This is a genomic window from Amycolatopsis sp. NPDC089917 (genome assembly GCF_040684635.1).
Taxonomy (GTDB): Bacteria; Actinomycetota; Actinomycetes; order Mycobacteriales; family Pseudonocardiaceae; genus Amycolatopsis.
In genome coordinates this window covers 101,031-158,192 of record NZ_JBFBGL010000010.1, presented here as the reverse complement: position 1 = coordinate 158,192, position 57,162 = coordinate 101,031, and the positions used below count along the sequence as shown (strand labels likewise).

The following is a 57,162-nucleotide window of genomic DNA, read 5'->3' as shown; positions in this document are numbered from 1 at the left end:
CTCCACACGCAGACCGCGCACCGGCCGGGGACGATCGCGACGATGCCGCCGCCGACCCCGCTCTTGCCGGGAAGCCCGACGCGATAGGCGAATTCGCCGGCCGCGTCGTAGGTGCCGCAGGTCAGCATCACGGCGTTGATCCGCTTGGCCGCGCTCAGCCCGAGCAGCCTGGTGCCGTCGTTGCGCACGCCGTGACGGGCGAGGAACACCGCCGAGCGCGCGACGTCCGCACAGGTCATCGCGATCGAGCACTGGCGCACGTACTGGTCGAGGACCGCGGGTACCGGATGGAGCATGTTCCGGTAGGACGCCATGAAGTACGCGAGCGCGCGATTGCGGTCGGCGTTCTCGGCCTCCGACGCGGCGACCTCGGCGTCGATCCCGATGCCCGCACGGCCGCTTTCCTCTTGGAAGAAGCGCAGCAGTTTCTCCGCCGCGTCGCCGTGGTGCGCCAATTCGTCGGTCACCACGAGCGCGCCCGCGTTGATGAAGGGATTGCGGGGGATCCCGTCCTCGTTCTCCAGCTGTACGAGCGAATTGAACGGGTTGCCGGACGGCTCGCGGCCCACCCGCGCCCACAGTCCGTCGCCGTGGGAGAGCGCGAGTGCCAGGGTGAAGACCTTCGACATGCTCTGGATGGAGAACGGCACTTCCCAGTCGCCGACCCCGTGCACCCCACCGTCCACTTCGGCCACCGCCATGCCGAACCGCCGGGGCTCGACCCTGGCCAGCGCGGGAATGTAGTCCGCGACGGCGCCGCGGCCGATCTCCGGGGCGACGTCGTCGGCGATCCGGTCCAGCAACGCTGCGAAGTCCACGCGCCGAGCGTAGGAGGCCGCTCGCGCGCGCGAAGATCGGGGTCGGCGCGTGAATTTGTCAAATCGAAAAGGGAAATTCCAGTAAAACCACCAGAGTGACGTCCCGCACACCTTAAGTCTTCCTTAGCAGTGTTGGTGACCTGACGCACACGCTCTAGCGTCTGGCAACCATGGATTCCTCGCTGATCACCGAAAAAGGTGAAAGCTACTCAAAAGCGCTGGGCAACCGCCAAGTGCAGATGATCGCCATCGGCGGCGCGATCGGCGTCGGGCTGTTCCTCGGTGCCGGTGGCAAGCTCCACCAGGTCGGGCCCTCGCTCGTCCTGTCGTACGCGCTCTGCGGCATCGCCGCGTACTTCGTGATGCGCGCCCTCGGCGAACTCGTGCTGCATCAGCCGACTTCCGGCAGTTTCGTCACCTACGCCCGCAAGTTCATCGGTCCGTGGGCGGGGTTCGCCTCCGGCTGGATGTACTGGGTGAACTGGGCGATGACCGGCATCGCGGAGATCACCGCGGTGGCGATCTACGTGCACAAGTGGCTGCCCGACGTTCCACAGTGGATCACCGCGCTGGTCGCCCTCGGCGTGCTGCTGGCGGTGAACCTGCTTTCGGTGAAGCTGTTCGGCGAGCTGGAATTCTGGTTCTCGGTGGTCAAGGTGCTGGCCATCGTGGTCTTCCTGATCACCGCCCTCGGGCTGGTGTTCACCAGTGCCGACATCGGCGGCACCACGGCCGGGGTGCACAACCTGACCGCCCACGACGGATTCTTCCCGGCGGGCATCGGCATCGCCCTGATGACGCTGCAGGCGGTCATCTTCGCGTACTCGGCGATCGAGGTCGTCGGCATCGCCGCCGGTGAGACCAAGGACGCCCGCAAGGTGCTGCCGAAGGCGATCAACGGCGTGGTCTGGCGGATCGGCGTGTTCTACGTCGGATCCGTGCTGCTGCTCGCGATGCTGCTGCCGTGGCCGTTCTACAACGGCGGCGAGAGCCCGTTCGTCACCGTCTTCACCCGCCTCGGAATCCCGGGTATCGGCGACGTGATGAACGCGGTCGTGCTCACCGCCGCGCTGTCGAGCTGCAACTCCGGCCTGTACTCGACCGGCCGCATCCTGCGGGCGCTGGCGGAGAAGGGCGAGGCGCCGAAGTTCGTCGGCAAGATGAGCAGCCGTCACGTGCCCTACGGCGGCATCCTGTTCACCTCCGGCGCCTACGTGCTGGGCGTGGTGCTGAACTACCTGGTGCCCAAGGACGCCTTCGACATCGCGATCGCGATCGCCTCGCTCGGCGTGATCACCACCTGGGCGACGCTGATCTTCTGCCAGATGCGGCTGCGTCAGGCGGCGCTGCGCGGGGAGCTGGAACGGCCGTCCTACCGGATGCCGTGGGCGCCCTACAGCGGCTGGGCCACGCTGGGCTTCCTCGCGCTGGTCGTGGTCCTGATGGGCTTCTCCGACGGCGCCGAGAAGATCGCGTTCTACTCGATCCCGGTGCTGGTCGTGGTGCTGGCGGTCGGCTGGCGGGTCATCGGGAAGCGGCAACGGCAAGAGGTGGGCTGACCCGCCGCCACCGGATGTCATGAAAGGGTCGTTCCTGACGAAAAACGTCAGGAACGACCCTTTCATGACACTCGAGCGAGGACCGGCCGTCAGCTCGAAGTGGGGAAGTTGAAACCGGCGGCGGACTGCGGCCATCGCGTCGTGACGACCTTCGCCCTGGTGTAGAACCGGACGCCCGCCGGGCCGTGGATCGGGCTGTCCCCGATGAGGGAGTCCTTCCACCCGCCGAAGGAGTAGTACGACATCGGCACCGGGATGGGCACGTTCACGCCGATCATCCCCACCTTCACCTCCCGCTGGAACCGCCGCGCGGCTTCACCACCGCCGGTGAAGACGGCGGTCCCGTTGCCGTAGGGGTTCGCGTTGATCAGCGCGATCGCCTCGTCCAGGGTGTCCACCCGCACGATCCCGAGCACCGGACCGAAGATCTCTTCGCGGTAGGCGGACATCTCGGTGGTGACGTTGTCCAAAAGGGACGGTCCGACGAAGAAGCCGCCCTCGTGTCCGGCGACGCGCAGCTCCCGGCCGTCGACCACCACGGTCGCGCCCTGCTCCGCGCCGAGGGCGACGGAGTCGATCACCCGCTGCCGGGCGGCTTCGGTGACGACGGGACCCATGTCGTTGCCGGCCTCGTCGCCGGGCCCGACCTTGATCTCCGCCGCCTTGCGCTTGAGGATCTCGACCAGTCCGTCGCCCGCCGAACCGACGGCGACCCCGATGGAGATCGCCATGCACCGCTGCCCGGCGGAACCGAACGCGGCCGCCGTGAGGTGGTTCGCGGCGTATTCGAGATCGGCGTCGGGCAGGACGACGGCGTGGTTCTTGGCCCCGCCCAGCGCCTGCACGCGTTTCCCGGTGGCCGTCGCGCGTTCGTGGACGTACTTGGCGATCGGGGTGGACCCGACGAACGACACCGCGGCGATGCCGGGATGCTCCAGGATCGCGTCGACGGCGACCTTGTCCCCGTTGACCACAGTGAACACACCGTCGGGAAGCCCCGCTTCGGCGTACAGCTCGGCGACCAGCCGGGACGCGGACGGGACCCGTTCGCTGGGCTTGAGCACGAACGTGTTGCCCGCCGCGATGGCGATCGGGTGCATCCACAGCGGGACCATGATCGGGAAGTTGAACGGCGTGATCCCGGCGACGACCCCGAGCGGCTGCCGGAAGTCGTGCACGTCGACGTCCCGCGAGACCTGGTCGGAGAAGCCGCCCTTCAGCGCGTCGGCGATGCCGCAGGCGTACTCGACGATCTCGCGGCCGCGGACGATTTCCCCCCGCGCGTCGTCGAGCACCTTGCCGTGTTCGGAGGAGATGATCCTGGCGAGTTCGTCCTCGTGTTCCACCAGCAGCTCGCGGAAGGCGAACATCACCCTGGTCCGCTGCGACAGCGACGAATCGCCCCACGACTCGAAAGCCTTGCCTGCGGCGGCCACCGCGGTGTCCACATCAGACGGCTCCGCGAGGAGCACCTGAGCCCGCGTCCGCCCCGTGGCCGGGTCGAACACCGGAGCGGTGCGGGTGGAACCAGCCGTCGTCGCGGCGCCGTTGATCCAGTGGTCGATGGTCTTCACGCGTTGTCCTCCACGGTGTTCACAGCAGTCCGACGGCCGTGTCGACGGCCTTGGCGACGTCGCCGTCGTGCGGGTAGAGCAGGGAGCGGCCGACCACGAGTCCCTGCACGGTCGGCAGCGCGAGCGCGTGCTGCCAGGCGGCGAACGCGGCGTCGGGATCCTTCACCTCGCCGCCCAGCAGGACGGCGGGCAGCGTCGAAGCCGCCAGCACGCGCTCCATGTCCTTCACCACGGGGAGTTTCAGCCAGGTGTAGGCCGACGAGCGGCCCAGGGCGGAGGCGATGGTGATGGAGCGGATCACGGCTTCGGGGGAGAGGTCGTTGCGCAGGCGCCCGTCGACCCAGTCCGCGACGAACGGCTCGACCATCGCGATCAGTTTCCGGTCGGCGAGGTCGTTGACCGCCCGCGCGGTGTTTTCCAGGGCGCTCGGCGTCGCCGGGTCGGTCAGGCAGATCCGGGTGAGCGTCTTGCCACCGTCGAAGCGCATCCGCTCGATGGTTTCGGCGTCGTAGCAGGCGAAACGGTCGTCGATCTCGAAGCTCGACCCCGCGAGGCCGGTGCGGTTCATCGAGCCGATCACGGTCTTGCCTTCGAGGGCGCCGAGGAGCAGCAGGTCGTCGATGATGTCCGGCGTCGCCAGCACTCCGGTGACGCCAGGCCGCTCCAGCGCTAGACAGAGGCGGTCCAGCAGTTCACCGCGGTCGGCCATCGCGAGCGGGTCCGAGCCGACGCCGTTCGCGCCCCGCGCCGGATGGTCCGCGGCGATGATCATCGTGCGGCCCTTGTCGTTGAACGGCGATTTCGCCCGGACCCGGGTGGTCGCGGCCGCCGCGACGGCCTCCGGATCGCGCACCCTCGCGGCGACTATCCGCCGCACTGTGTCCGACACCTTTCGCACCTCCCGGCTCGCGTGGTCCCTCGACCATCGCAAGAGGCCGGAGACTTTGTCAAGACATACGGACATAAGGTCATAGTGGTGGTCGCGGTAGGCTCCGCGCATGAAACCGTGGGCGCCCGGCGAGATCGTGGTGGATCCGAACGGCCCGGAGCCGCTGTATTCCCAGGTCGCCCGCCAGATCGGCGCCGCGATCGAAGACGGCAGGCTGCCGAACGGTGCCAGGCTGGACAACGAGCTGGACCTGGCCGCGCGGCTGCACCTGTCGCGCCCGACCATCCGCCAGGCGATCCAGTCGCTGGTCAACCAGGGGCTACTCGTCCGCAAACGCGGGGTCGGTACACAGGTCGTGCGCACCAAGGTCGCCCGCCCGCTGCGGTTGAGCAGCCTCTTCGACGACCTCAGCGAACTCGGGGACAGGCCGGAGTCGGTCGTCCTGATCAACCGGGTCGAGCCCGCGGACGACGAGGCGATCGAGCACCTCGAGACGGCGGGCCTGACCCATGTCCGGCGGCTGAAGCGGGTGCGGTCGACCGGCGGCGAACCGCTGGCGATCATGAACAACTACCTGCCCGACGGCCTCATCGACCCGACCGACGACGAGCTGCGGGACAGAGGGCTTTACCAGTTACTGCGCTCGGCGGGCGTCCGGTTGCACGCCGCGCAGCAGAACGTCGGTGCCCGGCAGGCGACCGAGGAGGACGCCGAGCTGCTGGACGAGAAGCCCGGCGCGGCGCTGCTCACCATGCGCCGCACCACCTACGACGACTCCGGCAAGGTCGTCGAACACGGCTGGCACGTCTACCGGGCCTCGCGCTACTCCTTCAATCTCTCACTGACCAACAACGTCTGACGGTTCGCGTTCCAAGTCGTCCTCCAGCGCCGCGTACACCGAGGGACGGAACCGGCGCAGCCAGGCGGCGAGCGCGAGCCCGGCCAGCGCGACGATCAGGAGCAGCCACGGCAGATGCGGGACGACGCCGTTGCTCGACCCGGCGAGCGTCGGGAAGTTGAGGATCGCCAGCGTCACGATGATCCCGAGTCCCACCGCGCCCAGCCCGGGCGCGATCAGCGTCTTGACGACGCGGCGGTCCCGGGTCCGGCGGAAGTAGACCAGGATCGCCACCGCCGCGAACAGCTGCAGGGTGAGGATGCCGAGCGTGCCGAAGCCGGTCATGCTCGCGGTGAGGTCGGCGACCGGGTCGAGTCCGGAGAGCCGGAAGGCCAGCGCCACCACCGAACCGAAGACCAGCTGGACGATCGAGGCGTAGCGCGGCGCACCGTTGCGCGGGCTCGTCCTGCCCAGCAGGCGCGGCAGCACGCCGACCCGGCCCAGCGCGTACAGGTACCGGGTGGCCGAGTTGTGGAGCGCCAGCAGCGCCGCGAACAGGCTGACCACCAGCAGCAGCAACATCACCTTGGTCAGCGGGCCGCCGAGGTACTCCTGGGCGACCGACAGCACGAGATCCCCGCTCGACAGGTGCGCCGCTGCCACGTCTTGCGCCTGCTCCGCGCCGATCGCGCTGACCACGGCCCACGTCGTGAACGCGGCGAACACGCCGATGAACCCGATGGCGATGTAGGTCGCCCGCGGGATCGTCCGCTTGGGATCCTTCGCCTCCTCGCCGAACAACGCCGTCGCCTCGAACCCGATGAAAGCGTTGGCGGCGAACAACAACGCCAGACCGCCAGCGCCCTGGAACAGGACGGACGGACTGAACGCGGCGAAGGAGAACCCGTGCCGGAACAGCACGCTGAAGTCCATGATCAGCAGGATCGACACTTCGAGGATCAGCGAGGCGCCCAGCACCTTCGCGCTGACCGCGATGCCACGGCGGCTGAGAAGAAGGACCAGCACGACCGAAAGCGCGCTCCAGAACAGCCAATCGAGTTTCAGGCCGAAGACGTCGTCGATCGCCGTGGAAGTGAAGAACCCGCTCGTGCCGATCGCGCCCGCCACGAAACAGTTGTAGCCGAGCATCGCGACGAAACCGGCTACGAGCCCCGGAGTCCGGCCCAACCCCTTGACCACGAAGGCGTAGAAGCCGCCCGCGCTGGTGAGCACCCGCGACATCTGCGCGTAGCCGACCGCGAACAACAGCAACACGACCGTGGCCAGCAGGAAGGCCGCGACCATGCCGCCGCCGTTGCCCACCGCGATGCCGATGGCCGCGATCACGATCATCCCGGTCAGGGGAGCGACCGCGGCGAGCACGAGGAACACGATGCCTGGCACGCCCAGGACATTCTTCGCGAGCGACGTGTCGTCTCGGCTCATGTGGTGCTCCTCATCTCGGCTGGAGGGCCAGTATGGGAGCGGCCGGGGGTGCGGCCTTTGGCTCTGCGCGCTCGGTGCTTGTTCGCCCGCGCCCGGCCGCGGGTTCTCGGTCGGGGCGGTCGTGAGTGGTCAGTGCCGTTAGGGCGGTGGCAGATGAGGTGACGGGGGAGGATTCCGGACGTTCGACGGCCGGAATCTTCCCCGCTCGACCGCGCCGGCATCCAACACAAGCGTCACCCCGAGCCGTGTGGAGGATCTGGGACACTGAACGTCCCAAATCCTCCGCACACGATCGCCAGTCACCCAGTGGGTAGGCAAACACGAGTTCGTTAGAACGACACTGACCACTCACGACCACCCCGACCCGGCGAGGTCCGGCGCTTCTAGCTTTTGGGGGCGGGGAAGGAAGGCCATCCGTGCGGCTTGTCCAGGATCTCGATGGTCGCTTGATCGACCAGGAAGTACTGCCCGCCGTCCTCGCGAGGATTCGTATAGGCGGCCGTCGCGACGAGGCGCTCGAAGTCCGCCATCACGGCGATGGGATAGCCGCCGTCGAAGACCTCGCCGTGCGCGGCCGTCGCGACGGTCCCGGTCTCGTACCAGGTCACGAAGTACTGGGCGGGACCGACCGCGAACACGCGCAGCGTCTTCTCCTTCTGCCGGACGCCGGTGAAATCGCCGGACACGCCGGTCCAGATCATCGTCGTCCTGTCCGCGTAATGCTGCTCCAGCACGTTCCCCGAACCGTAGTGGAAGTTCGCGCGCAGCCCGACGAGATCGGTGCTGAGCTGATGGGTGCCGGTCACGGGGAAGAAGCGGACGTCGAGTTCCACGGGCTGAACCTCCGGAGGATCGCTGTTTCCGAAGGTTTAGCACCGGGAATGTCCAGAATCGTTGTCCGGCAAGGCAACTCTCTTGTCGGTGAACGCGGGGCTCAGCCGAACATGCCGGGCTGGTAGTCGCCGGCCGGGGTCCCCGCGATGACGTTGAGCCGGTTGTACGCGTTGATCGTGGCCACCAGGGAGATCAGCGCGCCGATCTCGTCGTCGTCGTAGTTCTTGCGCACCTGTGCCCAGGTCTCCTCACTGACACCGCCGTGCGCGTCGGAGATGCGGGTGCCCTCCTCGGTGAGCGCCAGGGCGGCGCGCTCCGCCTCGGTGAACACCTTCGCTTCCCGCCAGGCGGCGACGAGGTTGAGCCGCACGGAGGTTTCGCCGGCGTGCGCGGCGTCCTTGCTGTGCATGTCGGTGCAGAAGCCGCAGCCGTTGATCTGGCTGGCGCGCAGCTTCACCAGTTCCTGGGTCGCGTGCGGCAGCGAAGACTCCTCGATCGGGCGGCTCGCTGCGCCGAGGCGCTTGACGAACTTGACGGCGACCTCGTTCTCGAACAGGTTGAATCGCGCTTCCATGATCTTTCCTCTCCGTCGGTTTCTGCACACATGACGCCCCGGGCGGAGAGGTTGTGACAGCTTGCGAAGTGACGCCGGTCACGCCGGGTTCATGGGCAACCGTCCGGCCAGCGCCGTCTCGCTGTTCACCGCCGTCGGAACGGGACTCTGCCTGATCGTGGGACTCGTCGCCCTGATCCGGCACTGGTCCCCGGGCTACCTGGTGATCTGGTGTGTCGCGCTGGCCGTGGCCGTCGTCTTCAATCTGTGGGCCGCCAAGGGCTCGGGCGGTCGTGAATGACGTCCGCGAGGATCTCGGCGCCGTCGACGACGCGGGGACCCGGCCGGTTGAAGTAGGCCGGGCCGTCCAGGACGTGTACGGCCGGGATGTCGTCCCAGCCGGGCAGGCCGGTCAGCGACGGGAGTTCCGCCTCGGTCCGTTCGGGCGGGAAGCCGCAGGGAATGAGCACCAGCACGTCGGGTCGTGCCTCGACGACGGCGTCCCACGTGATCGGGCGGGTGTGCTCGCCCGCGGCGGCCAGCAGCGGAACGCCACCGGCGGCCTCGATCTGCTCCGGGACCCAGTGGCCGGCGGGCCAGAGCGGGTCGAGCCATTCGATGGCCGCCACGCGCGGGCGGGGCCGCCCCGCGACCCGGGCACGGACCGCGTCCAAGCGTTCCCGGAGACGGCGGGTCTCGGCGGCCGCTCGTTCGGGGACGCCCAGTACCTCGCCGAGCGTGGTCAGGCAGGTGAAGACGCCCTCCAGGGTTCGCGGTTCGAGGCTGACGATCCGGGTGTCGCCGTCCATGGCGCGCACGGTGTCCGAGACCTGCCGATAGGACACCGCGCAGACGTCGCAGAGGTCCTGTGTGAGGACGACGTCGGGCCTGGCGGCCGCGAGCAGGCCGGTGTCGAGTGAGTACAGGCCCGAACCGCGATGCTCGCCGCCGACAGCCGTGGAGATCTCCCGGCTGGACAGCACATCGTGGTCGATCGCGCTGCTCGTGACCACCGGGACGTCGCCGAGGGCGCCGGGTGGCCAGTCGCATTCGTGGGTCCGGCCGGTCAGTGACCCGAGGAGCCCGAGGGTCGCGACGAAGTCCGTGGCGGCAGGGAGCAGCGAGACGATCCGCATCAGTCCACGGTAGGTGACCTGCACATCCTGCACATCTGAGCGGGTCAATTGCGTGAAAGTGCGCTAACAGAGCATTGACGTTGCATAAAACTGCACCTAACGTGACAGCTATTGCGCACAACTGGCACGGATGGGGAGTTCATGAGCGGGACCTTCATGGCGGCGGAGATCGCGAGCCAGCCCGGATGCTGGCGGGACGCGGCGGCGCTGGCCTCGGCGAACAGTGATCTGCTGCCGCCGCCGGGCGCGCGGGTCGCGATCGTCGGCTGCGGCACGTCGTGGTTCATCGGCCAGGCGTACGCCGTCCTTCGCGAGTCCGCGGGGCTCGGCGAGACCGACGCCTTCGCCGCGTCGGAATTCCCGGAGGGACGCGGTTACGACCACGTCGTGGCGCTGACCCGGTCGGGGACGACGACCGAGGTCCACGCCCTCCTGGCGAAACTGCGGGGCAAGACGCCGACCATCGCGATCACCGGCGTGCCGCGCGAGATCGAGAACGCCGCGGACACGATCGTCGACCTTTCCGTCGTGGACGAGCGCTCGGTCGTGCAGACCCGGTTCGCCACGACGGCGCTGGCGATGCTGCGCGCGCACCTCGGCGAGGACCTGACCACGGTCGCCGACCAGGCCGAACGCGTGCTCGCCGAACCGCTGCCCGACGAGCTGCTCAGCGCCGAGCAGTTCAGCTTCCTCGGCACCGGCTGGTCCGTGGGCATCGCGAACGAAGCGGCGCTCAAGTTCCGCGAGGCGTGTCTACTGTGGACGGAGTCCTACCCGGCGTGGGACTACCGGCACGGCCCGATCAGCATCAGCGAACCCGGCCGCGTGACCTGGATGTTCGGGCAGGCGCCGGAAGGCCTGGCCGACGACGTCGCCCGCGCGGGCGGCCTGTTCGTCGAAAGCGGCCTGGACCCGCTCGCCGACCTGGTCCGCGCGCAGCGCGTCGCCGGCGCGATCGCCGCCCGCAAGGGGCTCGACCCGGACAACCCCCGCAGTCTCACCCGTTCCGTCGTCCTGACCTGAGCCTGTCGTGATAGTCACCGTCACGCCGAACACCGCGCTGGACGTCACGTACACGGTGGACGGTCTCCGGCCCGGTGGGGTGCACCGGATGAGGGACGTACGGCACCGGGCGGGCGGCAAGGGCGTCAACGTCGCCCGTGTACTGCGCACGCTCGGTGCCGACGTCCACGCGATCCTCACGGCGGGCGGAGCGACGGGAGCCCTCGTCGAGAGCGACCTCGCGGCGGCCGGTATCCCGGCCGACGTCGTCCCGATCGGCGGGGAAACCCGGCGTACCACCACGGTCCTGGCGGACGACGGATCGGTCACGCTGCTGAACGAACCCGGTCCCCGGCTCACCGAAGACGAGTGGCAAACGCTTGCGGCGGCCGTTCGAACCCGGAAACCGGACGTGCTCGTCTGTTCGGGCAGCCTCCCGCCGGGAGCCGGGGGATACGCGGGCCTCATCGGAAACCCGAAGTCCATTTTGGACACATCCGGCCAAGCCCTGCTCGACGGCTTGGCCGCGAAGCCGTCCGTCATCAAGCCGAACGCCGAAGAACTGCGCGAGGTCACCGGCCTGCGGGATCCGGTGGCCGCCGCGCACGAACTCCGCAGGGCCGGGGCGGACGCGGTCGTCGTCTCGCTGGGCCCCGAGGGGCTGCTCGCGGTGACCGGCTCCGGTACCTGGCAGGCGGCACCGTCCACTGTGCTCACCGGCAACACCACCGGCGCGGGCGACGCCGTCGTCGCGGCGCTCGCGCTGGGACTGAGCCGCGCCGAAGCCTGGCCGGACATCCTGCGCCGGGCCGTCGCGCTCTCCGGGGCGGCCGTGCTCGGCCCGCTCGCCGGCGACGTCGACCTCGCGCACTACCAAGCGGAACAGGGGCTGGTCGCCGTGCGCGCCCACCCGGATTAGGAGAAACAGTCATGCCTCTGGTGGGAACCGGGGAGATCGTCGGAGCCGCCGCGGCGGCCCGGCACGGCTGTGGCGCGTTCAACGCGATCCAGCTCGAACACATCACCGCGATCGTCGACGGCGCCGCCGCGGCGGAAGCGCCGGTGATCGTGCAGCTCAGCCAGAACGCCGTGAAGTACCACGGGTCACTGGCGCCGATCGGCACGGCGGCGCTCGCCGCGGCCAGGGAGGCCGCGATACCGGTCGCGGTGCATCTCGACCACGCCGAATCGGCCGACCTCGTCCGCGAGGCGGTCACACTCGGCTTCGGATCCGTCATGTTCGACGCGTCCAAACTGGACTACACCGACAACGTGCGCGCGACCCGTGAAGTCGCCGCGTACTGCCACGACCACGGAGTGTGGGTCGAGGCCGAACTCGGCGAGGTCGGGGGCAAGGACGGCGTCCACGCGCCCGGCGCGCGCACCGATCCGGACGAGGCGGCGGAATTCGTCGCGTCCACCGGCGTCGACGCGCTGGCCGTCGCGGTGGGCAGTTCGCACGCCATGCTCACCCGGGACGCCGCACTGGACTTCGAGCTCATAGCGCGGCTCCGGGAACGCGTGCCGGTGCCACTGGTGCTGCACGGCTCTTCGGGCGTGCCCGACGACGGGCTGGCCGAAGCGGTGCGAGCGGGGATGACGAAGATCAATATCGCCACCCAGCTCAATAAGGTGTTCACCGCGGCCGTCGCGGACGATTGGCGTGCGCATCCCGGGCGCGTGGACCCGCGGAAGTACCTCGGCGCCGGACGTGCCGCGGTCGCCGTCGAGGTGCGGCGGCTCTTGGGAGTGCTCAAGCTTGATCATGTTGAACCGGTCAAGGTGACGATTGAGCAGACTTTGCGCGATTGAGTGTTGACATGTGCGTGAAACCTCACAAAACTGCGCAAGAACAAGCAGAACTTGTGTGATCTTCGATCCAGGTGGTGGCGGATGCGGGTAGGCAGGCTCACGACAGTGATGTCAGCGACAGCAGGGGTGGCGCTCCTGCTCGCGGGATGCGGCGGCGGTGACGCGGCCGGAGGCACCGGCGAGAACGCGCTTCCGGGCGTCGACCAGTTCCTCAACGCGCCCTGTCCGGAAGCGGGCGTGAAACCCGCTGCCGACAAGGAATTCAAGTACTGGTCCATGTGGACGGCCGACGAGCCGCAGGGCAAGGTCCTGCAGAAGGCCTTCAAATGCTTCCAGGAGAAGACCGGCGTCAAGGTCGACGTGCAGTGGCTGGGCCGCAAGGCCTACACGCAGAACCTGGTGCCCGCGCTGAACACCGACGCGGTGCCGGACCTGTTCGACCAGGACGTCAGCAAGGTCGGCGCCGCGATCATGACGCCCGGTGGCACGCAGAGCGTCGACGACGTGTTCGCGATGAAGGTCGGTGAAGGCGACAAGACCGTCAAGGACGTGCTTTCGCCCAGCTCGTACGACTTCCCGCAGAACAAGGACCGCGAGGGCCACAACTTCATGGTCCCGTACACGATCCAGTCGAGCGCCTGGTGGTTCAACAAGGACACCGCCGGCGACATCCAGCAGCCGAAGACGATGGACGAGATGGTCGGCCTGTTCGACAAGGCCAAGTCCGACGGCAAGGCCGCGATCAGCCTCGACGGCGACATCCCGTTCTACAACATGTACTTCTACACCCAGCTCGCCGAGCGTTACGTCGGCGCGGGCGGCATCTACAAGGCGGCGACCGACAAGACCGGTCAGGCGTGGAAGACCGAGCCCGGTTTCCTCAAGGCCGCCACCGAAACCGCGAAGCTGCCCAAGTACTTCATCGACGGCTGGGACGCGGCGAAGTTCCCGCAGGTGCAGCAGCGCTGGGCCGACGGCGACTCCCGGTTCCTCTACGTCGGCAGCTGGGCGCCGAGCGAGACCCGCGAATACCTGGACAAGCAGGGCGCCGGGACGAAGATCAACTACGGCTCCTTCCAGTTCCCGATGCCCGAGGGCGCCACGCACGACACCGTCGAGCAGATGTCGATCGGGTTCTCGGTGACCAAGAAGGCCAAGCACGCCGAGGCGGCCAAGGCGTTCATCGCCTACTTCCTCAACAAGGACCTGCTTTCCGGGATCCCCGCGGTGGCCGACAACCTCGTCCCGCGCGCCGACCTCGCCGTGCCGGACGACCTCAAGCAGGTCAAGGCCGCGCTGGACGACCCGAAGAAGGAACACGTCCTGCAGTACGACGGGATCGACGGCATCGCCGGCGGCAAATGGCAGACCGACGTCTTCGACCCCGCCGACATCGCGCTGCTGAAGGGGCAGATCACCCCGCAGCAGTTCGTCGAGCAGCTCGCCACCAAGGGCGCCGAGTTCTGGAAGAACCAGGGCTGATGGCGACAGTCACGACTCCGGCGAAACCGCCGGTGCGGGCCGTGAAGGCCGGGGCGCACCTGAGTCGCAAGAAACGGCTGTTCTGGCCGTTCGCCGCGCCGGCGCTGGTGCTGTACCTGGCCTTCCTGGTCCTGCCGACGATCGCGACCGTCGTGCTGAGCTTCACCAGCTGGGCCGGGGCGGGGGACACGCCGGAACCCAACGGCGTCACCAACTACACGCAGATGGTGTCGAGCGACTCGTTCCAGTACGCCTTCCGCAACACGCTGATCTACGTGTTCCTCGGCGGGATCGGCACGTTCGCGCTCGCGTTCCTGTTCACCATGGTGCTGCGGGACATGAAGGGCGGCAAGATCGTCCGCGCCATCCTGTTCTTCCCGAACATCGTGGCCCCGGTGGCGCTCGGCATGTTCCTCGGCTTCGTCTTCAAGTACCAGCCGGGGAAACAGGGCCTGGCGAACTACGTGCTGGAAGGCCTCGGCGCGGACGCGGCGAAGTTCCTCGCACCGTCCAATGTGACCGGTGTGGTGACGGCTTCGCTGATCTGGGCCAGCTCGGGCTTCTACATCACCATCCTGATGGCCGCGGTCGACCGCATCCCGCCGTACCTCTACGAGGACGCGGAACTGGGCGGCGCTTCGCCGTGGCAGAAGTTCAAGAACATCACGCTGCCGATGACCTGGGACGTCGTCGGTGTCGCGGGGGTTCTGTGGACGATCAACGCGCTCAAGATCTTCGAGCTGGTGTTCGTGCTGGCCGGGCCGGGCACCTACGCCCCGCCCAACGAGGCGTGGACGCTGGGGATCTACGTGTTCGACCGGACCTTCGGCTCGAACGGCACCCCGGACTTCGGCGCCGCCTGCGCCTGCGCGGTGGCGATGATCGCGCTGGTGTCCGTGCTCGTCGTCCTGCTCCGTCGTTTGATGCGCCGTGACGCGATCCAGTTCTGAGGGAGACCCCATGTCCGTCACCGACGTCGAGGCGCCCGCGCGGCGAGCGGCGAAACCGGTGCGCAAGCCGCCGCGCAAACCGCGGCCGGCGCCCGGCTCGAAACGGTTCAGTCCGTTGCGCGTCGTGGGTTCCACGATCGTGTGGTTGTTCACCGCCGGCAACATCCTGGTGCTGTACTGGCTGCTCACGGCGTCGTTCAAGACGCCGGTGGAGATCTTCACCAAGCCGTTCGACCTGCCGTACCAGTGGTTCAAGGTCGGCAAGCCGTTCCGGAACTTCATCTACGCCTGGAACAACGCCGGCTTCGGCGACGCCGTGCTCACCACGGTGGTCCTGGTCGGGCTGGCGACGGTCGTGACGGTCGCCGTCTCGGCGCCGTGCGCGTACGCCCTGACCAGGCTCGGGGTCCGCGGCGCCGGGCCGATGACGAACGTCGTCGCGATCGGCATGGGCGTGCCGTTCCAGACCGTGATCATCCCGCTGTTCGTGGTGCTCAGCAAGATCCACCTGGACAACGAGTACGGCCTGTTCGTGCTGTACGTGGCGCTGTCGATCCCGTTCACGGTGTTCCTGATGACCGGCTTCTTCCGGTCGCTGCCGGACGAACTGGAGGAGGCCGCCGCGCTCGACGGCGCGTCGCCGATGCGCACGTTCTTCTCGGTCATGCTGCCGCTGACGCGCGGCGGGATGATCACCGCGCTGACGCTGAACGCCATCGGCCTGTGGAACGAGACGCTGCTCGCGATCGTGTTCCTCAAGGACCAGGCGCATTTCACGCTCTCCCGCGCGCTCTTCACCTTCTACGGGGCGGCGAGCTACCAGTCGGAGTACGGCGGACTGATCGCCGGTGTGGCGATCGTCGTGCTCCCAATGCTCGTGCTCTACCTCGTGCTCGCCCGCCGGATCATCACCGGCCTGACCCTCGGCGCCGGAAAGTAGGACCTGATGGCCACCGTGACCTTCTCCGACACCACCCGGTTCTACGCCGGGGTGGAACGCCCGGCCGTGGACGGCCTCGACCTCGAAGTCGCCGACGGCGAGTTCCTGGTGCTGGTCGGCCCGTCCGGCTGCGGGAAGTCGACCACGCTGCGGATGCTGGCCGGGCTGGAAGGCGTCGACGACGGCTCCATCCACATCGGCGACCGCGACGTCACCGAGCTGCCGCCGAAGGACCGGGACATCGCGATGGTGTTCCAGAACTACGCGCTCTACCCGCATATGACGGTGGGGGAGAACATCGGCTTCCACCTGAAGCTGGCGAAGATGCCCAAGGCCGAACGCGAACGCAAGGTGGCGGAGGCCGCGGCCGTGCTCGACCTGACCGAGTACCTGGACCGCAAGCCCGCGAAGCTGTCCGGCGGTCAGCGGCAGCGCGTCGCGATGGGGCGGGCGATCGTGCGCGAGCCCAGCGTGTTCCTGATGGACGAGCCACTGTCCAATCTGGACGCCAAACTCCGCGTGCAGACCCGGACGCAGATCGCTTCCCTGCAACGGCGGCTGGGCATCACCACGCTCTACGTCACGCACGACCAGGTCGAGGCGATGACGATGGGGGACCGGGTCGCCGTGCTGAAGGACGGGATCCTGCAGCAGTGCGACACCCCCGTCGGCCTGTTCGCCAAGCCGGTCAACGTGTTCGTCGCCGGGTTCATCGGCTCGCCCGCGATGAACCTGCTGGAGACCACTGTGGACAGTGACGGCGCTGTCGCCGGTGGCACGCGGCTGCCGCTGACCCCGGCGCAGCGTTCGGCGCTGACCGGTCCCGGCATCGTCGTCGGCGTCCGGCCCGAAGGCTGGACGATCGGGGACGGCGGATTCGAAGCCGTCGTCGAGGTCGTCGAGGAACTCGGCAGCGACCAGTACCTCTACTGCCGGGACGGCGACCGCGTGCTGACGGTCCGCACGCCGGGGATGGCCCCGTGGCAGCGCGGCGAGCCGATCTCCCTGACGCCGCAACCGGGCGCGGTGCACCTGTTCGACGCGGCGACCGGCGATCGGCTCCCGGACGCATGACCCGCCTGTACCGCACCGGGCTGGTGCTCCCGGCCGCCGAGCTGGGCCCGGAGAACCCGCTGCCGCCGCTCCGGAAACCCGAAGCGGTGGCGAAAGTGTCCAATGTGGACGAACTGCCGCCGGATCTGGCGGAGAACGTCGGGTACGGCCGCCTGGACACCACGCTGCCCTGCCTGCTGCAGGACGGCTACACCCGGGAGCGCACGGAACGCGAGCTCCCGGCGATGGTTCTGGAGAACGACAACCTCCGCGCCACGGTGCTGCCGTCGTTGGGCGGGCGGTTGTATTCACTGGTCCACAAGCCGACCGGCCGCGAGCTGCTCTACCGCAACCCGGTGTTCCAGCCCGCGAACCTCGCCCTGCGGGACGCCTGGTTCGCCGGCGGCGTCGAGTGGAACCTCGGGAGCACCGGTCACACGACGCTGACCTGCGAACCGATGTTCGCCGCGGAGATCGAGGGCCCGGACGGGACCCCGGTGCTGCGGCTGTGGGAATGGGAACGCACCCGCGATCTGCCGTACCAGGTCGATTTCTGGCTGCCCGAAGGGTCGGAGCACCTGCTCGTGGCGGTGCGGGTGCGGAACCCGCATCCCTACGACGTCCCGGTGTACTGGTGGTCGAACATCGCGGTGCCGCAGAACGAAGGCACCCGGGTGCTGGCGCCCGCCACCCAGGCCTGGCACTACGGCTATTCGGGACGCCTCGACCTGGTCGACGTCCCCGGCGAGCTGACGTATCCGGCTCGCGCCGAGGCCGCGGCGGACTACTTCTTCGAGGTGGCCGGAAAGCCGTGGGTCGCGGCCGTCGAAAGCGACGGGACGGGACTCGCGCAGCTGTCCACCGCCCGGTTGCGCGGGCGGAAACTGTTCCTGTGGGGCGAGTCCGCGGGTGGGCGTCGCTGGCAGGAGTGGCTGGCGCCCGGAGCGGACGGCTACCTGGAGATCCAGGCCGGTCTGGCCCGCACGCAGCTGGAACATCTGCGGCTGCCGCCAGGGGAGAGCTGGGACTGGCTGGAGGCTTACGGCCCGGTCACCGCGGATCCCGTGGCGGTGCACGGGGACGACTGGACGGCGGCGTGCGAGGCCGTCGCCGCCGGTCTGCCTTCGGCCGAGACCCTGGACGAGTACCACGACGCTTGGCGCAAGATCGCCGACGTCACCCCGGAATCCTTCCTGGCCACCGGCTCCGGCTGGGGAGCGCTGGAGAACCGGCGGGCACCGATGTGCCTGCCCGGCACACCGTTCCCGGACGATTCGCTCGGCCCGGACCAGGAGCCGTGGCTCGCGTTGCTCGACGGGACGCCGCCGGACGGCGATCCGCTCGCCGTGCCGCCGCCGACACTGGTGAACCGGTACTGGGCGGATCTCCTGGAGTACGCCCCGAAGAACTGGCTGACCTGGTACCACCGCGGCGTCGCGCACTGGGCGTCCGGACGGCAGTCGGACGCGGTCCGTGCCTGGCGCGAGTCCGTTTCGGCGGACGAGAATCCTTGGGCACTGCGGAATCTCGCGGTCGCCACGTCCGGGCACGAGGCCGCATGGCTGTACCGTCGAGCGGTCGCGCTCGCGCCGTCGTTGCGGCCTTTGGTGGTCGAGGCGATCGCGGCACAACTCGCCGCGGGGCTTCCGGACGAGGCGAGCGCACTGCTGGACGGGCTGCCCGTGGAAGGGCGGCTCGCCTTGCTGACCGCCCGCACCCGGCTCGCCCGAGGCGATCTCGCCGGGGCCAAGGCCGTGTACGACACCGGTTTCGAGGTCGCGAACATCAGGGAAGGGGAAACGTCTTTGTCGGACACCTGGGCCGCGGTTTCGGACGAACCACTGCCCGGGCACCACGACTTCCGAATGAAGTGACCGGCTGGGCCACTCGACCGGCGTGCCGCTCGCGGCGGACAACCGCGATGCAGCATACTGCTCGAAACAGTGGCCAACAGCGCAACGCCATGCGCGATAGGCCGCAGCGAGCTAGGAGTGGCGCGGATGGCCCGGCACGAACGGCTGAGCACCCTGCTGGACCTGCTGGGGCAGCGGGAGAAAATCGACGTCGAGGACGTGGCCGAGGAGTTGAACGTCTCCGCGGCCACGATCCGGCGCGACCTCGATCATCTGGCGGAGCAGCAGTTGCTGACCCGCACCCGGGGCGGCGCGGTGGCCAACGACCTCGCCTACGACCTGCCGTTGCGGTACAAGACCGCCCGGCACGTCCCCGAGAAGCAACGGATCAGTGTCGCCGCGGCGTCGCTCGTGGCCCAGGGCATGGTGGTCGGCCTCAACGGCGGGACCACCACGGCCGGGGTCGCGCGATCCCTGGCCACCCGGTCGGATCTGGCCGGACGCGGTGATTCGCCGGGGCTGACGGTGGTCACCAACGCGCTGAACATCGCGCACGAACTCGCGGTGCGGCCGCATGTGAAGATCGTGGTCACCGGCGGCGTCGCGCGCCCGCAGTCGTTCGAGCTCAGCGGCCCGCTGGCCACGCGCGTGCTCAGCGAACTGACGATCGACCTGCTGTTCCTCGGTGTGGACGCGTTCGACGCCGAGGCCGGGGCCTTCGCCCACCACGAGGGCGAAGCGAGTATCAACCGGCTGATGGTCGAGCGCGCGGAACGCGTCGTCGCCGTCGCCGACGGTTCGAAACTGGGACGGCGCGCGTTCGCGCGGATCTGCGCGACGCCGCAGGTGCACGCCCTGGTCACGGACTCCAATGCCGATCCGAAGGCGTTGCGGGCCTTCGAAGCCGCGGGGGTCGAGGTCCAGGCGGTCTGACCGCTCCGCTCCCTAGTGTCATGAAAGGGTCGTTCAGGACAAAAAACGTCCTGAACGACCCTTTCATGACATCCGGGGCACGGACACTCCTTGCCCTATAAGGATCTTCGTCCGACCCGACGAAAGTCGGCAGCACCGCTTCGGCGGATGACTTTGCGCGAACCGTGCGCTATACAGAGACCCTATTGCGTATTCATGCGCGAAAGGTGTCTCGAATGAGCAGAGTTGCGCAATCCCTGAGTAGTTTGGCCGCAGTGGCCCTGCTCGGGCTTTCCCCGGTCGCCGCCCACGCCGATCCGGCTGCGGCCGCGGCGGGCAAACTGGGCGATCTGACCGGGATCTCCGCCGACGGCCCCACGGTCACCCTGAATTCGGGGAGCGACGCGGTCCGTGTCAGCTTCCCGGCCGAAGGCGCCGTCCGGGTCTGGCTCGGGCCGGACGGCAAGTTCACCGATCCGGCCGGGAGCAAGATCGTGCTGCCGCGCACCGGCGAGGTCACGCCGAAGAAGACCGACAAGGGGGATTACTGGGCGGTTTCCACGGCCAAGGCGACGCTGCGGGCGTACAAGCACCCGATGCGGCTCGCGCTGTACGACGGCGCGGATCGCAAGCGGCTCTGGGAGGAATCGGCGCCGCTGTCCTGGACCGACAAGCAGACCACGCAGACCCTGGCGCGGACGGCGACCGAGCAGTTCGTCGGCGGTGGTGAGCAGAACGGCCGGTTCAGCCACCGCGACCAGACCATCCGGATCTTCGCGGACTACAACTGGAACGACGGCGGGGCCCCGAATTCGCAGCCGTTCTACGCCTCCACGGCGGGATACGGCGTGCTGCGCAACACCTTCGCGCAGGGCACCTACGCCTTCACCGAGCCGGTGCGCACCACTCACGACGAGCGCCGCTTCGACGCGACGTACGTCGTCGGCGACGGGCTCAAGGACGTCATCACCGGCTACACCGACCTGGTCGGAAAGCCTTTCCTGCCGCCGCTCTACGGTCTCGAACACGGTGACGCCGACTGCTATCTGCACAACGCCAACCGCGGGGAGCGGCACACGCTGGACGCGGTGAAGGTCGCGGAGGGCTACACCGAACACGGGATGCCCAACGGCTGGATGCTCGTCAACGACGGCTACGGCTGTGGCTACGAAAACCTCCAGCAGACCGGCGAAGGCCTCCGCAAGAACAACATGCAACTCGGGCTCTGGACCGAGAACGGCGTGCCGAACCAGGTCGAAGAGGTCAAGGCCGGGGTCCGGGTCCGCAAACTCGACGTCGCCTGGGTCGGCCCGGGTTACCAGTTCGCGCTGGACGCGTGCGACACCGCGCACAAGGGCATCGAGGACAACAGCGACGCCCGCGGGTTCGTCTGGACGCCGGTCAGCTGGGCGGGCGCGCAGCGCTGCGGCGTGCTGTGGAGCGGCGACCAGGCCGGTTCCTACGACTACATCAAGTGGCAGATCCCGACCTACGCCGGCGCGACGACGTCCGGGATCGCGTACAACACCGGCGACATCGACGGCATCTTCGGTGGCAGCCCGCAGACCTACGTCCGCGACCTGCAGTGGAAGGCGTTCCTGCCGGTCTCGATGACGATGGACGGCTGGGCCGCGTCGGACAAGCAGCCGTGGAAGTACGGCGAGCCGTTCACCTCGATCAACCGCAAGTATCTGCTGCTCAAGGAGCGGCTGCTGCCCTACACGTACAGCCATTCGGTGGAAGCGCACAAAACCGGCGTCGGCCAGGTCCGTCCGCTGGCGCTCGAATACCCCGGCGACCCGAACGTCTGGGGCGAGAAGGCGAAGTACGAGTTCCTGTCCGGCAAGGACTTCCTGGTCGCACCGGTGTACGAGAACTCGACCGTCCGCAACGGCATCTACCTGCCGAAGGGCACCTGGGTCGACTACTGGAGCGGCAAGACCTACACCGGACCGACCACTGTGGACGGTTACGACGCGCCGCTCGACACGCTGCCGCTGTTCGTCCGCGCCGGAGCCGTGGTGCCGATGTGGGCCGAGGGCACGAAGTCGTGGCAGACGCGAGACAAGGGCGTGCTCGACCTCGACGTCTACCCGCAGGGCAAGGGCTCGTTCACGCTCACCGAAGACGACGGCGTGACCAGGTCGTACAAGAACGGTGACCAGTCGAAGCAGACCTTCACCGTCGACGCGCCGACGTCCGGGCTGGGCACGGTGACGGTCGGGATCGGGGCGAGTTCCGGTTCCTACGCCGGAAAGCCCGCGTCGCGGAACTACCAGCTGACCGTCCACACGGGAAGCAAGCCCGCGACCGTGCTGGCCGGGAACTCGGTCCTGCGGCAGTACGGCAGCAAGGCCGAACTGGACGCGGCTCAGTCGGGCTGGTGGTTCGATCCGGCCACGGGCGGGGTCGCGCGGGTCAAGACCGGCAAGGTCGGTGCCGCCGACCGCCAGGACGTCCGGCTGTTCGGCACGAGCGCGGTCGGCGGGATCTTCCCCGAGGACCGCAACGGGTCGGTCACGCTGTCCGTGCCGGCGGTCGCCGGTCCCGGGCAGACCGCGACGGGCACGCTGAGCTTCACCAACGGCACGCCGCTGCCGGTCCGTGACGTCAGGTTCTCTTTGCCCGCCAACGGCTTCCGCGTCGAGGTGCCCGCCGGGCCGCGACTGGTGATGCCCGGCAAGACCGTCCAGGTCCCGGTGAAGGTGACTCCTGACGCGGGGATCAAGCCGGACGACTACCAGCTCACCGCGTCGGCGTCGTACCAGGCGCGGCTCGGGGAGAACCGGGTCACCGACTCGGTGACGGTCACCGTCCCGCACGGTTCGCTGGCCGCGGCGTACGGCAACGTCGGTGTCACCGACGCGGCCCACGTCGTGGTGGGGGACATCGACGGCGGCGGCAGCAGTCTCCGGGCCGAAGGACTCGCCGAAGCCGGTCTCAAACCCGGTGCGGGCTTCACCGCCCTCGGCGCTCAGCTGACCTGGCCGGAGACCGGCGCCGGGCAGAAGGACAACGTCCTCGCGTCCGGGCAGACCATCGCGGTGCGGGGGATGGGCGCGAAGCTGGTGCTGACGGGAACCGGCACGGGTACGGCGAAGGGCACTGTCGTCGTCCGCTACGCCGACGGCACCACGAGCCAGGCCGAACTCGGCTTCCCCAACTGGTGCTGCGCCGATCCCGCCCAGTACGGCGCGACGACGGTGGCGACCGTGATGGGCAAGAACACCCGCGCCGGGGCGGCCTACCCGACCACGCCGTACCGGGTGTTCGCGAACTCCGTCCCGCTGACCGCGGGGAAGGAGGTCGTCGCTGTGACGCTTCCGTCCAACACCGCGATGCACGTTTTCGCGGCGGGAATCGGCTGAGTCAGTAGTCCGTGAAGGCCTCCTTGAGGGACCCAGGGTCCCTCAAGGAGGCCTTCACGGACTTCAAGCCGCGACGGGCGTCCACAGAGCGTCGATGGCGCGCTCGGCCTCGGCCTGGCTCGCCTCGGCAAGGGGGATCAGGTCCGCCATCGCCGGGTTGACCTTCGCCATGGTCAGCTCGGCGGTGACGAACCGCGGTTCGAGCCCGGTCAGCGAGACGCCGTGGGGGATCCAGGACTGCGCGTGGTCCCAGCCTTCGCGGGGCGTGCCTTCGCCGTAACCGCCGCCGCGCGAGGCCAGGACGATGAAGTCGCGTCCGCCCAGCAGACCCTGGTTGGTCTCGGGGTCGATCGACAGCCCGGGCGCGATCAGGTGGTCGACCCAGGACTTGACCGTGCTCGGCGGGCCGAAGTTGTACAGCGGCAGGCCCAGCAGAACCGTGTCGGCCGCCTTGACCTCGTCGATCAGCTCCTTGATGAGCCGCCAGCCCCTGGCCTGCTCCGGGGTGTGCTGCTCCGGCGGAACGGCCCGGGAGAAGTGGGTCGCCGCGTCCAGATGCGGCAGCGGGTCGGCGCCAAGGTCGCGGTAGGTGACGGTGCCTTCCGGATGCGCGGCGCGCCAGGCCGCGGCCGCCCGCGCGGTGAGATGGCGGCTGATCGAGTGCTCGCCCGTGATGCTCGAGTCGATGTGCAGCAGATGCGTCATACCCATCATCTTGCACAGATAGTTTGTGTAACACAAACCATTGATGCTGTGGTGGTCATCATCTGGGAACGTACACTTGACGTGTGTCCGAACTCCCGGTCGTGAACCAGCCCCCGCACCGCTGCGGCGCGCTGCTCGACCACGTCACCCGCCGGATCCGGCTGCGCAGCGAGACCGTCCTGACCCCGCTCGGCCTGCGCCCCCGGCATCTCGTCGCGCTCACCGTGCTGCGCGACCTCGGCGGCTGCTCGCAGCAGGACCTCGCGAAGACGCTGGAGATGGACAGCACGAACGTCGTGGGGCTCCTCAACGACCTCGAATCCGCGAACCTGATCGAACGCAAACGGTCGCCGCAGGACCGGCGGCGGCACATCGTCGAACTCACCGACGTCGGCGCCAAGCAGCTCGCCAAAGCCGAGTTCGCCCTCGCCGAGGTCGAGGACCAGGTCCTCGGCGGACTCGACGACGAGCAGCGCGAAACGCTGTACAACCTGCTGTACCAGGCGGCCGGTCACGCCGAGGCCGGTGCTTGCGTCGAAGCCGTCCACGACGACAACTGCTGAACTTTCCCCGCACGAAGGCCCGTCGCCAGGCAGAATCGACGGGTGAGTGACGCAGGCGCCCGATGGCGCAACACCACGCACGACTGGGCCGGCTCGGTGGACCGCGACCACCTGGCGGAGATCCGTCGGAACGCGGCCGGGTTCGCCCCCGGCGGGGCGGCGCATCTCGTCCTCGAAGTGCTCGCTTACGCGGCGGAGGAAGCGGAAAGCACCGGCGGCGGGAACGCCGTCGTCACGGTTCACCTCGATGGTTCGGTCTCCGTGGCGGACGACGGGCGGGGCACCGACACCCGCGCCGACGGGCACGGCGGCTTCGTGAAGAAACCGGTCATGTCGACCAAGGATCTGCGTTTCTTCGATTTCCCCGGCGCGCAAACGCTGCCGGACGGCCATCCGCGCCGGGGCGTGTCGGTCGTGGCGGCGTTGAGCGATTGGCTCGTGCACACCAACCGGCGGCGCAACGGTTCCTGGACTCAGCGCTACGAGCGCGGCGTCCCGGTCACCGATCTGACGCCGATCGCGGACGACGGCACGACCGGCACGACGGTGCGTTTCCTGCCCGGTGAGGAAGTCGGCCCGGTACGGCTGCCGGAGGTCGGCGTGTGGCAGTACCTGAGCGTGGAGGTCGTTCGATGAGAAGACGCCTCGCGGTGACAGCCATCGCGGTCCTCTCGCTCGCCGGGTGCTCCGCCGAGCAGGCGCAGCCGCCCGCCAAACCCGTGTACGACCTGCCTGCACGGGAGGTCCGGCCGGACGAGACCGCGCTGCATCTGCCGACGGCGCTCAACGGCGAGACCGAGTTCTCCGTCATCGGACTGGCCGCCGGACTGCCCAGCCTCACCGGCAGTCACACCGAGTTCGAGGCGAAGGGGCAGTTCGTTCGCCTGCGGCTGGTGGTGACCGGAAAGGGGCTGTCCGGAATCATCTTCGACACCCGTCGCCAGGAATTGATCACCGACTCCGGCGCCGTGATCGCCGTCGACAACCAGGCGATGACGATCAAGCGGCAGCCGGACAAGTTCGAGCTCGGCCGGGGAGTGCGGGTCGAGTTCGATCTCTACTTCGATCTGCCCAAGGGGGCGAAACCCTTGGTGCTGCGGGCTTTCGGCGGCCCGACGCTGACCGACATGAAGAACCTCACCGGCACCGACATCAGCCTGGGCTGAGTTGCGCCTTGAGGGGGCCCAAGTGGTGTGTTGCGAAAGTGGCTTTCGCAACGTCGCCGAGCCACCAGGCCGCGCCGGGCCGAGGGGGATGTTCGGGTACGAGGGGCGATCACGCGTGATCGCCGTTCAATCACGTGAGTTCGCCGTCTGATCACGTGAGTCACGGGAAAGGGCCCCGCCGCGAAACGCGACGGGGCCCTTTCACCGAAGGCGTCAGACGCCCAGGTCGCCACCGAGGTAGGCGGCCCGCACCTGCGGGTCGTCCAGCAGCTCGGCACCGCGGGCGCTCTTGACCACTTCACCGGTCTCCAGCACATACGCGCGGTCGGAGAGCTTCAGCGCCTGCTGCGCGTTCTGCTCCACCAGCAGGACCGTGGTCCCGCGCTTGTTGATCTCGCGGATGATGTCGAAGATCTGCGCGATCAGCATCGGCGCCAGGCCCATGGACGGCTCGTCGAGCAGCAGCACCTTGGGCTTGGTCATCAGCGCGCGGCCGATGGCGATCATCTGCTGCTCGCCACCGGACATCGTGCCGCCGAACTGGGTCTTGCGTTCGTTCAGCCGCGGGAACAGCTCGTAGACCTCGTCGAGGTCGGCCTTCAGGTCGTCCTTGCGGGTGTACGCACCCATCAGGAGGTTTTCCTGCACCGTCATACCGGGGAACACGCCCCGGCCTTCCGGCGACTGGCCGATCCCGAGCTCGACCCGCTTGTGCCCGGGCGTCTTCGAGATGTCCTTGCCGTCGAAGAGGATCCGGCCGCTGGTCAGCGGACGCAGGCCCGAGATCGTCTTCAACGTCGTGGTCTTGCCGGCGCCGTTGGCCCCGATGAGCGAAACGATCTCGCCCTCGTCGACCTCGATGGTCATTCCCTTGAGTGCGGCGATCTTCCCGTAGTGGACGTTGATGTCCTGAACCTCAAGAAGCATCTTCCGCCACCCCCAGGTAAGCCTCGATCACCTTCTGGTTGTTCTGCACCTCTTGGGGGAGCCCTTCTGCGATCTTCTGGCCGAAGTCGAGCACGGCCAGCCGGTCGGCGATCTGCATGACCAAGCCCATGTCGTGCTCGATGAGCAGCACGGTCCGGCCGTCGTCCCGGATCTTGCGGATCAGCTGCTGCAGCGAGTTCTTCTCCGCCGGGTTCATCCCGGCGGCGGGCTCGTCGAGCAGCAGCAGCTTCGGGTCGGTCGCGAGCGCACGCGCGATCTCCAGCCGGCGCTGGTCGCCGTAGGAGAGGTTCTTCGCGGTGTTGTGCTCGACCCGTCCGATGCCGACGAAGTCCAGCAGCTCCCTCGCCAGCTCGCGGCCCCGCTTCTCCTCCTTGCGGTGCACGGGCAGACCCAGCGTCGCCGAGATCGCGCCGGTCTTGTGGTGCGAGTCGGCACCGACCATCACGTTCTCGAGCGCCGACATGTTGTGGAACAGCCGGATGTTCTGGAACGTGCGGGCGATCCCGGTCTGGTTGATCTTGAACCGCTTCATCCCGCTGACCTTGGTGCCGCCGAACCGCACCTGGCCTTCGGTCGGCTGGTAGACACCGGTGATCACGTTGAACACCGTGGTCTTGCCCGCGCCGTTCGGGCCGATCAGGGCGAAGATCTCACCCTGGTCGATGGTGAGATTGACGTCCTTCAAAGCCGTGACACCGCCGAAGCGCATGGTCACGTTGTCGAATTCGAGCAGTGCGGTCACTTCGTCACCTCCGCCGAAGCCTCGGAATCCGGACCCGCGACCTCGGCGCCCATCGCACCCATTCCGCCTGTTCCTTCACGTAGTTCGGCCTTGCGCTGCCTCGACGGCAGCAGGCCCTCCGGCCGCAGCGCCATCATCAGCACGAGCACGCCACCGAAGATCAGGATGCGGTACTCGGACAGGAAGCGGAACCGCTCCGGGAGCCAGGCGACCAGGAAGGCGCCGAGGATGACGCCGGGCAGGTTCCCCGCGCCACCGAGCACGACGGCCGCGAGAATGGTCGCCGAGAGGATGAACGGGAAGTTGTTCGGTTCGATGAAGACGGCCTTGCTGGCGTAGACCACACCGGCCATGCCGCCGATCATCGCGCCGATGGCGAACGCCAGCAGCTTGAACTTGAACGTCGGGACGCCCATCAGTTCGGCGGCGTCCTCGTCCTCGCGGATCGCCGCCCACGCCCGGCCGACCCGGCTTCGGTGCAGCCGCACCGAGAACACGATCGCGATCGTGATCGCCGCGAGGATCAGGTAGTAGTACGGCGCCGGGTCGAGCAGGAACTCGGTCCCGAACATCGGCTCCGGGTGCGGGACGTTGGTGATGCCGCGGGCGCCACCGATGGCGTCGGTGTTCGTCGCGGTGATCCGGACGATCTCACCGAAGCCGAGTGTCACGATGGCCAGATAGTCACCGCGCAGCCGGAGTGTCGGAGCACCGAGGATCACCCCGGACATCGCCGCCAGGAAGATGCCGAGCACGAGGCATCCCCAGAAACTCCAGCCGTAGTTGGTGCCCATCACGGCGAGCGTGTACGCGCCGATCGCGAAGAACGCGACGAAACCGAGGTCGAGCATGCCCGCGTGACCGACGACGATGTTGAGACCGATCGCCAGCAGGATGTAGGTCCCGACCGGGAAGATCAGGACGGTCGTCCAGTCCGATTCCGGGGACATGAACGACCCGATCGCGGGTGCGGGCAGGATCAGCGCGCCCACGATCAGGGCGAGGTAAACGCCATAACGCTGCCAATGCGGAGCGTCGGCCCACCAATCCCGCATACCGTCGATGGGGTGGAACCCGGCGCGCGCGGGCTTTCCGTTCTCCGAGGACTCTTCAGCCACTTCTTCGTTGCCCTTCATGCGCGTGCCCTCTGCAGCGATTCACCGAGGATGCCGGTGGGACGGAACATCAGGACCAGCACCAGTACCACGAAGGCGGTGACGTCCTTCCATTGCGAACCGAAGAAGATGGAACTCCAGTTCTCCACCAGGCCGAGCACGATGCCACCGAGCAAGGCGCCCCGCAGGTTTCCGATACCTCCCAGCACGGCCGCGGTGAACGCCTTGATGCCGAGGAGGAAGCCGATGCGGTAATCGGTGTTCTCGTATTCCATGACGTACAGCGCCGCGGCGACGCCTGCCATCGCGCCACCGAGCAGGAAGGTGAGGCGCACGATCTTGTCGATGCTGACGCCCATCAGCACGGCGGCTTCGGGATCCTGTGCCGTGGCACGGATACCGCGGCCGATGCGGGTGCGGCTGACCAGCTGGTCGAGGGCGATCATCATGATCACGGCGCCGACGACGACGAACACGTGGTCCGTGCGGACCACGCCGTTGCCGATGCGGAACAGCTCCTCGTGCGGGATGAACCGCGGCGCGTTCTGTTGCACACGGCCGGATTTCCCGGTGATCCATTCGATGATCTCGAGGCCGAACAGCTCCTGCAGGAACAGCGAGGCGCCGATGGCGGAGATCAGGGCGGCGAGCCGGGTCGCGCCCTTCTTGCGGAGCGGCCGGTACGCGACTTGCTCCAGCAGGACCGCCGCGCCACCGGAAACGGCGGCCGAAGCGATGATGATCAGCAGCAGCACGGCGATCATCCCGAACACGCCGAGCGTGATCGGGGCGGTGCCGCCCGCGATGGTGATGAGGACGAAGAGGGACGTGACCGTCCCGATCATGAAGATCTCGGAATGTGCGAAGTTGATGAGCCGGAGCACGCCGTAGACCATTGTGTAGCCGAGGGCGATGAGGGCGTAGATGCTTCCGGCGACCAGTCCGCCGATGGTGCTACCGAGGAACTGGGCTTGCAGATCTTGAAGCATGACGTGGATGCCTTACGGGACGGGGCGAGGAGATTTCGCCACATTTACGGGAAGCGGGGGAGCTGTGCCCGCACAGCGCCCCCGCTTCCGTTAGGTGTTCCTACCTGCTCCGTCAGCCGTTGAGCTTGGCTTCGGTCGAGACGCCGAGGTTCTTGAGGACGCCACCGGTGACCTGGTAGACGTTGATCGCGTCCGTCGACGGTTCGCCGTTCTCCTTGAACTTGATCTGCTTCGAGACACCCTTGAAGTCGATCGTCTTGAGGGCCTCGTTGATCTTCTCGGCGGTGGTGTTGCCCGCCTTGACCGCGTTGATGATGGCGGTCGCGGCGTCGTAGCCCTCGCTCGAGTAGATCGCCGGGTCGACGTTGTACGCGGCCTTGTACTTGGTGCTGAACTCGTCGGTGGAGCCGGCGTCCGGGATGTTGCAGGGGCAGCCGACGACGGCCTTCTCGGCGGCCGCGGCACCCGCGCCGCTGACGAGCTGGGCGTCGAGCGATCCGTCGCCGGTGGCGAAGACGGCGGTCACTTGGCTGTCACGCAGCTGCTTGAGCAGACGGCCACCCTGGGCGTAGTAGCCACCGAAGAGGATGATGTCCGGGTTCGCGGCCTTGACCTTCTGCACGGTCGAGGAGTAGTCCGACGCGTCCTTGGCGAACTTGTCGCGCTCGGTCGGGACGTTCTTCTCCTTCAAGGTCTTCTCGAAGTTGTCGGCCAGGCCGACGCTGTATTCCTGGTCGTCCGAGATGACGTAGGCCTTCTTGGGCGACTTCGCCGTGATGAGGAAGTTGGCGATGGCCGGGCCCTGGCTGGCGTCACTCGCGACGACGCGGTGCCAGTACTTCCAGCCGTTCGCGGCGAGGCCCGCGTTGGTGGCCGACGGCGAGACGCTCGGGATCTTGTTCTGCTCCAGCTGACCGCCGATGGCCTTCGACTCACCGGAGAACGCCGGGCCGATCAGCGCGGTGATCTTGTCCTGGCCGACGGCGGTCGCGATCAGCGACGTCGCCTGCTCGGGCTTGCCCTGGCTGTCGTATTCCTTGAGCTCCAGCTTCGTCGCCGGGTTCGTCTTGTTGTACTCGTCGATAGCGAGCTTGGCACCGTTACGGGGCGGGATCACGATCCCGGAGTTCTCACCGGTGAGGTCACCCATGAACCCGATCTTCAGCGTGCTGCTGTCACCGCTGCCGGACGAGCTGCTGCCGCCCGCGCAGCCCGCCAGCGCCAGCGACGCAGCCGCCGCGACGGCGAAAACCCGTCCAAAACGCACTCCTGACACCGACTACCTCCCATGACCAACCAGCCGCCGGTAGGCGTTGCCCCCGACACAGGGGCTAGGTTAGGGCAGGAAGATATCCCCCTCTGCCATGATCTGGACAGACGCCCATCACTCTGTGTCCACATCGTGACGGTCGAAACCGGAACGAATTGCACGAAAAGGCGAATGTTGCCTGTTGACAAGTCTTCGCTGGTCACGCTGGGGATTCACCGCTACCACGTCGATCATGCTCGTGGGTAATGATCATGTTTCGGCCGCGTATCTTGCGCCTTTCCCCTCCGCCGTCGGCGTCCGTTCGCCGTAGCAATGCTGCCCCAAAGGGCGTCAAGCGTGCCCTCCCTTCTCTTGTGTCATGACAACCGATGGTTGTCATGACGGTCCGAACGGCTGTTGGATCCCGGCCCCGGCCTCGCGGTTAGCTGTTCCCAGAGCCGAAAAACCGAGAAGGACCTGGGAGAACATGACGATGAGCGTCGAACTGAGCGGTGCGATCGAAGGTGTGGCGGCGGGAGTCCCGTTCGTGGCGCTGCCGCCGTCGGACCGGGAGCGTCCGGCGCCGCTGGTGCTCACCTGGCACCTGCTGGGCGCGCCGTTCAGCGAGGCGGCCATGGCGGCGGCGCTGCCGATGCGGGAACTGCACGCGTGGCGGGTGCACCTCGGGTTGCCGATGACCGGGAAACGCTTCCCCGAGGGCGGTTTCGAGGGCTTCTTCCGCCTCGCGAGCGAGGACAACGTGCTCAACGTCGTCGAACCGCTCACCAGGCAGGTCGAGGCGGAATTCCCGGCGGCGGTGGCGGAGCTGCGCTCCCGCCTGTCCATTGAGGACGGTCCGATCGGGCTGGTCGGCGGTTCGCAGGGCGGCGGCGTCGCGCTGCAGATGCTGACCCACGCCGAGATCCCGGTGGCGGCGGCCGCGCTGGTGAACCCGGTGACCCGGCTGGCGCCGGTGATCGCGGCGAACGAGCGGTTCTTCGACGTCACCTACCACTGGTCGGACCGGTCCCGCGCGGTCGCGGACGAGTACGACTACGTGCGGCGGGCGGAGGAACTGACCGCGCCGGTACTGCTCGTCATCGGCGAGGAGGACGACGTTTCGATCACCGAGCCGGCCGCTGCGTTGCACAAAGCGCTGGGGGAGAGGCGATCCGAGCTCGTCACGATCCCGGGGATGGCGCACGAGTTCGCCGAGACCCCCGGCCTCGAACCCGCTCCGCAGACGGAACACGCGAAGCTGGTCGACGCCGAGCTCACCCGCTGGTTCGCCCGGCACCTAGCTGTCTGAGGTCGTCGTCCGGCAGCCAGGATCGTTCGGGATCGTAGGCGCACCAACCTTCTTCGTGGCTGGTCCGGCCCAGTAGCGCCAGCAGGCGCCGAAGGGCCGGGCCTTCGTCGCGCCGCCACACGACCGACCACGGGAACAGTGGCGACGGCTCGAAGGGGAGCACTCGCAGGTCGATGTCGGACGCGAGATCCATGTCGGCGCCGGCGAGGGTGACCCGCTGCTTCCCGTAACGGGTCTGTTCCAGTGTGTGCCTGAGGTCGTAACTGACCCCGGAGTCGTCGATCGGGACGCCGAATTCTTTGCATAGGCGTTGCAAATAAGAAAGCCATTCGACGGGGCCGCCCAATTGCGGAATCCAGATGCCTTCGTCCCGCAGATCGGACATTTTCAGGACATCGTTGCCCGCCAGAGGATGCTCCGGCGCGAGAAGGGCGACGAGCGGTTCGAGCCGGACGAGACGGTGTTCGAGTTCCGCGGGCACTTCGCGGCCCAGATCCGCGACGCGGCCGAACGCGACGTCGATCTCGCCCCGGACCAGCGGGTCGAGGGCGTTGACGAGCCCGCGTCCGGCGACGCGTTCGACGGCCAGAGCCGGGTCTCGTTGCGCGACGCGCCGCAGCATGTACAGAGGGGAGAGCCGCGGATCGATGATGTCGAGGCGGGGTGGCCGGTCCTGCAGGCCCATCGCGGCGACGGCGGCGTCCGCCGCGCGGATCAGTTCGCGCGCGTGCGGGAGGAAGCGGTCGCCGTCGGGGGTCAGCTCTACAGACCGGTTGGTGCGCCGGAACAGCTGGACCGAGAGGGCGTCCTCGAGTTTCCGGATCCGCTTCGACAGTGCTTGTTGCGTCAGGAACAAGGATTCTGCCGCGCGACCGAAATGGCCGTGGTCGGCGGTCGCGACGAACGCCCGCACCTGAGCCGTGTCGAGGTCCACGCCCGTCTCCTCCCTCCAGATGTCAGGAAAGGGTCGTTCAAGACATCTTTCGTCCTGAACGACCCTTTCATGACATCCGCGCTCACACGCCCGGCGGCCGCTCCCGCACGACGCACGTCAGCCGCGCCGTGCACGAGCGGCGCCCCTGGTCGTCGGTCAGCACGATCTCGGCGGTGACGGTCCCGCGTCCGACGTGCACCGGGGTCGCGACCCCGGTGACCCGCCCGGAGCGGACCGCCCGGTGATGGGTGCACGAGAGTTCGAGGCCCATCGTCGCCTTGTCGGTGCCGGCGTTGAGCGCGCAGACCATCGAACCGAGCGCCTCGGCGACGACGGCGTTGGCCCCGCCGTGGAGGAGGCCGTAGGGCTGGAGGTTGCCCTCGACCGGGATGCTGCCCACGACGCGTTCGGGGCCGAATTCGCTGATCTCGAGCCCGAGCTTGTCGTTGAGCTGCTGTCCGGCGTAGGCCGGGTCGATCCCGGCGAAGGATTCGAGGGCTTGTTCGGTCACGCAGAGCTCCTTAAACGACACGACAGGTAGGACTGTCAGACCCTCACCCTAGACTCGCTCCCGTGAGCCCGAGTGAGAACACGACCGTTGCCAACGCCACACCCGCCACCGCACAGGCCGAGCGGCCCAAACTGCTGCTGATCGACGGCCATTCGATGGCGTATCGCGCGTTCTTCGCGCTGCCCGCGGAGAACTTCAAGACGAAGACCGGGCAGACGACGAACGCGGTCTTCGGGTTCACCTCGATGCTCATCAACCTGCTGCGCGACGAGGCGCCCACCCACCTCGCGGTGGCGTTCGACCTCTCCCGCAAGACGTTCCGGTCGGAGACGTTCGCGGAGTACAAGGCCAACCGCAGCAGTACCCCGGACGAGTTCAAGGGGCAGGTCGGCCTGGTCGAGGACGTGCTCAAGGTCCTCGGCATCCCGGCGCTGACCAAGGAGAACTACGAAGCCGACGACATCATCGCCACGCTCACGACACAGGCGACCGCGGAAGGCTTCGACGTCCTCATCTGTACGGGTGACCGTGACGCGCTCCAGCTGGTGACCGACCAGGTCACCGTGCTGTACCCGAAGCGCGGCGTGTCGGAGATGACCCGCTTCACGCCCGAAGCGGTCGAGGAGAAGTACGGTCTCACCCCGGCGCAGTACCCGGACTTCGCCGCGCTGCGGGGCGACCCCTCGGACAACCTGCCCAGCATCCCCGGCGTCGGCGAGAAGACCGCCGCGAAGTGGATCAGGCAGTTCGGGTCCTTCAACGAGCTGATCGACCGGGTCGACGAGGTCAAGGGCAAGGTCGGCGACGCCCTGCGCGAGCACCTCGGCGCCGTGATGCTGAACCGCCAGCTCACCGAGCTGATCCGCGACGTCGAGCTGGAGCTCGGCCCGACGGGTCTCGAACTGCGTCCCTGGGACCGCGAGGCCGTCCACGCGCTGTTCGACGAGCTGGAGTTCCGCGTCCTGCGTGACCGGCTCTTCGCCACCCTGCAGAGCGCCGAGCCCGAGGCCGAGGAGGGCTTCGAGGTCAGCGGCGCGAAGCTCGCTCCGGGCGCGCTCACGGAATGGCTGTCCGCGCACACCGGCCAGGACGCCCCGGTCGGCCTGGCGTTCCGCACCACCGGCGCCTCGGTCCGCTCCGATCTGAAGGCCATCACCTTCGCGGCCGCGGACGGCGAAGGCGCGTACGTCGACGTCACCACGATGGACGCCGAGGATGACAAGGCGCTCACCACGTGGCTCGCCGACGAGAAGATCCAGAAGATCGGCCACGAGCTCAAGGTCGCGCTGCACGCGGTCCAGGCCCGGGGCTGGACGTTCGCCGGGCTCGTCATGGACACCGCGCTCGCGGCGTACCTGGTCCGCCCGGGGCAGCGCACGTTCGAGCTCGACGACCTCGCCCTGCGGTACCTGCACCGTGAGCTGCGGTCCGAGGCCGACACCGGGGACGGGCAGCTTTCGCTGCTCGACGGCGGTGGCGCCGAGGACATGGAGCAGAAGGAGATCCAGGCCGAGCTGGTCAAGGCCCGCGCCGTCGCCGAACTGGCGGGCGCGCTGACCAAGGAACTCGAAGAACTCGGCGGCGCGCAGCTGCTCGTCGAGCTGGAACTGCCGCTGCTGCAGGTGATCACCGGACTCGAAGCGGCCGGCATCGCGGTCGACATCGAGCATCTGACGGATCTGGAATCGCACTACCTCGGCCGGGTCACCCAGGCCGCGGACGAGGCGTACGCGGTCATCGGCAAGCAGGTCAACCTCGGTTCGCCGAAGCAGCTCCAGGTGATCCTGTTCGACGAGCTCGGCATGCCGAAGACCAAGCGCACCAAGACCGGCTACACCACCGACGCCGAGGCGCTGCAGAGCCTGTTCGAGAAGACCGAGCACCCGTTCCTGCAGCACCTGCTGGAGCACCGGGACGCGACCCGGCTGCGCACCACGGTCGAAGGCCTGATCAAGGCGATCGCCGACGACGGCCGCATCCACACCACGCTGCTGCAGACGATCGCCGCCACCGGACGGCTCTCATCGGTCGACCCGAACCTCCAGAACATCCCGATCCGCACCGAGGAAGGCCGCCGCATCCGCGACGCGTTCGTCGTCGGCGACGGGTACACCGAGCTGATGACGGCGGACTACAGCCAGATCGAGATGCGGATCATGGCGCACCTCTCGCAGGACGAAGGGCTGATCCAGGCCTTCAACAGCGGCGAGGACCTGCACACGTTCGTGGCGTCGCGCGCGTTCTCGCTGCCGCCGGAGGAGATCACGCCGGAACTGCGGTTCCGGGTCAAGGCGATGTCGTACGGCCTGGCGTACGGGCTTTCGGCGTACGGGCTTTCGCAGCAGCTGCGGATCTCGACCGAGGAAGCCAAGGAGCAGATGGAGGCGTACTTCTCCCGCTTCGGCGGCGTGCGCGATTACCTCCACTCGGTCGTCGGCGACGCGGCGAAGGTCGGGTACACCGAAACGATCTTCGGCCGTCGCCGGTACCTGCCGGACCTCAACAGCGACAACCGCCAGCGCCGCGAGATGGCCGAGCGGATGGCGCTCAACGCCCCGATCCAGGGCAGCGCGGCGGACATCATCAAGGTCGCCATGCTCAACGTGCACAAGGCGCTGACCGAAGCGAAGCTGAAGAGCCGCGTGCTGCTGCAGGTCCACGACGAACTCGTCCTCGAGGTCGCCGACGGTGAGCGCGAGCAGCTGGAAGCTTTGGTGCGCAAGGGAATGGGCTCGGCGTACGAGCTCGCCGTCCCGCTGGAGGTCTCGGTCGGGTACGGCCGTTCCTGGAACGACGCCGCGCACTAGGTCTCGTGAGTGGCCAGGAAGGTTCCAGCGGGCCGGTATCAGCCGGCGGCGTAGAGGGTGCCCTCACGACGGTGAAGGAATCGGGACGTCGAGTGTCCCGATTCCTGATCTTCCCCCGTCGGCCACTTATGGACACTCTCGGGTGACATCTCAGCGCCCGAGTCCCCGGACCAGCACCATCACCGATTCCCGGACATCGGCCCGGGTCCGTTTCGGCTGGAACACCTGCCAGTCGAGCGCGACCACCAGCATCGTGCCGAACAACCCGGCCGCGGCCGTCTGGATCTGGACGCCGTCGGGCAGCCGCCCGGCGGCGTCCAGCCGGTGGAGCTGTTCGCGCACGATCGAGATGATCTCCTCGCGCAACAACGTCAGCGTCTCGTGCCAGGTGCCCGGCGTACGCCACATTTCGCTCACCAGGATCTGCGAGAAACCGGGGTATTCGGCGATGAACTCCAGCGCGCCGTCCACCTGAGCGGAGATGACGTCCATCGGATCGCCGTCGCCGCCGGCCGCGCGCAACCGGTCCGCGAGCACGCCTACGCCGTAGCGCAGCAGCGCGTCGACAAGACCGTCCTTGCTGCCGAAGTTGTAGTAGACGGTGCCTTTGGCGACCTTCGCCTCGGCCGCGATGTCGTCGACCGTCAGCCCGACGAGGCCGCGGCTGGCGGACAGCCGCAGCGTCGCCTCGAACAACCGCTGTTTCGTCGCCTCACCCCGGGGACTCACAACGCGAGCTCGGGTTTCAGCGCGGAAACCGTCCAGGTGCGCCGTTTCCGTGCCGCCAGCGTGGAAACCAGGATCCCGCCGACCAGATACGCCACCAGGACTCCGATGTCACCGAGGATTTCCATCGAGGCGCCACTGTAGAGCAGGTGCCGGAACCCGTCGATGGCGTAACCCATCGGCAGCACGATGTGCAGCGGGTACAACGCGTCCGGGATGGTCTGCCAGGGGAATGTGCCGCCCGCGCTCACCAGCTGAAGCACCAGCAGCACCAGGCCGAGGAACTTCCCGACGGCGCCGAAGAACGAGTTGAGCGCGTGCACCACGGCGGTGAAGGTGAGCGACACCAGGACCGCGAACCCGATCGCGCCGAGCGGATGCGCGACGTCGATGCCGACCAGCCAGGTCACCGCGCCGAACAGCACGATCACCTGCGCGATCCCCAGCAGCGCCGAGGAAAGCCAGCCGCCGAGCGCGACCTTGAACGGCGACGCGCCGGCGGTCAGTGCGCGGGTCGAGAGCGGGCGCAGCAACAGGAACAGCACGAACGCGCCGATCCAGGTGGCCAGGGAGATGAAGAACGGGGCGAGGCCCGCGCCGTAGGTCCCGGCCGAGGCGACGCCGGACGAGTTGACCGCGACCGGGTCGGCGATGGTGTTGGCGGTCGCCGCGCGGGTGGGATCGTCCGGGTTCGGGATCTCCTTGAGCCCGGCGGCGAGCCCGTCACGCAGTTGCACCGCGCCGTCGGCGAGCTGGTTCGTCCCGGTGACGGCGGACTTCTCCCCGTCGTTCAGCTTCGAGGCGCCGTCACGGATCTGGGTCGACGCGTCAGCGGCCTGCGCGATGCCGCTGGTGAGCTGCGGGGTGGCCGAGGCCAGCTGGTGGGCGCCGTCGGACACCTGCCGCGCGCCGGACGCGAGCTGGACGAGCTGGGTGTTCGCGCCCTGGATCTTCGTGTTCGCCTGGTCGACCGGCGAGCGGAGGGTGTCCAGGCGGCTCAGGATCTCCTGGACCTTCGCCTCGGGGACCTCGGCGGCGCGCAGATCCTGCGCGAGCTGGGTGCGGTAGCCGTCGAGTTTGCCCTGGATGTCGCCGGACGCCGTCGCCGCGAGCGACGCCGCGTCGGAGACCTTCTGGTTCCCGTCGGCGACCTGACCGGCGCCGTCGGCGAGTTTCTGGGTCTGGGCGGGGAGCTGGGCGGTACTGGATTTCAGGGTGCCGAGCCCGGTCGCGAGCTGGGAACTCCCGGAGGCGAGCTGATTGGCGCCGTCGGCCAGTTGCTGCTGGCCCGTCTTGAGCTTGCCCGCGCCGTCCGCGAGCTGCGAAGCGCCGGTCGAGGCCTCCTGGATCTTTGCGTAGATCGTGGAGAAACCGACCAGGAACTTGTCCGCCGCCTCGCTGCCGACCTTCTCCGCGATCGTCTTGCGGACCTGTTCGGCCACCTGTTTCGCGATGGTCCCCGACAGATAGTTGTTGGCGTCGTTGGTGGTCAGCGTGATCGTCGCCTGTTGAGGCTGGAGATTGCCCGAAGACAGCAGCGCGGTGGAGAAATCGCGCGGGATGCCGATGGCGAACGAGTAGTTGTCGTTGCGGACGCCCTTGAGGGCCTCGTCCTGCGACACCTCGTGCCATTGGAAGGTGCCGGACTTGACCAGTTCGTCGGTGACCTCGCGGCCGACGTTGCGTTCCGCGCCCGCCGAGTCCTTCGCACCGGCGTCGGAGGTGAAGACGGCGGCGGGCAGCTTGTCCAGACGCGAGTACGGGTCGTAGTTCGCGTAGAGGTAGAAGGACGCGTAGAGCAGCGGCACCAGGACGAGCGCGACCATGGCGAGCTTGGGCAGGACGCCACTGCTCAGCCGGCGCAGCTCGTTGGCGGCGATCCGGACGGGGTTCATTCCTGGTCTCCTGAAGTCTTCTCGGTGTCGTCCGCCACGGTCGCTTCCAGCGTCGTCTCCGCCGGGATTTCGACGGGTGCGCAGCGCACGGGATCGGGCTGGTCGAGAGCGCCGCACAGGGCGGGCTTCTCCGGCAGGGCCGAAACCGGGGTGGTGGCGGTCAGCACGATGACGGCGAGGCCGCGCTCGGCGTACTCGCGGGCGAGTCGCGCCCAGCTGTCGACGTCGCTGGTGTGCCTGTCGGGGGTGTCGAGCACGAGGACGCCGACGCCCTTGCGGTCCGCGGCGAGCGCGGTCAGCAGCCGGGTGCGCGTCACCGCTTCGAGGTTCTCGAAGCGGGTGGTCGCGAAGGCGGCGGCGTCGTGCTCGGCCAGCCAGCTCGCGACGGCGGCCTTGTTCGCCGGGCGTTTCGCCAGTTCGAGTTCCTCCCCGACGACGACCTGCAGCGACAGCGCGCCGTCCGGTTCGCTCACGCCGGGGGAGTCGACGACGGCCACGACCTTCCGCGGGTCACCGCCCTCGACGGTCACCGTCCCGGTGGCGGGCTTCAATCTGCCCGCCAGCGCCAGCCCGAAGGCGGTGACGCCGACCCCTGGCTCGCCGTGCACTATCGCCAGCTCACCACCCGAAACGGTGAGCGAAGTAGGCGACAGCAACGTGCCGTGGGGTCCGGTCACGGACACCCTGTCGGCTTGAACCCGCACGAAGAACTCCCAGGTCGGCGACTCGTGGAACTTTTAAACTGACTGGTCAGTTCAAAAGTTAGCCTTGACCTGGGAGGCGCACAACCGTGGAGGACCCACGTCACACGTAAGAGTGACGAAACCTCCGCAAACCGGACGGCTGACCGTGCATTTCGGCTAACGCAGGGCGGAAGCCGGGTGGACCTCCCAGGACGTCCACAGTGGACGATAACCCTGCCGGTGCCAGAACACCGAGGAGAGCGGGTTGGTCGGGTTGTAGTAGAGGTAGGTGCCGTCCGCGCCGTCGGCGGCGAACTCCTTGTGCACCACGGACATCAGGGTCCGGCCGAGGCCGCTCCCGCGCAGGCCCGGCACGGTGACGACGTTGTTGACGTAACCCCAGCGGCCGTGGGGGAGCAGTTCTGCCTCGGCCGACCCCGGCGACGACGTGATCCAGGCGGCGTGCGCGAACGCGGCGACGCGGGCGTCCCGTTCGGCCAGCCACAGCAGCGGGGCGTCCTTGTCGAGGGCCCGCTCCAGCGCCGGCGCGAGCAGTTCGGCGGCGTTCGAGCGATGCCGGGTGGCGACCTGGCCGATGTAGTCGTGGGTCGACACGGCCATCGCGAGCACGTCGTCGAAGTCTTCCTGCCGGGCCCGGCGGACGGCCACACCGTCGTCGGCCTTGTCGTCGTCATGGCATCCGGTGCGCACGGCGAGCGCCGACATCGGCACCAGTCCGTGGTCGAGGAAGGCCCGGATCGCCTCGGCGTCCCGGCTCGGCCAATTCACCACGCAGGACGAATCCTCGCCGGGCGATTCGGCGTCCATCCACGTCCGCCACGCGCGCAGCAGCACGTCCATGCCCTCGGTGCCGGTGTCGCCGACGAACGGGAACAGCTGGCGCACGTCGGCGGCCGACCAGAGCAGCGGTACGTCGTCCGGACCGTGCAACTGACGCTGGACCACGCCGGTGACCTGGACGCCCGACGCGGTCGCGGCGTCCACGCGCTCGCCGACGACCGGGGGCGGGGCCGCTTCGGGCAGCAACCTGTCGATCGTCGCGAACCGTGCGCGGTGCGCGTCGAACAACGTCTTCTCGATTTCCATCCTGTCCCCAGGGTCGGCCGCGCCCGTCACCGCTACCGCAGGGCCGCGGCGGGGCTGGCCGCCCACGTCGTCCACAGAGGACGATAACCCTGCCGGTGCCAGAAGACCGGGGAAAGCGGATTGGCCGGATTGTACGAGACGAAGGTACCGCGCAGCGACGGTGAGAACAGCTCATCGTGCGCGGCGGCGGTCAGCGCGCGGCCGATCCCGCGTCCCCGGGCGGCCGCGGTGACCGCGAGCGTGCCGATGTAGCCCCACTCGCCCGGCGGCAGTCGTCCGGCGAGCGCGTCACCGGGGGCCGGCGAGCGTTTTCCGCTGGTCACCATCCCCACGGTGACGCCTTCCTCTTCGGCGATCAAGACGCGCCCACCGAACTGCAGACCGCGCCGGACCTCCTCCGCGAGCAGGGCCTCGGCCCCGGGCCGGACGACGCCGTGACCGACGAACGAGGTGTAGCGAAGTTCTTCGAAACGGAGGGCGACGATCTCCTCCAGGTCGCCGCCGGAGGACTCCCGGACGGTCACGCCGGGCACGGAATACGCCTCGCCTCCGGCGGGCGACCGGACGGCCAGCGCCAGCTGCGGCGCGAGCCCGTGGTCGAGCAGGGCCCGCGCGACGACGACGTCACGGCTGGGCCAGGTGACCGTGCACGACGAATCGGGTTCGGCGTCGGCGAGCGCGATCCGCTCGCGCCAGACGGAGAGCAGCGCGCTCATCCCCGCGCCGGCGTCGCGCGGGAGGATCGCGGAGAGGATCTGCAGATGCGCCGGGCTCCACAGCCGTTGCCAGGAGCCCGCCGGGAACCGCACGCGCGTGATCGCCCCGACCGCGCCGCCCGCCTCGACGAGGTCCCCGCGCGGAAGCGGAGGCGGTGGCGGGAGCAACGGGTCGAGCGCGGCGAACCGCGCCCGTTGTGCCCCCGCCACCGAGGTCATCCCCGCTGGGTGCAGAAGATCGCGGTGCCCGGGAAAAGCTTGCCGCGCAAAGGACTCCACTGTCCCCAGGTGCGGGAGTGGCCTTCCGGCCAGGCGGGCTCGATGAGGTCCGTCAGAGTGAAGCCGGCGTCGGCGAGCGCGCGGACGTAGTCGCCGAGAGTGCGGTGGTACTCGACGTAGGTCGCGACACCTTCTTCGTCGACCTCGACGTACGGCGTGCGATCGAAATACGGCTGGGTGACCGTGAGGCCCTGCGGCCCGGGGTCGTCGGGGAAGATCCAGCGCATCGGATGGGTCACCGAGAACACCCAGCGGGAGCCCGGGCGGAGCACCCGGTGCACCTCGGCGAACACGACGTCCACCGACGCCACGAACGGGACCGCGCCGAAGGCCGAGCACGCCGCGTCGAAGCTCGCGTCGGCGAACGGGAGCGATTCCGCGGTCGCTTGCACGAGCGGGACAGGGGTGCCCGTGCGCTCGTTGCCTTCCCGGGCGTGCCGCAGCATGCCCGCCGACAGATCGGTCGCCACCGCCTCGGCGCCGTGCGCGGCGAGCCAGCGCGAGCAGGCCGCCTGCCCCGAGCCGACTTCGAGGATCCGCTTGCCGCCGACCTCACCCAGAAGCGCGACGTCGGCCTCGCGGACGCCCTCCGGGCACCAGACGAAGTCCGCGTCGCCGAGGAAGCCTCCGTGGGTCGCTTGATAGTCGTCGGCGTCGGCGTCCCACCACGCCAGGTTCGCGGCCGTCGCCTCCGGCGCCGAGACCGCCCGGTAGGCGACCCCCGCGGTGCCGAGCCGCTCCTCGGCCTCTGCGTGCCGTTCGGGCTCCGTGACGGACTGCTGACTCAAACCGGTATCCTTTCCCCAGGTCAGGGCTGTGGGGGAGAGTTTATCCGCCCGGCGTGATCGCGGTAGGCACCCTGATTGTGCCGTGTACAGGGGGCCGCGTAGGATATCTGTTAGCGCAGTGGGTTCGCGCTACTCTTTCCCCCGGTTCGCCTCAGCGTCCGGGTCAGGGGGTCGCGCACCGTATGCGGTGCTACTCGCGGTCGTTCCCTGTGGACGTTTGCAAATGTGGTCGCCTCATGCCGGTAGAGCCCATGGTGCCCTAACTGCAAACCCACTACTTCCCATCCACCGGAGCAACCCGCCTAATGACGACCGACACCGCCACCGCCCCGACCGCCCCCGCCGGGCCCCAGCAAGTCGCTATCAACGACATCGGGTCGGAGGAAGACTTCCTCGCTGCGATCGACAAGACGATCAAGTACTTCAACGATGGAGACATCGTCGAAGGAACGATCGTCAAGGTCGATCGCGATGAGGTCTTGCTCGACATCGGCTACAAGACCGAGGGTGTCATCCCCTCGCGTGAGCTCTCCATCAAGCACGATGTCGACCCGGCTGAGGTTGTCACCGTCGGCGATGAGGTCGAAGCCCTTGTCCTCCAGAAGGAGGACAAGGAAGGCCGTCTGATCCTGTCCAAGAAGCGTGCGCAGTACGAGCGCGCCTGGGGCACGATCGAGGAGCTCAAGGAGAAGGACGAGCCCGTCAAGGGCACCGTCATCGAGGTCGTCAAGGGCGGCCTCATCCTGGACATCGGCCTCCGCGGCTTCCTGCCCGCGTCGCTGGTCGAGATGCGCCGCGTGCGCGACCTGCAGCCGTACGTCGGCCGCGAGCTCGAGGCGAAGATCATCGAGCTGGACAAGAACCGCAACAACGTGGTCCTGTCCCGCCGCGCCTACCTGGAGCAGACCCAGTCCGAGGTGCGCAGCGAGTTCCTCAACGCGCTCGCCAAGGGCCAGGTCCGCAAGGGCGTCGTGTCGTCCATCGTCAACTTCGGTGCCTTCGTGGACCTGGGTGGCGTCGACGGCCTGGTGCACGTCTCCGAGCTGTCCTGGAAGCACATCGACCACCCGTCCGAGGTCGTCGAGGTCGGCCAGGAGGTCACGGTCGAGGTTCTGGACGTCGACATGGACCGCGAGCGCGTCTCGCTGTCGCTGAAGGCGACCCAGGAAGACCCGTGGCGTCAGTTCGCCCGCACCCACGCGATCGGCCAGATCGTGCCGGGCAAGGTCACCAAGCTCGTCCCGTTCGGTGCGTTCGTGCGCGTCGAGGAGGGCATCGAGGGCCTGGTGCACATCTCCGAGCTGGCCGAGCGCCACGTGGAGATCCCGGAGCAGGTCGTCCAGGTCAACGGCGACGTGATGGTCAAGGTCATCGACATCGACCTCGAGCGTCGTCGCATCTCGCTGTCGCTGAAGCAGGCGAACGAGGGCGTCACGCCGGAGACCGAGTTCGACCCCACTCAGTACGGCATGGCCGCCGAGTACGACGCCGAGGGCAACTACATCTACCCCGAAGGCTTCGACCCGGACACCCAGGAGTGGCAGGAAGGCTTCGACAAGCAGCGTGAGGAGTGGGAGCGTCAGTACGCCGAGGCTCACACCCGCTACGAGGCTCACATGAAGCAGGTCGTCAAGGCCGCCGAGGCCGACGCGGAAGCCGCGGCCGACGCCGCGACCGGCGTCACCTCCGGCGACTCGGGCGAGCAGAGCTACACCTCCGCTCCGGCCGAGGCCAAGAGCGGTGGCACGCTGGCCAGTGACGAGCAGCTCGCGGCTCTCCGCGAGAAGCTGTCGGGCGGCGCGTGATCCAGGCGCTCAGCCAGTAGCTGACAGACAGCGGCCCCGGTCCACCTCGGACCGGGGCCGCTGTTTTTTGTCCGCGTTCAGTCCTCTGGATGCGTTCCTTGCGCGCACAAGAAACCCCGCATCCAGAGGACTAAATGCGGGGGCTGGCGAAGGGGGTCAGGAGGTGACGGGCCGGACGGCCGGCACCCAGATGCGTTCGAGGGCGGCGGCGCGGGCCTTGCGGCGAAGACCGGCGAAGCTGTGCTTGGCGGGGACCAGGAGCGCGCTCAGCCACGTGCGCCGATATTCGGCGAGGGCTTCGGCCACGGGACGATGGAGGACACAGTGCATCAGGCCCGGCGTTCCGAGCCGGTGCCTTCCGACGTGCTTGCCGTCTGCCATCTTTCCTCCGTGTGGGCTACCTTCGCCGCGCACGGTACGCAATCGGGCTCCCAAAACCGCGTAACCGACCGGCGTGTCACTCGAAATGGTTGAGTCGCGCGTCACGATGATCTTGCCTTTTGCATCCTTCTGTGCCGGATGTGCGCATTCGGTGACCCTGCGCGGTCACCCCTGATCGCGCCACTAGGCTGATCGTCATGCTGCGTGTGGGCCTGACCGGCGGGATCGGCGCCGGAAAATCGACGGTGGCGAACCGGCTTTCCGAGCACGGCGCCGTCCTCATCGACTCCGACAAGATCGCCAGGGAGGTCGTCGAGCCGGGGACACCGGGGCTCGCGGAGCTCGTCGAGGCGTTCGGGGAAGACATCCTCGCGTCCGACGGTTCGCTCGATCGCGCCGCGCTCGCCGCGAAGGCGTTCGCCGACGAAGACTCCCGCAAGCGGCTGAACTCGATCGTCCACCCGAGGGTCGGTGCCCGGACGGCCGAGTTGATGGCGGCCGCGGCGCCGGACGCGATCGTCGTCCACGACATCCCGCTGCTGGTCGAAGGCGGCCTCGCTCCGATGTACCACCTCGTCGTCATGGTCGACGCGCCGGAAGAGGTCCGGGTCCGTCGTCTGGTCGAGTCGCGGGGGATGGCCGAGGCCGACGCGCGCGCCAGGATCAAGGCACAGGCGACGACCGATCAGCGCCGCGCGGTGGCCGACGTCTGGTTCGACAACAGCGGAGCGCCCGACATCGTGCTCGCCGACGTCGACGCGTTGTGGGCGGACAGGCTGACCCCGTTCGAAGCGAACGTGCGGCTCCGCAAGCCCCGGGCGCCGATGTCGCCGAAGATCGCGGAGTACGACCCGACGTGGCCCGTGCAGGCCGAGCGGGCGCTCGCCCGGATCCGCGTGGTGGTGGGCGACAACGCGGTGCGCGTCGATCACATCGGTTCGACGTCCGTGCCGGGCTTGCCCGCCAAGGACATCCTCGACCTCCAGCTGACAGTGTCCACTTTGGACAAGGCCGACGAGCTGGCCGACGTGCTCTCCGACGCCGGTTTCCCGCGTGCCGAGGGCGAGTGGTTCGACGACGCGCACGGCGAAGAAGGCACCTGGCCGAAGCGGTTCCACTTCGGCGGCGACCCTCGCCGTCCGGTGAACCTGCATGTCCGCTCCCAGGAGACGCCGGCCTGGCGGCTCGCGCTGCTGTTCCCGGAGTGGCTGCGGCGGAACCCGGGCGAACGCGACGCCTACGCGGCGGTCAAGAACGCCATGGCCACGAAGCACGCCGGTGACGGGACCGTCGAGCGGTACACCGACGAAAAGCAGGTCTGGGTCGACGCGGCCTTCGCGCGGGCCGACGCGTGGGCGGCGTCGACCGGCTGGACCCCGTAAGCTTCAGCCGCCGAGCAGGCCCCGTTCGAAGGCCGTCGCGACGGCGGCCGCGCGGTCCTTCACCCCGAGCTTGGCGTAGGCGTGCACGAGGTGCGTCTTCACCGTGGCCTCGCTGATGAACAGCAGCTTCGCGGCCTCCTTGTTGGACGAACCGCGCGAGATCAGGGTGAGGACTTCGAGCTCCCGGCGGCTCAGTGGTTCCGGCGTGGGCGCGCGCATCCTGCCCAGGATCAGGTCGGCGACGGCGGGGGAGAGCACCGCCTCGCCGCGCGCCGTCGCCCGGACCGCGCGGAAGAGCTCCTCACGGGGCGCGTCTTTGAGCAGGTAACCGGTCGCGCCGGCTTCGATCGCCGGGATGACGTCGGTGTCGGTGTCGTAGGTCGTCAGCACGAGGATCCGCGCGGGATTGCGGAGTCGCGCCAGCTTCGAGATCGCAGCCACCCCGCCGGAGCCCGGCATCCGCAGATCCATCAGCACGACGTCGGGGCGGAGGTTCTCCGTCAGCGCGACGGCTTCGTCGCCGGACGACGCTTCTCCGAGCACCTCGAAACCCTGGTCCGCGGTGAAGATCCCGCGCAGCCCGTCACGGACGATGGGATGGTCGTCGGTGATCAGCAGCGTGATCGTCATGACCGGGCCTCCAGCGCGATCGCGGGCAGATTGGCCGAAACGGCGGTCCCGCCGCCCGGCTCCGATTCGAGGTGCACTGTGCCCGCCAGCCGGGCGACGCGGGCGCGCATCCCGGGAACGCCGAAGCCGTTGTCACCCGCCGCGCGCACGCTACCCGGCTCGAAGCCGCGGCCGTCGTCCCGGACGTCGACGGTCACTTGATCGGCCATGTAGGACAACGTGAGCCCGACGATCGTGGCGGCGGCGTGCTTCTCGACGTTGGTCAGCGCCTCCTGCGTGATCCGCAGCAGCGTCGCCTCGATCTCGGGATGCAGCGCCCGCGCGGTCCCGGTGGTGGTGAACCGGACCTCGACGCCGGTCCGCCCGCTCCACAGCCGGGAGACCTCGCCGAGCGCGTCGGGCAGGGTCGCGGTGGCCAGCGGCTGCGGGCCGAGCGCGCGCACCGAACGCCGGGCGGCGGTCAGGTTCTCCCGCGCCAGCGCCATCGCGGAGCCGACGTGGCGCTGCCACTCCGCGGGATCCTCTTTCGCCTCGTCCGCCGCCTCCAGCTGGGTGATGATCCCGGTGAAACCCTGGGCGAGCGTGTCGTGGATTTCCTGGCTCAGCCGCTGGCGCTCGTCGAGGACACCCGCTTCGCGCGCCTGGCTCAGCAGTTGCCGCTGCAGCACCACGTTCTCCTCCTGGGCGGCGGCCAGTTCGTCGAGCATGCGCTTGCGTTCCGCGTGCTGCCGCGCCATCGCCGCCGAGACGAGTCCGCCCCCACCGACCGCGGCCGTCTGCACCAGGGTGATCACGGTCCACAGCGCGGGCTGCGCGGCGAACGCCCGCAGCGGACCGCCGTTGGGCATCGTGTTGATCAGCGCGGAGACCACGAAGATCCCGGCCAGCGCCAGCGGGGCGGGCCGCAGCCGCATCGCGTCGAAGAACCCGGTGATCATGAAGATGAGGAAGATCGTGTCGTGTCCTTCGAGCACCGCGGCGATCGCGGCGAGCCCGGCGAAGGAGACCGCGACGACGACGGGATGCTCCGCCCACCGCCGCGGCAGCAGCGTGAAGGTGAGCAGGAGCCAGACAGCGGCGATCCCCACCAGTCCCAGGGTGACCGCCGTATCCCGGTCGGAGAGCAGGAGGCTGAGCACCGTGCTCAGCGCCAGCAGCGCGTACGGGAGGAACTTCTCGATCCGGCCGTTCCACGGCCGCCACGGCGAATCCCCGTCGTCGGGTGACGGCCACAGCGAGTCCTGCCACCGGATCCAGCTGGTCATACCCGGAATTCTCGCAGTCCGGGCCAGGCGGCCGCCCAGGTTTCGGTGCGGCCGGTGACGAGCCAGATCGGCATTTCGCGGCTCACGTTGCGGACGCCGAGTTCGTTGTCCACGCGGGAAACGATCCGGGCGTCGGTGAACGAACGCAGCAGCCGTGCCGGATCGGGCCCGACGAACAGCACGCTGTCCGCGGTCTCGGGCGGGTGGCCGAAGTACCAGAAGCCCCGGCTGGGGCTGTACGCGACGGGAAGTCCGTAGTCGGCGCCGTACCGGTCCAGTGCTCCGGCCTGCCAGTAGCCCGCCGTGACGAGCGTGGTGCGCGCCTGCTGTTCCGGCGGGAGCCGGTGATAGGCGTCCGCGACCGAACGGGCGAGGTCCGGCCAGCCGATCTCCTCCAGCGCGTAGGCCGGGCGCGGGACTTCCCGGCCTTCGGCGAGCCAGACCGCGGGCCACACCGGCAGCGCGTAGGGGAGGGTGTAGAGCGCGGAAAGCAGGAACACCGGCCAGGTCGGGATCCAGCGGAACCACCAGGACGGCTTCAACTGTCCGAAGTGGACCGCCGCGCCCGCCCAGAGGACGCCGAACATCCCCGCCGCGTAGTAGTAGCGGCCGTTGGACAGGATGAACAGGGCGATCACGCCGACGGCGGCCCAGCCGAGGAAACGGAACTCTCGCAGCTTCGCGGAGAACAGCAGCACGAATAGTCCATAAAGGACGCCGACGACGCCGATGCCCAGCCCGGCCCCGGTCAGCAGGGCCGGCAGGAACCCGGCACGGCCGCTCCAGCCGCCGGTGGTCTCGTGCGCGATCACGTCGCCCATCTCCAGCTGCGGCCAGCCGTTCGCGGCCTGCCACCAGAGCGTGGGCACCAGCGAGAGCGCGGCGATGCCCGCGCCGATCCAGAGTTTGGGCCTGCGCAGGAGGTCCCGGGGGCCGAAGACGAGGATCGCGACCCCGGTGGCGACCCAGAACGTCGCGACGAGGAGCTTGACGTTCAGCGCGACGGCGGTGGCGACCCCCAGCCACAGCAACAGGTTGTCGTCCCGCGTCCGCAGCCACCGCACGAGCAGCCACGCGATGAGTGTCCACAGGGTCGGGTCGATCGTCGACGTGGCCAGGTAGTGTCCGCTGCCGAGGAACTGCCCGCAGATCGCGTACGCGGCGGCGGCGCGGGTCTGCGCCCGGCGGTCCCCGCCCATCTCGTAGGCGACGAGCCCGGTGAACACGACGCCGGCGGCCGTCGCGAGGACGGCGGGGAGGCGGAACACGAAGACGTTGCCCGGCGCGAGCGAATCCATCGCCAGCGCCAGGAACGGGAGTACCGGTGGCTGGTCGGCGTACCCCCAGGCCAGCCGTTTCCCGGCGGAGAGGAAGTACAGTTCGTCGCCGAAGTAGCCGTACCGCCACGCCGTCGCCAGCAGTGCCGCCGCGGCCGCGGCGGCGAGCAGCGCCACCGGGAGCCGGGCGAACGCCACACCGGACGCGGTCGGTGTTTCGGCCGCGCTGGCGGCTTCCATCCATGCCTCGCAGATCCCTCGGGTGCCGGTCCTCTCGCACCTTACGTGCCACCGGCGTGGCGCGTCGGTCATGGGAGGACCGGTGAGGCTCAGAAGCCCCAGTCCGTCAGTTCCGGCCATACCGTGTCCCAGCTCCCGGTCCGGCCGGTGGCCAGCCAGATCTTCATGCCCTGACTCACATTCGTGATCCCGGCCCGGTTGTCCAGCGCGCCGATCTCGCGCACTTGCGTGAAGTGCGGCACAAGCACCGACGGGTCGTTCCCGACGAACAGGATGTCCCGTGCCGATTCCGGCGGCCTCGGCAACGTCACGTAACCGCGGTTGGGGCTCGACGGTGACGGGAGGCCCAGGTCCGGTCCATAGTGGTCGATGGCACCGGCCTGCCAGTATTTCGCCGTGACGACGCCGGTGTGGGCCGGATCCGGGACGGCGCGGTACGCCTGCGCCACCGATTCGGTGATCTCCCGCCAGCCGATCTCCTCGGTGGCGAAGATGGGCCGGGCCCAGGTCGGCGTGCTCGCCAGCGCCGAGTGCGGGAGGATCGGCAGCGTCTGCGGGATCGCGATCACCGCGGCGACGACGTACACCGGCCAGGCGGCGATCCAGCGCCAGTACTTCGACGCCTGACCCGCTTCGATCTCCACCGCGGCGGCGGCGAACAGCGGGGCGAACATCCCCGCCGCGTAGTAGTACCGCCCGTTCGCCAGCAGGAACACGGCGAGCACGCCGAGCGCGGTCCACCCCAGGAACCGGTACGGCCGCAGGCGTTCGGAGCGCAGCAGCCGCCACAGGCCATAGCAGAGCAGGATCATCCCGACCGGGATCCCCGCGCTCATCACCAACGTCGGGACGAACGTGGCCCGCCCGCCCCAGGTTTCCGAGATCTCCCGGGAGATCGCCGCGCCCATGGTCAGTTGAGGCCAGCCGTTCGCCGCCTGCCAGACCAGCGTGGGCGCGACCATCGCCGCGGCGATCAGCGCGCCGAACCAGAGCGCCGGACGGCGGACGAGGTCGCGGGGACCGAACGCCATCGCGGCGACCAGCGCCACGACCCAGAACGCTCCGATGAGGAACTTCGTGTTCAGCGCGAAGCCGGTCACCACCCCGCTCCAGAGCAGGAGCCCGTCCGCGCGGGTCCGCATCCACCGGACGAGCAGCCAGATCAGCAGCGTCCACAGGAACGGGTCGAGGGTGCTCGTCGCCAGGTAATGCCCGCCGCCGAGCATCTGGATCGACACCGCGAACGTCGCCGCCGCGATCCCCTGCGCCCGGCGGCCACCACCCAGTTCCCTGGCGATCAACGCGGTCAGCACGACCCCGGCGACCGTCGCCAGCATCGACGGGATCCGCAGGACGAACGGCGAATCGGCGCCGAACGCGTCCATCAGGCGTGCCAGGAGCGGCACCACCGGCGGCTGGTCGGCATACCCCCAGTCCGGATGCCGGCCAGCCGCCAGGAAGTACAGTTCGTCGCCGAAATAGCCGTAGCGGCCCGCCGTCGCCGCCAAGACGGCCCCCATCGCCCCGGCGATCGCCAGGACCGGTGCCCGGGCGAACGGCGCGACCTCCGCGCGTTCTCGTTCGCCGATCCGTTCTCGGAGTCCTTCGGTCTCGACGACCATGGATTCCGCCCCCCTCTCGATCGGTTTTCGCTCGTGATCGAGAGTCCCGTGAGGCCGCCTCTTCCGGTATCCGTCGCTCGGACAGGAACCGTTCGTCCAAGAGATAGGGCCGCATCAACCGATCGGATGATGCGGACGGTTCAATGTCGCCTCCAGTCGAGTGCGACGTCCTTTGTGGACAGCCAGCCGTCGAGATCGTGGCCATGGGTGGCCAGCCCGTCGACGGTCGTGTGACTGACGCCGAGCGCGCGTTCGCCGTCGGCGAGGGAGATCAGCCCGGACGTGACCGCGGCGAGGAGTTCGTCGGTGTCGATCACCCGGACGGATTTCTTGTCCCGCAGGACCAGGTCGAGATAGAGGTCGGTGACGACCCAGACGCCGCCTTCACGGCGGATGTCGACGACGTCGAGGTAGAAGTCCTGATCGCGCTCATGGCCGGGGTTGAACCAGAAGTCGGTGATCCGCAGGCCGAGATCCGGCAGCAGCCAGGACTCGAGGTAGTGGAACTGTTTCCGACCCGGGGCCGGCCGCGCCATGTAGAGACCGAAGGGCTCTTCGCGGTATTCCTCGACGTCCCTCACGACGCCCTTGGGGTCCGTGTTGGTCTTCTCGGCCGGGTCGAAGTACTCGACCTTGGGTGGGTGCAGCGCGGTCATGCGCCCATCTTGGAAGGCCGCGGCGTCCGCGAACACCGCCCAACCGGGTGGACGATCACGGTTTCGCCGTTCCGGCGAAGCAAGGGTGTCCGGCCGGATAAGGTGCGCTGGTTCCGCCGGAGGGGTGAGTGGGAGTCAGCGTATGTTCGGGATCATCAGGCCGTGCCGTCACCGGCTTTCCGCCGGATTGCACGCGGATTGGCTCGCTCATCTCTGCGGTCTTTGCCTGTCGTTGCGCGACGAACACGGACATCTCGCCCGAATGGTGACGAACTATGACGGGCTGATCATCTCGGCGCTCGTCGAAGCCCAGTCCCCGCGTGCGGAGGGACGGCGCGACGCAGGGCCGTGTCCGCTTCGGGCGATGAAGGGAACCTCGGTCGCGAAGGGCGGTGGCGCCCAGCTAGCGGCGGCGGTCTCTCTGGTGCTCGCGTCGGCGAAGATCACTGACCACGTCGAGGACCGCGACGGCGCCTTCGCGCGGCGTTCCGTCTCTCTCGCCGCGAAGCGGGTCGCGACGCGCTGGGCGGACCAGGGGAGCCGCACGGGCAGCCGGATCGGGTTCGACACGGCGGTCCTGACCGAGGCCGTCGACCGGCAGGGCGAGATCGAACGCGCCGTCCGCCTGGGTGACTCGGCCGTGCTGGCCACCGAACCCGCCGAGCTCGCGACGTCGGCCGCGTTCGCGTACACCGCCACGCTGGCGGGCCGCCCGGAGAACGCCGCGCCGCTGGCCGAGGCCGGACGCCTGTTCGGCCGGGCCGCGCATCTGCTCGACGCCGTCGAGGACCTCGCCGAGGACGAAGCAGCCGGCGCGTGGAACCCGCTGACGGCCACCGGCACCGGTCTCGCCGAGGCGCGACGGTTGTGTGACGACGCCGTGCTCGGCGTCGAGCTCGCCCTTCGCGAGGTGAGGTTCGAGCAGCCCAAGCTCGTCCACGCGCTGCTGGTGCACGAGCTGCGTCAGGCGGTGCGACGCTCGTTCGGACACGGGCTCATCGGGCACGGCCACGGTCCGCAGCAGCCACCGCCGGGCTGGATCGGGCCCGGGCCGCGGCCACAAGGACATCCCCACCAGCCACCCCAGCAGTACCCGCCGCCTCCGCCGCCGGGCGCTCCCGGTGGCGGAGGGCCGCCCGAGGAACCGCCGAAGAAGGGCAAACACGGCGGTGGCGGCCCGGTCGACGGTCAGGGCGGTGGCTGCTGGACGCCGAAGTTCCGGGTGCCCGCCCAGCCGAGAGGATTCTTCTTCGGCTGCGCCGCGGCCACCTACATGTGCTGCTCGTGCCAGTTCTGCTGCCGCGACCCGTTCCCCGGGCCGTGGAGCGGGAAGCCGCACGAGGCCTGGTGCAACCACTGTGACGGTTGCGATTGCTGTGACTGCTGTTCCTGTTGTGACTGTTCGTAGGGCGTGGACCAGGCGATCCGGAAACTGTCGGACCCAGCGCCTACTCTGGTTCCCGTGGCTTTCGCATCCGAACACCCCGTGCTCGCCCAATCGGACTTCCGCCCCGTCACGGACATCCCCCGGACCGGCGGCCGATTCGAAGTGGTCAGCGAGTACAAGCCCGCCGGTGACCAGCCGGCGGCCATCGACGAGCTCGAACGCCGCGTCAACGCGGGCGAGAAGGACGTCGTGCTGCTCGGTGCCACCGGTACCGGCAAGTCGGCGACGACGGCCTGGCTGATCGAGCGTGTCCAGCGTCCGACGCTGGTGATGGCGCCGAACAAGACACTCGCCGCGCAGCTGGCGAACGAGCTGAAGGAGCTGTTCCCGCACAACGCGGTCGAGTACTTCGTCAGCTACTACGATTACTACCAGCCCGAGGCGTACATCGCGCAGACGGACACCTACATCGAGAAGGACTCGTCGATCAACGACGACGTCGAGCGGCTGCGGCACTCGGCGACGATGAACCTGCTGTCCCGGCGCGACGTCATCGTGGTCGCGAGTGTCTCGTGCATCTACGGTCTGGGCACGCCGCAGTCGTACCTCGACAGGTCGACGCGGCTGAAGGTCGGGGAGCAGCTCGACCGGGACGTCTTCCTCCGCGCGCTGGTGGACGTGCAGTACACCCGCAACGACATCGCCTTCGCCCGCGGCACCTTCCGCGCCCGCGGCGACACGGTCGAGATCATCCCGGCGTACGAGGAGCTCGCGATCCGCGTCGAGTTCTTCGGAGACGAGATCGAGAAGCTGTACTACCTGCACCCGCTCACCGGCGACATCGTGAAAGAGGTCGACGAGGTCCGCATCTTCCCGGCCACGCACTACGTCGCGGGCCCGGAGCGGATGGAGAAGGCCATCCGCGGCATCGAGACCGAGCTGGAGGAGCGGCTGGCCGAGCTGGAGAAGCAGGGCAAGCTGCTCGAAGCGCAGCGGTTGCGGATGCGCACCGCGTACGACATCGAGATGATGCGCCAGGTCGGGTTCTGTTCCGGCATCGAGAACTACTCGCGGCACATCGACGGTCGTGACGCCGGATCCGCTCCCGCCACGCTGATCGACTACTTCCCGGACGACTTCCTGCTGGTCATCGACGAGTCGCACCAGACGGTCCCGCAGATCGGCGGCATGTTCGAAGGTGACATGTCGCGGAAGCGGAACCTGGTCGACTTCGGGTTCCGGCTGCCCAGCGCGGTCGACAACCGGCCGCTGACCTGGGAGGAGTTCAGCGACCGGATCGGGCAGACGGTGTACCTGTCGGCGACGCCGGGGCCGTACGAGATGGGACAGGCCGGCGGCGAGTTCGTCGAGCAGGTCATCCGGCCCACCGGCCTGATCGACCCGAAGGTGGTCGTGAAGCCCACCGAGGGCCAGATCGACGACCTGGTGCACGAGATCCGCGACAGGGCCGAGAAGGACGAGCGCGTCCTGGTCACCACGCTCACGAAGAAGATGGCCGAGGACCTCACCGACTATCTGCTGGAGCTGGGCATCCGGGTCCGGTACCTGCACTCCGAGGTGGACACGCTGCGCCGCGTCGAGCTGCTGCGGCAGCTGCGCGCGGGCGATTTCGACGTGCTGGTCGGCATCAACCTGCTCCGCGAGGGTCTCGACCTGCCCGAGGTCTCGCTGGTCGCGATCCTCGACGCGGACAAGGAGGGCTTCCTCCGCAGCGGCACCTCGCTGATCCAGACGATCGGCCGTGCCGCGCGAAACGTGTCGGGCGAAGTGCACATGTACGCGGACAAGATCACCGACTCGATGCAGCACGCCATCGACGAGACCGATCGCCGCCGCGCCAAGCAGGTCGCGTACAACGAGGAGCGGGGTGTCGATCCGCAGCCGCTGCGGAAGAAGATCGCCGACATCCTGGACCGCGTCTACAGCGAGGCCGAGGACACGGAGTCCGTCGCCGTCGGCGGTTCAGGCCGGAACGCCTCCCGCGGCAAGAAGCCCGAGCAGGGCGATCGCGTCCGCAGCTCCGGGATGCTCGCCGACAAGGACGTCGCCGGTATGCCGCGCGCCGAACTGGCCGACCTCATCCAGCAGATGACCGACCAGATGATGCAGGCCGCGCGCGACCTCCAGTTCGAGCTCGCCGCCCGCCTGCGGGACGAGGTCTCGGACCTGAAGAAGGAACTGCGCGGCATGGACGCGGCCGGCATCAAGTAAGCGCAATTCGTCCTCTGGATGCGGTCCTTGCGCGTGCAAGTACCGGATTCAGAGGACGAAACGCGTGAGGGTCAGAGGCGCGGGCGGTGCAGCAGGCTCAGGTCCGCGTCGAAGTCCGGGAACCCGGCGGGAACCGAACGGGTGCTGACGCCGGGAGAGACCGGGGGCAGACCGGCCCAGCGCCGCACGGTGTTCGTCGCTTCGGCGGCCTGGGCCGCGGGAAGCTGCGAGATCCGGGCGCCGTGGTTACCGCCGGGCACGGTGTAGCTGTAGGAGTCCTTCGTGCCGAAGCCGAGGCGGAACGGCTCCGCACCCCACGGGTCGTTGCCGCCGTAGACGAACAGCAGCCGCTTACCCTGCGACTTCACCCAGAAGTCGATGTCCGGCATCGCCAGATAGTCGAACCGCGGGATGTGGACCGACTTCGGCACGAACGTCTTCGACACGTTCGAGCCCGGGTAGCGCAGCAGATCCCGCAGATAGTCTTCGTAGGACTCGGGGGAGCCGAGCTGGTACGCCGCCTGGAAGTAGTAGGGGACGTAGATCTCGAGGTTCTGGTCCGAGTAGGTGTTGAGACTCTCGACCCGTTCGAACCAGGCGTAGACCTGGCCCGCCGGGGCACCGGGCTTCGGGATCGTCGCGCAGTCCGACTGCTTCTGGTACTGCCAGAAGGCGAAGTACGAGTCGATCACCGAGATCTCCAGCGACACGTCGGCCGAGCCGACGGTCTTGAACGTGTAGCCGTTCTTGGTCGCGTCGGCGGAGGCGAGCGCCGCGAACTCCGAGCGCCGCGTCAGCACGTCACGCTGGATCGCCTTGAGTGCCGAACGGCAGGCCGGGTCATTGCCGACGTTCGCCAGGAACTCGTTGTAGCGGTCGTGCGGGTTGAAGACGTCGTTCGGCGCGACGTACGGGATCGTCGCGTCGACGTCGTTCGGGAAGAACCTACGGAAGTAGGTCGCCGTCATGCCGCCCTTGCTGCCGCCGGTCGCCAGCCACTTGCCCGGATAGATCCGCTTGAACGCCTCGACAGCGCGGTGCTGGTCGGCGGCGGCCTGCCAGATCGTCAGCTGCCTGCCCCAGTCCGGGTGCTCCGGCCGCGAGGGGGTGAAGAACCGGTACTCCATCGACAGCTGGTTGCCGTCGACGATCTGCGTCGGCTCCGAGCGGTTGGCCGATTCCGACACGTTGTACCCGCTCGTGTACACCACGGTAGGCGAGCGGAATTCCTTGTGCAGCAACGTGAATCGCTGCTGGAAGGTGCCGGCGCCCGGCCTGCGGTGGTCGACGGGCTGGGTGTAGGCGAGTTTGAAGAATCGGTACCCGGTCGGCGCCGGATTCTCCGAGACGACGGTCAGTCCGGGGACGCGCGAGAGCGCGTCCTTGATGTCGTCGGGTGCCGCCTGCGCGGCCGGGGTCAACCCGGCCAGCGCGAGAACGGTGATCGCCAGAACCGACCACGCGGCCGTGAGCTTCCGCATCCATGCCCTCCCCATCGGGACCTGTTGAGCTGTCGGATACTCACAGAGTCCCCGCCGGTGGGCAATCGCCTATCCGGACGGTGTCCCGGTGACCGGGACGGTTCAGGCCGAGGGGCGAAGCACCCTTTCGACGTACGCCTTGATGGCGGCGAGCGCCTCGGGGGAGCTCCACAGGTCGAGCACGTGGGCGTCGTCGCCGGTGCGGTGTTCGGCGATCCGTTCGTGGAACGGCCGGTGCAGCTGAGCCTTCGTGTGCGCGTACGCGGCGGTGGGGACCTCGGCGAGCTTCCTCGCCACCTCGACCGCCCGCGTCACGACGTCGCCGGGCTCGGTCACCTCGTTCACCAGGCCGAGCCGGAGAGCGTCCGGCGGCAGGTGGGTCTCGCCGAGGAACGCGAGTTCGGCCAGGACGTCGGCGCCGAACCCGGAACGCAGGATCTCCAGTGCCGCCAACGGGAACGGCACGCCGACGAGCAGTTCGGTGATCCCGATCCGGCTCGGCCCGTCGGCGAGGATCCGGCGGTCGCAGGCGGCCGCCAGGACCGCCCCGCCT

51 protein-coding genes (2 of these 51 running past the window's edge) are annotated in these 57,162 nt (G+C 68.6%); 22 read left to right on the top strand and 29 right to left on the bottom strand.

Annotated features, from left to right (window positions below):
- Positions 1-818 carry the 5' portion of a glutaminase gene (locus AB0N89_RS10545; RefSeq protein ID WP_364202788.1) on the bottom strand. It extends 88 nt beyond the left edge of the window, so 818 of the gene's 906 nt are visible here — the first part of the coding sequence; its start codon is at positions 816-818; the stop codon falls past the left edge of the window.
- A 170-nt stretch (positions 819-988) separates the two neighbouring features.
- Here AB0N89_RS10545 and AB0N89_RS10540 point away from each other — a divergent pair, with 170 nt between their 5' ends.
- Positions 989-2,377: an amino acid permease gene (locus AB0N89_RS10540; RefSeq protein WP_364202785.1), complete on the top strand. Its 1,389-nt coding sequence runs from the start codon at positions 989-991 to the stop codon at positions 2,375-2,377.
- An 89-nt stretch (positions 2,378-2,466) separates the two neighbouring features.
- Here the strand turns inward: AB0N89_RS10540 and AB0N89_RS10535 are convergent, their stop codons facing one another.
- Both AB0N89_RS10535 and AB0N89_RS10530 read right to left on the bottom strand, forming a co-directional pair.
- Positions 2,467-3,951, bottom strand: a complete 1,485-nt coding sequence (locus AB0N89_RS10535; protein WP_364202782.1) for a CoA-acylating methylmalonate-semialdehyde dehydrogenase — start codon at positions 3,949-3,951, stop codon at positions 2,467-2,469.
- A 19-nt stretch (positions 3,952-3,970) separates the two neighbouring features.
- Complete coding sequence (locus AB0N89_RS10530) at positions 3,971-4,840, bottom strand: aldolase (RefSeq protein ID WP_364202779.1); 870 nt, start codon at positions 4,838-4,840, stop codon at positions 3,971-3,973.
- Between the two features lie 109 nt (positions 4,841-4,949).
- Here AB0N89_RS10530 and AB0N89_RS10525 point away from each other — a divergent pair, with 109 nt between their 5' ends.
- Complete coding sequence (locus tag AB0N89_RS10525) at positions 4,950-5,699, top strand: GntR family transcriptional regulator (protein ID WP_364202777.1); 750 nt, start codon at positions 4,950-4,952, stop codon at positions 5,697-5,699.
- On the opposite strand, the gene AB0N89_RS10520 is transcribed toward AB0N89_RS10525, so the two are convergent.
- The 3 genes from AB0N89_RS10520 to AB0N89_RS10510 all read right to left on the bottom strand — a co-directional run bounded on the left by AB0N89_RS10520 (position 5,679) and on the right by AB0N89_RS10510 (position 8,532).
- A complete protein-coding gene (locus AB0N89_RS10520) occupies positions 5,679-7,124 on the bottom strand; it encodes an APC family permease (RefSeq protein ID WP_364202774.1) in 1,446 nt (481 codons plus the stop codon). The genes AB0N89_RS10525 and AB0N89_RS10520 overlap by 21 nt on opposite strands.
- Positions 7,125-7,507: 383 nt before the next feature.
- Positions 7,508-7,957 carry a MoaF C-terminal domain-containing protein gene (locus AB0N89_RS10515; RefSeq protein WP_364202771.1) on the bottom strand — a complete coding sequence of 150 codons (450 nt, stop codon included), beginning with the start codon at positions 7,955-7,957 and terminating at the stop codon, positions 7,508-7,510.
- 101 nt (positions 7,958-8,058) lie between these two features.
- A complete protein-coding gene (locus tag AB0N89_RS10510) occupies positions 8,059-8,532 on the bottom strand; it encodes a carboxymuconolactone decarboxylase family protein (RefSeq protein WP_364202768.1) in 474 nt (157 codons plus the stop codon).
- A gap of 61 nt (positions 8,533-8,593) precedes the next feature.
- Here AB0N89_RS10510 and AB0N89_RS10505 point away from each other — a divergent pair, with 61 nt between their 5' ends.
- On the top strand, positions 8,594-8,812 hold the full coding sequence (locus AB0N89_RS10505) for a hypothetical protein (RefSeq protein WP_364202765.1): 219 nt from the start codon (positions 8,594-8,596) through the stop codon (positions 8,810-8,812).
- Here the strand turns inward: AB0N89_RS10505 and AB0N89_RS10500 are convergent.
- Positions 8,772-9,647 carry a cobalamin-binding protein gene (locus AB0N89_RS10500; RefSeq protein ID WP_364202762.1) on the bottom strand — a complete coding sequence of 292 codons (876 nt, stop codon included), beginning with the start codon at positions 9,645-9,647 and terminating at the stop codon, positions 8,772-8,774. The genes AB0N89_RS10505 and AB0N89_RS10500 overlap by 41 nt on opposite strands.
- Positions 9,648-9,788: 141 nt before the next feature.
- Here AB0N89_RS10500 and AB0N89_RS10495 point away from each other — a divergent pair, with 141 nt between their 5' ends.
- The 10 genes from AB0N89_RS10495 (at position 9,789) to AB0N89_RS10450 (ending at position 23,019) form a co-directional block, all read left to right on the top strand.
- Complete coding sequence (locus AB0N89_RS10495) at positions 9,789-10,670, top strand: sugar isomerase (protein ID WP_364202759.1); 882 nt, start codon at positions 9,789-9,791, stop codon at positions 10,668-10,670.
- 7 nt (positions 10,671-10,677) lie between these two features.
- The gene (locus AB0N89_RS10490; RefSeq protein ID WP_364202756.1) at positions 10,678-11,568 is read left to right on the top strand and encodes a 1-phosphofructokinase family hexose kinase; all 891 of its coding nucleotides are present in this window, start codon (positions 10,678-10,680) and stop codon (positions 11,566-11,568) included.
- Positions 11,569-11,579: 11 nt separating this feature from the next.
- Positions 11,580-12,461, top strand: coding sequence for a class II fructose-bisphosphate aldolase (locus AB0N89_RS10485; RefSeq protein ID WP_364202754.1), 882 nt, complete (start codon positions 11,580-11,582; stop codon positions 12,459-12,461).
- Between the two features lie 81 nt (positions 12,462-12,542).
- Positions 12,543-13,943 (top strand): ABC transporter substrate-binding protein, encoded by a 1,401-nt coding sequence (locus AB0N89_RS10480; RefSeq protein WP_364202751.1) that lies wholly within the window; start codon positions 12,543-12,545, stop codon positions 13,941-13,943.
- Complete coding sequence (locus AB0N89_RS10475) at positions 13,943-14,893, top strand: sugar ABC transporter permease (protein WP_364202748.1); 951 nt, start codon at positions 13,943-13,945, stop codon at positions 14,891-14,893. The genes AB0N89_RS10480 and AB0N89_RS10475 overlap by 1 nt, the downstream gene beginning before the upstream one ends.
- Positions 14,894-14,903: 10 nt before the next feature.
- Positions 14,904-15,833 carry a carbohydrate ABC transporter permease gene (locus tag AB0N89_RS10470; protein ID WP_364202745.1) on the top strand — a complete coding sequence of 310 codons (930 nt, stop codon included), beginning with the start codon at positions 14,904-14,906 and terminating at the stop codon, positions 15,831-15,833.
- A 6-nt stretch (positions 15,834-15,839) separates the two neighbouring features.
- Positions 15,840-16,907, top strand: a complete 1,068-nt coding sequence (ugpC, locus tag AB0N89_RS10465) for a sn-glycerol-3-phosphate ABC transporter ATP-binding protein UgpC (RefSeq protein WP_191259050.1) — start codon at positions 15,840-15,842, stop codon at positions 16,905-16,907.
- The gene (locus AB0N89_RS10460) at positions 16,904-18,760 is read left to right on the top strand and encodes a DUF5107 domain-containing protein (RefSeq protein WP_364202742.1); all 1,857 of its coding nucleotides are present in this window, start codon (positions 16,904-16,906) and stop codon (positions 18,758-18,760) included. The genes ugpC and AB0N89_RS10460 overlap by 4 nt, the downstream gene beginning before the upstream one ends.
- A gap of 126 nt (positions 18,761-18,886) precedes the next feature.
- Positions 18,887-19,672 (top strand): DeoR/GlpR family DNA-binding transcription regulator, encoded by a 786-nt coding sequence (locus tag AB0N89_RS10455; RefSeq protein ID WP_005159412.1) that lies wholly within the window; start codon positions 18,887-18,889, stop codon positions 19,670-19,672.
- 215 nt (positions 19,673-19,887) lie between these two features.
- On the top strand, positions 19,888-23,019 hold the full coding sequence (locus AB0N89_RS10450; RefSeq protein WP_364202739.1) for a TIM-barrel domain-containing protein: 3,132 nt from the start codon (positions 19,888-19,890) through the stop codon (positions 23,017-23,019).
- Positions 23,020-23,082: 63 nt separating this feature from the next.
- Here AB0N89_RS10450 and AB0N89_RS10445 read toward each other — a convergent pair whose 3' ends face one another.
- Positions 23,083-23,724, bottom strand: coding sequence for an NAD(P)H-dependent oxidoreductase (locus tag AB0N89_RS10445; protein WP_364202736.1), 642 nt, complete (start codon positions 23,722-23,724; stop codon positions 23,083-23,085).
- Positions 23,725-23,807: 83 nt separating this feature from the next.
- Here AB0N89_RS10445 and AB0N89_RS10440 point away from each other — a divergent pair, with 83 nt between their 5' ends.
- The 3 genes from AB0N89_RS10440 to AB0N89_RS10430 are packed head-to-tail and all read left to right on the top strand — an operon-like array spanning position 23,808 to position 25,453.
- On the top strand, positions 23,808-24,287 hold the full coding sequence (locus AB0N89_RS10440; protein WP_364202733.1) for a MarR family transcriptional regulator: 480 nt from the start codon (positions 23,808-23,810) through the stop codon (positions 24,285-24,287).
- 42 nt (positions 24,288-24,329) lie between these two features.
- Positions 24,330-24,923, top strand: a complete 594-nt coding sequence (locus tag AB0N89_RS10435) for an ATP-binding protein (protein WP_364202730.1) — start codon at positions 24,330-24,332, stop codon at positions 24,921-24,923.
- The gene (locus AB0N89_RS10430; RefSeq protein WP_364202727.1) at positions 24,920-25,453 is read left to right on the top strand and encodes a hypothetical protein; all 534 of its coding nucleotides are present in this window, start codon (positions 24,920-24,922) and stop codon (positions 25,451-25,453) included. Before AB0N89_RS10435 ends, AB0N89_RS10430 begins: the two co-directional genes overlap by 4 nt.
- A gap of 213 nt (positions 25,454-25,666) precedes the next feature.
- Here the strand turns inward: AB0N89_RS10430 and AB0N89_RS10425 are convergent, their stop codons facing one another.
- The 5 genes from AB0N89_RS10425 to AB0N89_RS10405 form a co-directional block, all read right to left on the bottom strand.
- A complete protein-coding gene (locus AB0N89_RS10425; protein WP_005159391.1) occupies positions 25,667-26,380 on the bottom strand; it encodes an ABC transporter ATP-binding protein in 714 nt (237 codons plus the stop codon).
- The gene (locus tag AB0N89_RS10420) at positions 26,370-27,143 is read right to left on the bottom strand and encodes an ABC transporter ATP-binding protein (RefSeq protein WP_364202724.1); all 774 of its coding nucleotides are present in this window, start codon (positions 27,141-27,143) and stop codon (positions 26,370-26,372) included. Before AB0N89_RS10420 ends, AB0N89_RS10425 begins: the two co-directional genes overlap by 11 nt.
- Complete coding sequence (locus tag AB0N89_RS10415) at positions 27,140-28,279, bottom strand: branched-chain amino acid ABC transporter permease (protein WP_364202721.1); 1,140 nt, start codon at positions 28,277-28,279, stop codon at positions 27,140-27,142. The genes AB0N89_RS10420 and AB0N89_RS10415 overlap by 4 nt, the downstream gene beginning before the upstream one ends.
- Positions 28,276-29,247, bottom strand: a complete 972-nt coding sequence (locus AB0N89_RS10410; RefSeq protein ID WP_364202718.1) for a branched-chain amino acid ABC transporter permease — start codon at positions 29,245-29,247, stop codon at positions 28,276-28,278. Before AB0N89_RS10410 ends, AB0N89_RS10415 begins: the two co-directional genes overlap by 4 nt.
- A 112-nt stretch (positions 29,248-29,359) precedes the next feature.
- Positions 29,360-30,514 carry a branched-chain amino acid ABC transporter substrate-binding protein gene (locus tag AB0N89_RS10405; RefSeq protein ID WP_364202715.1) on the bottom strand — a complete coding sequence of 385 codons (1,155 nt, stop codon included), beginning with the start codon at positions 30,512-30,514 and terminating at the stop codon, positions 29,360-29,362.
- A 469-nt stretch (positions 30,515-30,983) separates the two neighbouring features.
- On the opposite strand from AB0N89_RS10405, the gene AB0N89_RS10400 reads away from it, so the two are divergent.
- Positions 30,984-31,805, top strand: coding sequence for an alpha/beta hydrolase (locus AB0N89_RS10400; RefSeq protein WP_364202712.1), 822 nt, complete (start codon positions 30,984-30,986; stop codon positions 31,803-31,805).
- On the opposite strand, the gene AB0N89_RS10395 is transcribed toward AB0N89_RS10400, so the two are convergent.
- Together AB0N89_RS10395 and AB0N89_RS10390 are read right to left on the bottom strand one after the other, a co-directional pair.
- Positions 31,771-32,739 (bottom strand): LysR family transcriptional regulator, encoded by a 969-nt coding sequence (locus AB0N89_RS10395; RefSeq protein WP_364202709.1) that lies wholly within the window; start codon positions 32,737-32,739, stop codon positions 31,771-31,773. The two genes, AB0N89_RS10400 and AB0N89_RS10395, sit on opposite strands and share 35 nt — an antisense overlap.
- Positions 32,740-32,821: 82 nt before the next feature.
- Positions 32,822-33,250, bottom strand: a complete 429-nt coding sequence (locus AB0N89_RS10390) for a hotdog fold thioesterase (protein WP_364202706.1) — start codon at positions 33,248-33,250, stop codon at positions 32,822-32,824.
- A 62-nt stretch (positions 33,251-33,312) separates the two neighbouring features.
- On the opposite strand from AB0N89_RS10390, the gene polA reads away from it, so the two are divergent.
- Positions 33,313-36,057, top strand: coding sequence for a DNA polymerase I (gene polA / locus AB0N89_RS10385; protein WP_364202703.1), 2,745 nt, complete (start codon positions 33,313-33,315; stop codon positions 36,055-36,057).
- A gap of 150 nt (positions 36,058-36,207) precedes the next feature.
- Here polA and AB0N89_RS10380 read toward each other — a convergent pair whose 3' ends face one another.
- The 6 genes from AB0N89_RS10380 to AB0N89_RS10355 form a co-directional block, all read right to left on the bottom strand.
- Complete coding sequence (locus AB0N89_RS10380) at positions 36,208-36,786, bottom strand: TetR/AcrR family transcriptional regulator (protein WP_364202700.1); 579 nt, start codon at positions 36,784-36,786, stop codon at positions 36,208-36,210.
- Complete coding sequence (locus AB0N89_RS10375) at positions 36,783-38,678, bottom strand: YhgE/Pip domain-containing protein (protein ID WP_364202697.1); 1,896 nt, start codon at positions 38,676-38,678, stop codon at positions 36,783-36,785. The genes AB0N89_RS10380 and AB0N89_RS10375 overlap by 4 nt, the downstream gene beginning before the upstream one ends.
- Entirely contained in the window at positions 38,675-39,382 is a 708-nt protein-coding gene (locus tag AB0N89_RS10370) for an ABC transporter ATP-binding protein (RefSeq protein WP_364202694.1), read from the bottom strand. Before AB0N89_RS10370 ends, AB0N89_RS10375 begins: the two co-directional genes overlap by 4 nt.
- Before the next feature lie 156 nt (positions 39,383-39,538).
- Positions 39,539-40,468, bottom strand: a complete 930-nt coding sequence (locus tag AB0N89_RS10365; RefSeq protein WP_364202691.1) for a GNAT family N-acetyltransferase — start codon at positions 40,466-40,468, stop codon at positions 39,539-39,541.
- Between the two features lie 32 nt (positions 40,469-40,500).
- Complete coding sequence (locus AB0N89_RS10360) at positions 40,501-41,403, bottom strand: GNAT family N-acetyltransferase (protein WP_364202688.1); 903 nt, start codon at positions 41,401-41,403, stop codon at positions 40,501-40,503.
- Positions 41,400-42,251 carry a class I SAM-dependent methyltransferase gene (locus tag AB0N89_RS10355; protein ID WP_364202685.1) on the bottom strand — a complete coding sequence of 284 codons (852 nt, stop codon included), beginning with the start codon at positions 42,249-42,251 and terminating at the stop codon, positions 41,400-41,402. The genes AB0N89_RS10360 and AB0N89_RS10355 overlap by 4 nt, the downstream gene beginning before the upstream one ends.
- Before the next feature lie 305 nt (positions 42,252-42,556).
- Between AB0N89_RS10355 and rpsA the strand changes: the two genes are divergently transcribed.
- A complete protein-coding gene (gene rpsA / locus AB0N89_RS10350) occupies positions 42,557-44,056 on the top strand; it encodes a 30S ribosomal protein S1 (protein ID WP_005159322.1) in 1,500 nt (499 codons plus the stop codon).
- A gap of 156 nt (positions 44,057-44,212) precedes the next feature.
- Here the strand turns inward: rpsA and AB0N89_RS10345 are convergent, their stop codons facing one another.
- Positions 44,213-44,437, bottom strand: a complete 225-nt coding sequence (locus AB0N89_RS10345) for a hypothetical protein (protein WP_364202682.1) — start codon at positions 44,435-44,437, stop codon at positions 44,213-44,215.
- 197 nt (positions 44,438-44,634) lie between these two features.
- Here AB0N89_RS10345 and coaE point away from each other — a divergent pair, with 197 nt between their 5' ends.
- Entirely contained in the window at positions 44,635-45,819 is a 1,185-nt protein-coding gene (gene coaE / locus AB0N89_RS10340; protein ID WP_364202679.1) for a dephospho-CoA kinase, read from the top strand.
- Between the two features lie 3 nt (positions 45,820-45,822).
- Here the strand turns inward: coaE and AB0N89_RS10335 are convergent, their stop codons facing one another.
- The 5 genes from AB0N89_RS10335 to AB0N89_RS10315 form a co-directional block, all read right to left on the bottom strand.
- Positions 45,823-46,449, bottom strand: a complete 627-nt coding sequence (locus tag AB0N89_RS10335) for a response regulator transcription factor (protein ID WP_364202676.1) — start codon at positions 46,447-46,449, stop codon at positions 45,823-45,825.
- The gene (locus AB0N89_RS10330; RefSeq protein WP_364202673.1) at positions 46,446-47,714 is read right to left on the bottom strand and encodes a sensor histidine kinase; all 1,269 of its coding nucleotides are present in this window, start codon (positions 47,712-47,714) and stop codon (positions 46,446-46,448) included. Before AB0N89_RS10330 ends, AB0N89_RS10335 begins: the two co-directional genes overlap by 4 nt.
- A complete protein-coding gene (locus AB0N89_RS10325; protein ID WP_364202670.1) occupies positions 47,711-49,231 on the bottom strand; it encodes a glycosyltransferase family 39 protein in 1,521 nt (506 codons plus the stop codon). Before AB0N89_RS10325 ends, AB0N89_RS10330 begins: the two co-directional genes overlap by 4 nt.
- Before the next feature lie 89 nt (positions 49,232-49,320).
- A complete protein-coding gene (locus tag AB0N89_RS10320; protein WP_364202667.1) occupies positions 49,321-50,853 on the bottom strand; it encodes a glycosyltransferase family 39 protein in 1,533 nt (510 codons plus the stop codon).
- Positions 50,854-50,993: 140 nt separating this feature from the next.
- Positions 50,994-51,509: a DUF402 domain-containing protein gene (locus AB0N89_RS10315; RefSeq protein WP_364202664.1), complete on the bottom strand. Its 516-nt coding sequence runs from the start codon at positions 51,507-51,509 to the stop codon at positions 50,994-50,996.
- Positions 51,510-51,651: 142 nt separating this feature from the next.
- On the opposite strand from AB0N89_RS10315, the gene AB0N89_RS10310 reads away from it, so the two are divergent.
- On the top strand, positions 51,652-52,917 hold the full coding sequence (locus tag AB0N89_RS10310) for a DUF5685 family protein (RefSeq protein WP_364202661.1): 1,266 nt from the start codon (positions 51,652-51,654) through the stop codon (positions 52,915-52,917).
- A 54-nt stretch (positions 52,918-52,971) separates the two neighbouring features.
- Complete coding sequence (gene uvrB / locus AB0N89_RS10305) at positions 52,972-55,128, top strand: excinuclease ABC subunit UvrB (protein ID WP_364202658.1); 2,157 nt, start codon at positions 52,972-52,974, stop codon at positions 55,126-55,128.
- Between the two features lie 71 nt (positions 55,129-55,199).
- Here uvrB and AB0N89_RS10300 read toward each other — a convergent pair whose 3' ends face one another.
- Complete coding sequence (locus AB0N89_RS10300; protein WP_364202655.1) at positions 55,200-56,609, bottom strand: S28 family serine protease; 1,410 nt, start codon at positions 56,607-56,609, stop codon at positions 55,200-55,202.
- 102 nt (positions 56,610-56,711) lie between these two features.
- Positions 56,712-57,162, bottom strand: the 3' portion of a protein-coding gene (locus AB0N89_RS10295; protein ID WP_364202652.1) for an enoyl-CoA hydratase/isomerase family protein. 320 nt of this gene lie beyond the right edge of the window; 451 of the gene's 771 nt are visible here — the last part of the coding sequence; its start codon lies off the right edge, out of view; the stop codon is at positions 56,712-56,714.

Coding starts and splice junctions, on each gene's coding strand:
- AB0N89_RS10540 (WP_364202785.1), top strand. CDS start 989: ATGGATTCCTCGCTGATCACCGAAAAAGGTGAAAGCTACTCAAAAGCG.
- AB0N89_RS10525 (WP_364202777.1), top strand. CDS start 4,950: ATGAAACCGTGGGCGCCCGGCGAGATCGTGGTGGATCCGAACGGCCCG.
- AB0N89_RS10520 (WP_364202774.1), bottom strand. CDS start 7,124: ATGAGCCGAGACGACACGTCGCTCGCGAAGAATGTCCTGGGCGTGCCA.
- AB0N89_RS10510 (WP_364202768.1), bottom strand. CDS start 8,532: ATGGAAGCGCGATTCAACCTGTTCGAGAACGAGGTCGCCGTCAAGTTC.
- AB0N89_RS10500 (WP_364202762.1), bottom strand. CDS start 9,647: ATGCGGATCGTCTCGCTGCTCCCTGCCGCCACGGACTTCGTCGCGACC.
- AB0N89_RS10495 (WP_364202759.1), top strand. CDS start 9,789: ATGAGCGGGACCTTCATGGCGGCGGAGATCGCGAGCCAGCCCGGATGC.
- AB0N89_RS10485 (WP_364202754.1), top strand. CDS start 11,580: ATGCCTCTGGTGGGAACCGGGGAGATCGTCGGAGCCGCCGCGGCGGCC.
- AB0N89_RS10480 (WP_364202751.1), top strand. CDS start 12,543: ATGCGGGTAGGCAGGCTCACGACAGTGATGTCAGCGACAGCAGGGGTG.
- AB0N89_RS10475 (WP_364202748.1), top strand. CDS start 13,943: ATGGCGACAGTCACGACTCCGGCGAAACCGCCGGTGCGGGCCGTGAAG.
- AB0N89_RS10470 (WP_364202745.1), top strand. CDS start 14,904: ATGTCCGTCACCGACGTCGAGGCGCCCGCGCGGCGAGCGGCGAAACCG.
- ugpC (WP_191259050.1), top strand. CDS start 15,840: ATGGCCACCGTGACCTTCTCCGACACCACCCGGTTCTACGCCGGGGTG.
- AB0N89_RS10460 (WP_364202742.1), top strand. CDS start 16,904: ATGACCCGCCTGTACCGCACCGGGCTGGTGCTCCCGGCCGCCGAGCTG.
- AB0N89_RS10455 (WP_005159412.1), top strand. CDS start 18,887: ATGGCCCGGCACGAACGGCTGAGCACCCTGCTGGACCTGCTGGGGCAG.
- AB0N89_RS10450 (WP_364202739.1), top strand. CDS start 19,888: ATGAGCAGAGTTGCGCAATCCCTGAGTAGTTTGGCCGCAGTGGCCCTG.
- AB0N89_RS10445 (WP_364202736.1), bottom strand. CDS start 23,724: ATGACGCATCTGCTGCACATCGACTCGAGCATCACGGGCGAGCACTCG.
- AB0N89_RS10430 (WP_364202727.1), top strand. CDS start 24,920: ATGAGAAGACGCCTCGCGGTGACAGCCATCGCGGTCCTCTCGCTCGCC.
- AB0N89_RS10425 (WP_005159391.1), bottom strand. CDS start 26,380: ATGCTTCTTGAGGTTCAGGACATCAACGTCCACTACGGGAAGATCGCC.
- AB0N89_RS10415 (WP_364202721.1), bottom strand. CDS start 28,279: ATGAAGGGCAACGAAGAAGTGGCTGAAGAGTCCTCGGAGAACGGAAAG.
- AB0N89_RS10410 (WP_364202718.1), bottom strand. CDS start 29,247: ATGCTTCAAGATCTGCAAGCCCAGTTCCTCGGTAGCACCATCGGCGGA.
- AB0N89_RS10400 (WP_364202712.1), top strand. CDS start 30,984: ATGACGATGAGCGTCGAACTGAGCGGTGCGATCGAAGGTGTGGCGGCG.
- AB0N89_RS10375 (WP_364202697.1), bottom strand. CDS start 38,678: ATGAACCCCGTCCGGATCGCCGCCAACGAGCTGCGCCGGCTGAGCAGT.
- AB0N89_RS10365 (WP_364202691.1), bottom strand. CDS start 40,468: ATGGAAATCGAGAAGACGTTGTTCGACGCGCACCGCGCACGGTTCGCG.
- AB0N89_RS10360 (WP_364202688.1), bottom strand. CDS start 41,403: ATGACCTCGGTGGCGGGGGCACAACGGGCGCGGTTCGCCGCGCTCGAC.
- rpsA (WP_005159322.1), top strand. CDS start 42,557: ATGACGACCGACACCGCCACCGCCCCGACCGCCCCCGCCGGGCCCCAG.
- AB0N89_RS10345 (WP_364202682.1), bottom strand. CDS start 44,437: ATGGCAGACGGCAAGCACGTCGGAAGGCACCGGCTCGGAACGCCGGGC.
- coaE (WP_364202679.1), top strand. CDS start 44,635: ATGCTGCGTGTGGGCCTGACCGGCGGGATCGGCGCCGGAAAATCGACG.
- AB0N89_RS10335 (WP_364202676.1), bottom strand. CDS start 46,449: ATGACGATCACGCTGCTGATCACCGACGACCATCCCATCGTCCGTGAC.
- AB0N89_RS10330 (WP_364202673.1), bottom strand. CDS start 47,714: ATGACCAGCTGGATCCGGTGGCAGGACTCGCTGTGGCCGTCACCCGAC.
- AB0N89_RS10325 (WP_364202670.1), bottom strand. CDS start 49,231: ATGGAAGCCGCCAGCGCGGCCGAAACACCGACCGCGTCCGGTGTGGCG.
- AB0N89_RS10320 (WP_364202667.1), bottom strand. CDS start 50,853: ATGGTCGTCGAGACCGAAGGACTCCGAGAACGGATCGGCGAACGAGAA.
- AB0N89_RS10315 (WP_364202664.1), bottom strand. CDS start 51,509: ATGACCGCGCTGCACCCACCCAAGGTCGAGTACTTCGACCCGGCCGAG.
- AB0N89_RS10310 (WP_364202661.1), top strand. CDS start 51,652: ATGTTCGGGATCATCAGGCCGTGCCGTCACCGGCTTTCCGCCGGATTG.
- AB0N89_RS10300 (WP_364202655.1), bottom strand. CDS start 56,609: ATGCGGAAGCTCACGGCCGCGTGGTCGGTTCTGGCGATCACCGTTCTC.